The 57,671-nt window shown below is 54.2% G+C and carries 45 protein-coding genes and 1 rRNA gene (1 of these 46 running past the window's edge); 6 read left to right on the top strand and 40 right to left on the bottom strand.

What is annotated here, in order from left to right; genetic code table 11:
* Window positions 1-83, bottom strand: a 16S ribosomal RNA gene (locus tag KI379_RS26830); the annotation flags it as partial.
* Window positions 84-556: 473 nt separating this feature from the next.
* On the opposite strand from KI379_RS26830, the gene KI379_RS26835 reads away from it, so the two are divergent.
* A complete protein-coding gene (locus KI379_RS26835; RefSeq protein ID WP_076174492.1) occupies window positions 557-1,804 on the top strand; it encodes a molybdopterin-dependent oxidoreductase in 1,248 nt (415 codons plus the stop codon).
* Window positions 1,805-1,826: 22 nt separating this feature from the next.
* On the opposite strand, the gene KI379_RS26840 is transcribed toward KI379_RS26835, so the two are convergent.
* The 15 genes from KI379_RS26840 to uvrB all read right to left on the bottom strand — a co-directional run bounded on the left by KI379_RS26840 (window position 1,827) and on the right by uvrB (window position 26,125).
* Window positions 1,827-3,689, bottom strand: a complete 1,863-nt coding sequence (locus KI379_RS26840) for a transglycosylase domain-containing protein (protein ID WP_076174494.1) — start codon at window positions 3,687-3,689, stop codon at window positions 1,827-1,829.
* Window positions 3,686-4,297, bottom strand: a complete 612-nt coding sequence (locus KI379_RS26845) for a hypothetical protein (protein ID WP_076174496.1) — start codon at window positions 4,295-4,297, stop codon at window positions 3,686-3,688. The genes KI379_RS26840 and KI379_RS26845 overlap by 4 nt, the downstream gene beginning before the upstream one ends.
* 258 nt (window positions 4,298-4,555) lie before the next feature.
* Window positions 4,556-6,577 carry an NAD-dependent DNA ligase LigA gene (gene ligA, locus KI379_RS26850; protein WP_076174498.1) on the bottom strand — a complete coding sequence of 674 codons (2,022 nt, stop codon included), beginning with the start codon at window positions 6,575-6,577 and terminating at the stop codon, window positions 4,556-4,558.
* Window positions 6,578-6,611: 34 nt separating this feature from the next.
* A complete protein-coding gene (gene pcrA / locus KI379_RS26855) occupies window positions 6,612-8,939 on the bottom strand; it encodes a DNA helicase PcrA (RefSeq protein ID WP_076174500.1) in 2,328 nt (775 codons plus the stop codon).
* A 162-nt stretch (window positions 8,940-9,101) separates the two neighbouring features.
* A complete protein-coding gene (locus tag KI379_RS26860) occupies window positions 9,102-9,788 on the bottom strand; it encodes a heptaprenylglyceryl phosphate synthase (RefSeq protein ID WP_084204120.1) in 687 nt (228 codons plus the stop codon).
* Between the two features lie 195 nt (window positions 9,789-9,983).
* Window positions 9,984-10,856: a phosphatidylinositol-specific phospholipase C/glycerophosphodiester phosphodiesterase family protein gene (locus KI379_RS26865; protein ID WP_076174504.1), complete on the bottom strand. Its 873-nt coding sequence runs from the start codon at window positions 10,854-10,856 to the stop codon at window positions 9,984-9,986.
* Window positions 10,857-11,068: 212 nt separating this feature from the next.
* The gene (rfbD, locus tag KI379_RS26870; protein ID WP_076174506.1) at window positions 11,069-11,947 is read right to left on the bottom strand and encodes a dTDP-4-dehydrorhamnose reductase; all 879 of its coding nucleotides are present in this window, start codon (window positions 11,945-11,947) and stop codon (window positions 11,069-11,071) included.
* Entirely contained in the window at window positions 11,944-12,972 is a 1,029-nt protein-coding gene (gene rfbB / locus KI379_RS26875; protein WP_076174508.1) for a dTDP-glucose 4,6-dehydratase, read from the bottom strand. Before rfbB ends, rfbD begins: the two co-directional genes overlap by 4 nt.
* 23 nt (window positions 12,973-12,995) lie before the next feature.
* Complete coding sequence (rfbC, locus tag KI379_RS26880) at window positions 12,996-13,541, bottom strand: dTDP-4-dehydrorhamnose 3,5-epimerase (RefSeq protein ID WP_076174510.1); 546 nt, start codon at window positions 13,539-13,541, stop codon at window positions 12,996-12,998.
* Between the two features lie 347 nt (window positions 13,542-13,888).
* A complete protein-coding gene (locus tag KI379_RS26885; RefSeq protein WP_212970239.1) occupies window positions 13,889-16,402 on the bottom strand; it encodes a U32 family peptidase in 2,514 nt (837 codons plus the stop codon).
* 472 nt (window positions 16,403-16,874) lie between these two features.
* Window positions 16,875-18,839, bottom strand: a complete 1,965-nt coding sequence (locus KI379_RS26890; RefSeq protein ID WP_244879461.1) for a copper amine oxidase N-terminal domain-containing protein — start codon at window positions 18,837-18,839, stop codon at window positions 16,875-16,877.
* A complete protein-coding gene (locus KI379_RS26895; protein ID WP_076174514.1) occupies window positions 18,839-19,993 on the bottom strand; it encodes a S1C family serine protease in 1,155 nt (384 codons plus the stop codon). The genes KI379_RS26890 and KI379_RS26895 overlap by 1 nt, the downstream gene beginning before the upstream one ends.
* A gap of 237 nt (window positions 19,994-20,230) precedes the next feature.
* Window positions 20,231-20,440, bottom strand: coding sequence for a hypothetical protein (locus KI379_RS26900; RefSeq protein WP_076174517.1), 210 nt, complete (start codon window positions 20,438-20,440; stop codon window positions 20,231-20,233).
* A 731-nt stretch (window positions 20,441-21,171) separates the two neighbouring features.
* Window positions 21,172-24,033, bottom strand: coding sequence for an excinuclease ABC subunit UvrA (uvrA, locus tag KI379_RS26905; protein WP_076174519.1), 2,862 nt, complete (start codon window positions 24,031-24,033; stop codon window positions 21,172-21,174).
* 100 nt (window positions 24,034-24,133) lie between these two features.
* Entirely contained in the window at window positions 24,134-26,125 is a 1,992-nt protein-coding gene (gene uvrB / locus KI379_RS26910) for an excinuclease ABC subunit UvrB (protein ID WP_212985539.1), read from the bottom strand.
* Window positions 26,126-26,298: 173 nt separating this feature from the next.
* On the opposite strand from uvrB, the gene KI379_RS26915 reads away from it, so the two are divergent.
* Window positions 26,299-27,096 (top strand): flagellar motor protein, encoded by a 798-nt coding sequence (locus KI379_RS26915; RefSeq protein ID WP_076174523.1) that lies wholly within the window; start codon window positions 26,299-26,301, stop codon window positions 27,094-27,096.
* Entirely contained in the window at window positions 27,080-27,877 is a 798-nt protein-coding gene (locus tag KI379_RS26920; RefSeq protein WP_212985540.1) for a flagellar motor protein MotB, read from the top strand. The genes KI379_RS26915 and KI379_RS26920 overlap by 17 nt, the downstream gene beginning before the upstream one ends.
* Window positions 27,878-27,977: 100 nt before the next feature.
* Here the strand turns inward: KI379_RS26920 and KI379_RS26925 are convergent, their stop codons facing one another.
* The 5 genes from KI379_RS26925 to ftsE form a co-directional block, all read right to left on the bottom strand.
* Window positions 27,978-29,276: a PDZ domain-containing protein gene (locus tag KI379_RS26925; protein ID WP_244879462.1), complete on the bottom strand. Its 1,299-nt coding sequence runs from the start codon at window positions 29,274-29,276 to the stop codon at window positions 27,978-27,980.
* A 90-nt stretch (window positions 29,277-29,366) separates the two neighbouring features.
* Window positions 29,367-30,791 (bottom strand): S41 family peptidase, encoded by a 1,425-nt coding sequence (locus KI379_RS26930; RefSeq protein WP_076174778.1) that lies wholly within the window; start codon window positions 30,789-30,791, stop codon window positions 29,367-29,369.
* A gap of 136 nt (window positions 30,792-30,927) precedes the next feature.
* Entirely contained in the window at window positions 30,928-32,223 is a 1,296-nt protein-coding gene (locus KI379_RS26935; RefSeq protein WP_163882769.1) for a murein hydrolase activator EnvC family protein, read from the bottom strand.
* Window positions 32,224-32,300: 77 nt separating this feature from the next.
* Window positions 32,301-33,212, bottom strand: a complete 912-nt coding sequence (gene ftsX, locus KI379_RS26940) for a permease-like cell division protein FtsX (RefSeq protein WP_076174530.1) — start codon at window positions 33,210-33,212, stop codon at window positions 32,301-32,303.
* A complete protein-coding gene (gene ftsE, locus KI379_RS26945; RefSeq protein ID WP_076174783.1) occupies window positions 33,202-33,888 on the bottom strand; it encodes a cell division ATP-binding protein FtsE in 687 nt (228 codons plus the stop codon). The genes ftsX and ftsE overlap by 11 nt, the downstream gene beginning before the upstream one ends.
* Before the next feature lie 213 nt (window positions 33,889-34,101).
* Here ftsE and KI379_RS26950 point away from each other — a divergent pair, with 213 nt between their 5' ends.
* Complete coding sequence (locus tag KI379_RS26950; protein ID WP_212970243.1) at window positions 34,102-35,541, top strand: VanW family protein; 1,440 nt, start codon at window positions 34,102-34,104, stop codon at window positions 35,539-35,541.
* A 116-nt stretch (window positions 35,542-35,657) separates the two neighbouring features.
* On the opposite strand, the gene KI379_RS26955 is transcribed toward KI379_RS26950, so the two are convergent.
* The gene (locus tag KI379_RS26955) at window positions 35,658-35,813 is read right to left on the bottom strand and encodes a hypothetical protein (protein ID WP_163882621.1); all 156 of its coding nucleotides are present in this window, start codon (window positions 35,811-35,813) and stop codon (window positions 35,658-35,660) included.
* Window positions 35,814-35,979: 166 nt separating this feature from the next.
* On the opposite strand from KI379_RS26955, the gene KI379_RS26960 reads away from it, so the two are divergent.
* Both KI379_RS26960 and dnaN read left to right on the top strand, forming a co-directional pair.
* A complete protein-coding gene (locus KI379_RS26960) occupies window positions 35,980-36,225 on the top strand; it encodes a hypothetical protein (protein ID WP_244879463.1) in 246 nt (81 codons plus the stop codon).
* A gap of 18 nt (window positions 36,226-36,243) precedes the next feature.
* Window positions 36,244-37,362 (top strand): DNA polymerase III subunit beta, encoded by a 1,119-nt coding sequence (gene dnaN, locus KI379_RS26965; RefSeq protein WP_212985543.1) that lies wholly within the window; start codon window positions 36,244-36,246, stop codon window positions 37,360-37,362.
* Between the two features lie 106 nt (window positions 37,363-37,468).
* Here dnaN and KI379_RS26970 read toward each other — a convergent pair whose 3' ends face one another.
* The 18 genes from KI379_RS26970 to fliS all read right to left on the bottom strand — a co-directional run.
* Entirely contained in the window at window positions 37,469-39,001 is a 1,533-nt protein-coding gene (locus KI379_RS26970; RefSeq protein ID WP_212985544.1) for an MDR family MFS transporter, read from the bottom strand.
* Window positions 39,002-39,038: 37 nt separating this feature from the next.
* Entirely contained in the window at window positions 39,039-39,776 is a 738-nt protein-coding gene (locus KI379_RS26975) for a cytoplasmic protein (protein ID WP_212985545.1), read from the bottom strand.
* A 159-nt stretch (window positions 39,777-39,935) separates the two neighbouring features.
* Entirely contained in the window at window positions 39,936-40,661 is a 726-nt protein-coding gene (locus KI379_RS26980; RefSeq protein ID WP_116233513.1) for a polymer-forming cytoskeletal protein, read from the bottom strand.
* A 4-nt stretch (window positions 40,662-40,665) separates the two neighbouring features.
* The gene (locus KI379_RS26985) at window positions 40,666-41,301 is read right to left on the bottom strand and encodes a YhbD family protein (protein WP_212985546.1); all 636 of its coding nucleotides are present in this window, start codon (window positions 41,299-41,301) and stop codon (window positions 40,666-40,668) included.
* 225 nt (window positions 41,302-41,526) lie between these two features.
* Window positions 41,527-42,930 carry an argininosuccinate lyase gene (argH, locus tag KI379_RS26990; RefSeq protein WP_089549762.1) on the bottom strand — a complete coding sequence of 468 codons (1,404 nt, stop codon included), beginning with the start codon at window positions 42,928-42,930 and terminating at the stop codon, window positions 41,527-41,529.
* Between the two features lie 109 nt (window positions 42,931-43,039).
* Window positions 43,040-44,272, bottom strand: a complete 1,233-nt coding sequence (locus KI379_RS26995; RefSeq protein WP_212985547.1) for an argininosuccinate synthase — start codon at window positions 44,270-44,272, stop codon at window positions 43,040-43,042.
* Between the two features lie 26 nt (window positions 44,273-44,298).
* Window positions 44,299-45,255 (bottom strand): ornithine carbamoyltransferase, encoded by a 957-nt coding sequence (argF, locus tag KI379_RS27000; protein ID WP_212970480.1) that lies wholly within the window; start codon window positions 45,253-45,255, stop codon window positions 44,299-44,301.
* A gap of 46 nt (window positions 45,256-45,301) precedes the next feature.
* Window positions 45,302-46,498 carry an acetylornithine transaminase gene (locus KI379_RS27005; protein ID WP_212985548.1) on the bottom strand — a complete coding sequence of 399 codons (1,197 nt, stop codon included), beginning with the start codon at window positions 46,496-46,498 and terminating at the stop codon, window positions 45,302-45,304.
* A gap of 93 nt (window positions 46,499-46,591) precedes the next feature.
* The gene (argB, locus tag KI379_RS27010; RefSeq protein ID WP_212985549.1) at window positions 46,592-47,425 is read right to left on the bottom strand and encodes an acetylglutamate kinase; all 834 of its coding nucleotides are present in this window, start codon (window positions 47,423-47,425) and stop codon (window positions 46,592-46,594) included.
* Between the two features lie 33 nt (window positions 47,426-47,458).
* Window positions 47,459-48,688, bottom strand: coding sequence for a bifunctional glutamate N-acetyltransferase/amino-acid acetyltransferase ArgJ (argJ, locus tag KI379_RS27015; RefSeq protein WP_212985550.1), 1,230 nt, complete (start codon window positions 48,686-48,688; stop codon window positions 47,459-47,461).
* Window positions 48,689-48,705: 17 nt separating this feature from the next.
* Complete coding sequence (gene argC / locus KI379_RS27020) at window positions 48,706-49,770, bottom strand: N-acetyl-gamma-glutamyl-phosphate reductase (protein ID WP_212985551.1); 1,065 nt, start codon at window positions 49,768-49,770, stop codon at window positions 48,706-48,708.
* A 479-nt stretch (window positions 49,771-50,249) separates the two neighbouring features.
* A complete protein-coding gene (locus tag KI379_RS27025) occupies window positions 50,250-51,137 on the bottom strand; it encodes a YitT family protein (protein ID WP_212985552.1) in 888 nt (295 codons plus the stop codon).
* 128 nt (window positions 51,138-51,265) lie between these two features.
* Window positions 51,266-52,379, bottom strand: a protein-coding gene (gene prfB / locus KI379_RS27030; RefSeq protein WP_143811917.1) for a peptide chain release factor 2 whose coding sequence is annotated in 2 segments (ribosomal slippage) — window positions 51,266-52,306 and window positions 52,308-52,379 — 1,113 coding nt in all. Because the reading frame shifts where the segments join, the coding sequence is not laid out codon by codon here.
* A 185-nt stretch (window positions 52,380-52,564) separates the two neighbouring features.
* On the bottom strand, window positions 52,565-55,072 hold the full coding sequence (gene secA / locus KI379_RS27035; RefSeq protein WP_212985553.1) for a preprotein translocase subunit SecA: 2,508 nt from the start codon (window positions 55,070-55,072) through the stop codon (window positions 52,565-52,567).
* Between the two features lie 447 nt (window positions 55,073-55,519).
* Window positions 55,520-56,098, bottom strand: a complete 579-nt coding sequence (hpf, locus tag KI379_RS27040; RefSeq protein ID WP_089549754.1) for a ribosome hibernation-promoting factor, HPF/YfiA family — start codon at window positions 56,096-56,098, stop codon at window positions 55,520-55,522.
* Between the two features lie 283 nt (window positions 56,099-56,381).
* Window positions 56,382-56,579: a cold shock domain-containing protein gene (locus tag KI379_RS27045; protein WP_018887618.1), complete on the bottom strand. Its 198-nt coding sequence runs from the start codon at window positions 56,577-56,579 to the stop codon at window positions 56,382-56,384.
* A 582-nt stretch (window positions 56,580-57,161) separates the two neighbouring features.
* Window positions 57,162-57,497, bottom strand: a complete 336-nt coding sequence (locus KI379_RS27050; RefSeq protein WP_212985554.1) for a hypothetical protein — start codon at window positions 57,495-57,497, stop codon at window positions 57,162-57,164.
* Window positions 57,490-57,671 carry the end of a flagellar export chaperone FliS gene (gene fliS / locus KI379_RS27055; RefSeq protein WP_212985555.1) on the bottom strand. Its footprint extends 217 nt past the window's final position, so only the last 182 of its 399 coding nucleotides appear in the window; its start codon lies beyond the right edge, outside the window; it ends in the stop codon at window positions 57,490-57,492. The genes KI379_RS27050 and fliS overlap by 8 nt, the downstream gene beginning before the upstream one ends.

The following is a 57,671-nucleotide window of genomic DNA, read 5'->3' on the forward strand; positions in this document are numbered from 1 at the left end:
GCTCTCCATCAAGTCCGCTCGACTTGCATGTATTAGGCACGCCGCCAGCGTTCGTCCTGAGCCAGGATCAAACTCTCCAAGAAAGTTTGTAGCTCATTTTGAATCTGACGAGATTGATTTAATCTCAGTTTAAAACATCATCCATTTGTTCAGTTTTCAAGGAACTTGATCGCTGCATTCGACATTATTTTCAATTCCGACGCAGTATTATATTGTATCATGTCATTCATATCGTGTCAACACTTATTTAGCAAGCATTGAGAAGATTTGAATCACCGCCTTGTTTAGCGGCAAGAAATAATATATCACGGATACCGCCTATTATGCAACGGTTTTTTTAAATTTATGTTGTGGTAAAATTTACTTACTTATTGTTAGCCAATTCTCTTCTTCACTGACGTATCTATTTTGCATTAACTGTTGATCGCCTGTCTTAGAATTCTGTTCTTGCTGAAATTGGTTCTTACCATGTGCTTATCTACTCAAAAGAATCATAAGTAGAAGCCATACTCGCAGTACCGTTACTTTGTGTTTTCTTAAACAAGGAGGCTGACAAATGAGCGATTGGTTAAACAAGATCCGCAAGGGCATCGGCAAGAAGCTGGCCGCCATTCACCGCTGGAACGCATTGATGGTTGCTTTTCTGGCATTTAGCGGAGTGATTCTTCCCCTTGGGTTCTGGCGCGAGGTGCTTGGCGGAGGCAGGGTCTGGCTGAAATGGCTTCATATCGGTGTCGGCTTGGCCCTGCTCCTTCCCGTCGTCTACTACCTCTTTCTGGCGGGCAAGCATTGGAAGCTGCTGAAGGACCGCCCGAAGCAGAAGTGGAATGTCATCATCGTACTATTCCTGCTGGCCGGCTGGTTCCTTTCCGGGGTGGTATTGTGGCAGTTCAGAGCATTCGGCCCGGCATGGTCCAACCCCGCTCTGACGATTCACGACCTCTTTACTTGGGTGGGTCTGCCTTATATCATCTACCACTCGGTTACCCGTACCCAATGGCTCAAAGAGCCTCACCGGCGGACGGTAAAGTCCGGGGCTGACCGGCCAGCGGCAGCAAATACTGCAAACGAGCCGCTCTACACGCGCAGAGCTTTCATCCGATCAGCGATCGGGGTAGGTATGGCGGTAGCGTTCGGGCCCTCTTTTATCAAATGGCTGGGCAGCAGTATCGGTTCGTCACAGCAAAACATGGAGGAGCTGCTCGAAAGGGATGCCAACCATCTGGTCCCGGCACCCACACCTGCGGCAGAATCCCTCACTCCAGTCGGTGGAGGCGCTAAAGGAAATTTTCGCATCTACACCGTAACCCCCATTCCCTCATTCGATAATACCAACTGGTCTTTTACTGTAGATGGGCTCGTCAATAAACGGCTGCAGTGGAACTGGGAACAATTCGTTAAGCTTTCGCGTGTGGTCCAGGTCAGCGATTTTCACTGCGTCACCGGCTGGTCGGTGTACCATAACACTTGGGAAGGCATCCCCCTTAAAAAATTGTTGGATGAAGCCGGGGTTCAGCCAGCGGCACAAACTGTGAAGTTTTATTCGGGCGATGGGGTCTACACGGACTCTATAACGATGGAACAGGCTCGCATGGATGACATTATGGTAGCCGTTCTGCACGACGGCAAGCCCATTCCAAGCGATCTCGGCGGTCCGGTACGGCTGATCGTTCCCCAAATGTATACTTATAAGTCCGTCAAATGGTTAAACCGGATTGAATTGATTCAAGGCGACCATGTCGGCTATTGGGAAGAGCGGGGTTACGATAAAAATGCCTGGCTTCCGAACGCCAAAAGGACATAACTCGCTCCTTGCAGCCCTTCAATCAACGCTCAAGCCCCCTCCTCATGACCGCTGAAAACAAGGCGGCGGCCTTCCCGCTGCCTGCGGTCATGTAATGATCCGCATCCGTTCTGTCAAACCCCATCCATACAGCCCCGGTCCATTCCGGCGTATAGCCGACGAACCAAAGATCGCGGTTTCCCTTGCTGCTTACGCCGGGCAGGCCAAGCTGCGTCGTGCCGGTTTTGCCCGCTACCGGCCGGTTCATCCTCGCTTTCATCCCTGTGCCCTCGTTCACGACACCGCGCAGCATGCTCGTCATATTTTCCGCCGTCGAGTGCGAGATGACTTGGCGCTCATTCGGACGGTAGGCATACAGCACCCGACCTTTTGAATCCGTAACCTGCCGTACGAGATGCGCATCACGATAAATCCCTCCGCTGGCAAACACGCTGTACGCCTGCGCCATTTTCAAGGGAGAGACGCCGGAATGAACGCCGCCAAGCGCAATGGACAGATTAGCATCCTCAGAGGTAAGCGAAATGCCCAGCTTCGCCGCGAATTGTATCGCCTTTGTAATCCCTACCTGCTGCAGCAGCCATACGGCCGGAGCATTTACAGACTGCTGCAGCGCTTGCCTCATGGTCATTTGCCCCTGATAGGCTCCGCCCAAATTCTGAGGCCTGTAGCTCCCGTAAGCTATCTTGCGATCCTGAAGCATGCTGTCCGGCGAAAATTTACCGCTCTCAAGGGCCGGGCCGTAAGCGATAATCGGCTTAAAGGCAGAACCCGGCTGCCTGGCATCAACCACAGCCCGGTTCAAGCTGCCTGCAGCCGGATGCCTGCCTCCGGTCAGCGCCACAACCTCTCCCGTCCGATGATCCATAATCACCATCGCTGCTTCAACCTGCTGATCCTTGCCGTCCGGCGGAAAGAAATCCGGGTTGGCAAACGTATCTTCCAGCGCAGCCTGTGCAGCCATATTCATTCCCGTTACGATGATATACCCACCCGTCTTCAACTCTTCCAACGTTTTGCCTGTTCGGAGCGCGGCTTCCTTGAGAGCAGCATCCATATAAGAGGCCCCCAGCACAGGAGGATTCACCTTCGCCGGCGGCTGATATTTCGTATTCATAGCAGACATCATGTCATCACGGGTAATCAGACCTTGACGCTTCATAATGCCAAGCACTACGTTGCGCCGTTGTATGGGCAGGTCGCCCTTATATAACGGATTGTAAATGGACGGTCCCTTCGGTATGGCGGCCAAGGAGGCGATTTGCGCCACACTGAGCTTTTTCAGATCCGTCACTCCGAAATAATGCTCCGCCGCAGATTTGATGCCGAATTGCCCATCCCCCATGTAAATCTCATTCAAATACATTTCCAAAATGTCATGCTTGGACAAGCGTTTCTCCAGCGACAAAGCGATGGAAGCCTCGTTCAGCTTGCGCAGCAGCGTTTGATCCCGGTTCAGATACAGATTTCGGGCCAGCTGCTGCGTAATGGTGCTACCGCCTTCCGAAATCCGCATATGGATGGAGTTGGTGTATACCGCACGTGCAATCCCTTTGTAATCCAGCCCATGATGTCCATAAAAACTCCGGTCCTCCACCGCCAAAAAAGTGTTCAGCAGCAAATCAGGCATTTCTTCCAGTTGTGCCTTGGCCCTGTATCCCGACTCCGGCAGTGGTATTTTTCGAAGCTTGGTCCCATCCGAAGCCACCAGGATGCTCGACTCCGGCAATATCAGTTTCTCGGGATGACGCCCCACGACGATACCTCCGTACGTATGTACATAAAACAAACCAGCCAGTACGATCACCGCACCGATGACCGCTATATCGAATGAGAGGTAGAACCCCCTCATCACCTTACGCCAAACCTTTGCCTGCAGGCTGTTCATGACGCCGTCATCAGGCTTTCCAGAAGCCTCTCCAATCCTTGCGCTTCCCGTTTCACGGATTCCATATCGAAATCTGGCAGCCGCTGACTGTCCAAATCCGCAGCCTCCAATGTGCGGAGCAGAGATTTGATTCGCAAAATGACTGCCATGACCTCTTCGTTGTCCAGAAGTGGAGTCGTTTCGTTTTGGATGGGCGGTGTGGATATTCGATCGGCTAAAGATGTTGTCATCCATCTACGAATGCCTTGTAAGTGGCTTGCCAATGCTTTTAACTCACCACCGGAGGCAACTTTCAGTTCACGAAAGGATCCTCGATCTGCCAGCTCCTCCGCCGCTCTCACGATCTGTTTCATATCATCCGCAAGTTTTTGCGAGCGAAACATGAACAAACCGGCAAACACGATCAAAAAAACAACGGCGGCTATCGGCGTTCTACCAATATAGTTCACCAAACCACGGGCCAGCCTGGCAAAAAATGAGTCGGGCGAAACATGTGCATAGGACCACACAAAGACACGGTATGTCAAAAAAAGTACGATACCGCTTAACAAAGCGCTGCCCGTCACTGTATACAGATAAGCAGTCCGAACCGTTAACCATTTCCTCAAAACTCAGGCCTCCTCTCAGCAAAGCGGAAAACTCACCCACTTATGTGCAAAAGGATACCAGACAATTCTTAACAAACACCCGCGAAATCCTTAACATTCCCTTAAAATTCCACCGCAAGCAGAAATCCGGCTCCATGCAGAGTGCCCCTTCATGCGAGTTCCATCGACGATCAAAACAGCAACATCCGCATGAGAAAAAAGAAAAAGCCCTAGGCCCATTTTTCAATGAGCCCGGACTTTGTTGGTCACGTTCAATAACTAGTTCGCTTCTTCGTTCAAAAGACGAATGAACTCGTCCTCGTCCTCGATCACCTGGATGCCGAGCTGCTTCGCTTTGGCCAGCTTGCTGCCGGCCTTCTCTCCGGCAATGAGCAGGTCCGTCTTGGCCGAGACGCTGCCCGTCACTTTCGCTCCCAGCGCCTCCAGCTGCGCAGACGCCTCGTCGCGGGTCATTTGGTGCAGCGTGCCGGTCAATACGACCGTTTTCCCGCTGAAGAAGGAGTCGGTTTTAACCGCCTGAGGTGCCTCAGGCGCCTTCGCTTGTACGCCGAGAGAGAGCATTTTCTCGATGCCCGCCACCACAAACGGATCGGCAAAGAAGTTCACGATGCTCTCGGCGACAATGCCGCCGACATCCGGAAGAGCGATTAACTCCTCTATGTCGGCTTTCATCACAGCATGGAGATCCCGGTAATGGTCCGCCAGCATTTTGGCCGTGGATTTGCCGGTGTTGGGAATACCCAATGCGTACAGGAAGGAAGCGAGATCCCTGCCCTTGCTTTTTTCAATCGCCTCCAGCAGATTCATCGCCTTTTTCTCGCCAAAACGATCCAGCTTCACCAGCTGCTCAAACGTCAGCTCATACAGTTCCGCCGCTTCGTGCACGTTCAGTTCGTCGTACAGCTGTCCGGCTGTCTTATCGCTGAACGTCTCGATATCCATCGCGTCACGGGAGGCGAAATGCGTAATCCGCCCGATGATTTGCGGCCTGCAGTTCAGCTTGTTGTTGCAGAACAGATGGGCGCCGCGCATTTCCAGCGGGAAGCCGCACGCCGGGCAATGCTCCGGATAAATGATTTCACCGCCGTCGTTCTCTTCGGTCACCTTACCCAAAATCTCCGGAATGACGTCGTTGGAACGGCGGATAAACACGCGCGTACCCAGCGCATATTTCAGGTTTTTGCGCTCGATGTCCCCCACGTTGTTCAGCGTACAGTTCTGAACGGTAACGCCTGCCAGCTCCACCGCTTCTACCCGGGCGAGCGGAGTTACTTTACCGGTACGGCCTACGTTCCAGCTGACGGACTCCAGCACGGTTGTCGTCTCTTCCGCCTCGAATTTGTAGGCTACCGCCCAGCGAGGGAATTTGTCCGTATACCCGAGCGCCTCGCGCGTGCGCATGTCGACGATTTTGATAACGGCTCCGTCAATGAGATAGTCCAGGCTGGAACGGCGCTCCTGAATTTCGGCCAGCTGCTCCATCACATCGTCGAAGTTATCGAAATACGTGATGTACGGATTGACTTTAAAATGATTTTCCCGCAGAAAATCCATCATTTCCTTATGGCTGTCGAACCGGATGTTATCCGAATAGCCCACGTTGTAGAAATAGGCATTCAACCGGCGCTCGGCCGTCACCTTCGGATTCAGGTTGCGCAGCGCTCCCGCCGCCCCGTTCCGGGCGTTCTTGAGCGGCTCTGCCGCCGTCTTGTTGTACTCCTCAAGCACAGAGAGGTTCATTATCCCTTCGCCTTGGACCTCGATCGTTCCGTCCTTATATGGAATGCTCAAAGGCACAGACTTAATCGTCTTGATCTGCGGAAGGATGCCTTCGCCGACCACGCCGTTTCCACGCGTAGCCGCCTGAACCAATCTTCCGTTGGTATAGGTCAAATTGAGCGTGAGCCCGTCAAACTTCAGCTCCACCGCATAGCTCAGCTCGGGCAGAGGGTTATCCGGGTTTTTCTTGTTATAGTCTTGAACCAGCCTTACAGCCCTTGCGTTCCAGCTGCCAAGCTGTTCGATATTTTGGGCCTTATCCAGGCTCCACAGCGGAGCCAGATGACGATGCTGGACAAATCCTTTGAGCAGCTCTCCCCCTACACGCTGTGTCGGAGAATCCGGCAGCGTCATGCCGGTCTCCTTCTCCAATGCAACGAGCTGGTCGTACAAAGCGTCGTACTCTTTATCGCTAATGACAGGCGCATCCAGCGTGTAGTATTGATAATTGTGCTTATTCAGCTCGGCTACGAGCTGCTCCATGGTCAACTTCGGATCCATGCAGGGTCATCCCTCCGTCTATAGATTCATAATTTTAATTTTCCACTTTAGTGATCGGCGCAAACCCGGCCAAAAGGCGTTTCACGCCAACCGGCGCTGGAAAAGCGATCTGCAGCTCCGTATCGTTGCCGCTGCCTTTCACTGAAACGACCGTCCCGATGCCCCATTTGCCGTGGGAGACCTTGTCTCCCGCCTTCAGGGCGGTGAGGTCCGAGGTGCTGCTCGCCGCTGCCATTTTGGCCGGAGTGGAGGTAGTCACCGTCACCCGGCTCTCCCGGCCAACCGAAGTGGCCGTGGAACCGCTCTGCGAGGATGGGGCAGCACTTCTGCCGAAGTTGCTGCCTCCGCTGCCAAAACCTCTGCCGCCATAAGAACCGCCAATATTGCCTCCGCGGCGGTAGCGGTCACGGGCAACGACCGTATCTTCCTTCAGCTCTTCCGGGATCTCATCCAGGAAGCGGGAAGGCGGGTTCGCCGTCGTCCGGCCGAACAAGGTGCGCATCTGCGCGCAGGATAGGAACAGCTGCTGCTCCGCGCGGGTAATCCCGACGTAAGCCAGCCGGCGCTCCTCCTCCAGCTCCTCATTATCCTGGAAGGCCCGGCTGTGCGGGAATACGCCTTCTTCCATGCCGATGATAAACACCACCGGGAATTCCAGCCCCTTGGCGCTGTGCATCGTCATCAGGACAACTGCATCCGTGCGGTCCTCCTCGCTGTCGTTCATACTGTCGATGTCGGCGATGAGCGCCAAATCGGTCAGAAACGCCACCAGCGACTTATCTTCATTATTCTTCTCAAATTCCATCGTAACAGACAGGAACTCGTCGATATTTTCCAGGCGGGACCGGGATTCGATCGTATTCTCACGCTGCAGGTCGATCCGGTACTGGGTCATCTCCAGCATTTTCTCGGTCAGCTCAGTGACCGACAGATACTCCACCATCTGGTAAAGGGCCGAAATCATATCGTAGAACTCCACCAGTGCGTTGCGGGTCCGTCCGGCAAAGCCGAGATCGTCAACGAACTCCAGCACACGGAAGATGGACACTCCCCGCTCCGTCGCTGCGGCTGAAAGCTTCGCCACTGTCGTATCGCCGATACTCCGTTTAGGAACGTTAATGATCCGCGTCAAGCTGATATCGTCATCCGGATTGGAGAGCAGGCGCAGATAGGCCAGCATATCCTTGATCTCTTTGCGGTCGTAGAACTTGATGCCGCCGACGATTTGGTACGGAATGTCCGACTTGATCAAAATTTCCTCGATGACCCGGGACTGGGCGTTGGTCCGGTACAGGATGGCATGATCCTGGTACGACTTGCCCTGATTTACGTTCTTGCTGATTTCCGAGGTGACGAAATACCCTTCGTCATGCTCCGAGTCCGCCCGATACACTTTAATCTTCGCGCCTTCGCCTTTATCGGTCCACAGCTTCTTCGGTTTGCGGCCGGTGTTCTGTCCAATGACCTCGTTCGCTGCGTTCAAAATCGTCGCGGTGGAGCGGTAGTTCTGTTCGAGCAGAATGGTGCGCGCTTCCGGATAATCCTCTTCAAAATTCAAAATGTTGCTGATGTCCGCGCCGCGCCAGCGGTAAATGGACTGGTCGCTGTCACCCACAACGCAAATCCGGTGATGGCTGTCGGCCAGCATCCGGCACAGCATGTACTGCGCCCGGTTCGTATCCTGGTACTCGTCGACATGAATGTACTGGAACTTTTTCTGATAAAAATCCAGCACTTCCGGCACTTCCTTAAACAGCTGAATCGTAGCCATGATCAAATCGTCAAAGTCCAGCGAGTTGTTGGCCTTGAGCCGCTTCTGGTACATCGTGTACACCTTGGCGACCAGGCCTTCGAAATAGTCCCCCGCCTTCTGTTCATACTGCGCCGGCGTCACCAGTTCGTTCTTCGCCGTACTGATCACGGACTGGATCGCTTTCGGCTCGAATTTCTTCGTGTCGAGGTTCAGATCCTTCATGCAGTTGCGGATAACGGACAGCTGGTCTGTGGAGTCCAGAATGGAAAAGTTCGAGGTGAATCCGATGCGTTCAATATCTCTCCGCAAAATGCGGACGCACATCGAGTGGAACGTGGACACCCAAATGTCCCGGCCCTCATTGCCGACCAGCTTCGCTACCCGGTCCTGCATCTCGCGCGCGGCTTTGTTGGTAAACGTAATGGCCAGAATGCCCCAAGGCGGAGCTTTGCGGGTTGCGATCAGGTAAGCGATCCGGTGTGTGAGCACCCGGGTCTTGCCACTGCCCGCGCCGGCCATGATGAGCAGCGGGCCGTCCGTGGCTTCCACGGCTTGGCGCTGCTGCGGGTTCAGTCGTTGTATTGCCTGTTGTATATCAATAGGTTGCATGCGTGCATGCTCCTTCCTGCTATAGAAATTCACAAATAAGATAGGACATCATAAAAGCGGTATGCAGTGTGGCCCAACGGCCAGCATCTATTATACCGGTTAGCGGTGATATGCATTTGGGGATTAGAGGTAGTACCGAGAACGGTCTAAATCCACTTACTTTTATTCCTTAATAGCCTTAACCGTCAGCAGCGCCTGCTTCAAATCTTCGTAAACGGCGTTGCCGACGACGATGGTGTCGCAGACGTCAGCAGCCTGACGGGCCGAATCAGCATCCTTGATGCCTCCGCCATAGAACAGCTTGGCCCCGTTAAGCGAGCGGTGAATGTGACGCACGGTCTCCATGTCCCCGAACGTCCCGCTGTACTCCACATAGACAACCGGCAGAGACATCAGCTTGTCCGCGACCTGGGCATACGCCGCTGCTCCGGCCGCATCCAGCTGGGTCTGCGCACCGGTCAAGCGGGCAACCGTGGAATCAGCGTTCAGGACGATATATCCTTCGGGAACGAGCAGCTCCCACGGGATCATGTATCCATACTCCTCTACCGCCCGCTGATGATGGCCAACGAGCCATGCCGAATCCGAAGCATTGAGCACCATGGGGATCATATACAGATCAAAACCCGGTACGATCGCCTCCAGGTCGGACACCTCCAGCACGCAGGGGACCTCATATCGCCTAATACGTGACAGCAGCTCTACGGTGTTATCAAACGTTACCCCGCTGGACCCGCCCACCATGACGGCGTCCGTACCGGACATGCACACCGCATCCAGCGCCTCATCGGCGATCCCCTTATCCGGGTCAAGCTTAAACACATGCCTCCATGGCATAATCATTTGCATCAAAGGGCATTCCTCCACGACAAATCTTCATAAATCTAGTCTATGTCAGCACCGGGTGAGTGTCAATTTGTGTTCGCATAAAATGCGAACATTTTTTCGCCAATCCGCCGTACACAAAAAAGAAGATATGCTCCGGGTAGAGAAGCATATCTTTCAAGTCATAAACGATTCATCAGGTGAACAATATGGATGTAATTACCACCCGAGCGCAACCAGCCAGCGGTTGTCCCCAAGCTCTTGCTCCGTTACAAAGTCGGAATACACGCCCGTAACCCCCATTCGCTGCAGCCTGCCAATTTCGGAAGGATCGTTAATCGTATTCACATAAGCCGTAATTCCCGCCTTCTTCAGCTTGGCCAGAAAATCCGGCTTCGCCCGGGATTCCGGGATCGTAACCGCCTCAATCGAATGGCTGGCAGCAAAATCGATGACTTCCTGATCCGTATCCTTGGTCGCATACAGCGTGTATATAATGGACGGAAACTCATAAATACCGTTCACCATGTCCAGCATCGGCTGATCGTAAATTTGCGGCACGACCCTTTTCAGCAGCGCGGGATCGCGTTTTTTCGCCGTATCTACGAGGATCTCCAGCTCTTTTTGCATATCCGCCGGCTCCTGCTCCTTCGTATCTGTCACGATATAAATATCGGGATAATGCTCCATCAGGTCCAAAATATCCGACCAATCCAGCGGCTCGTAGGTGCCGAGGATTTTGCTGTTCTTGAAGTCGCTGTAGGTCAGTCTTCCCGACTGCTTGTCCTTCGGAAGCTCACCCTTTTGCCCCAGCAGCTCGGTCATGTACTGCGTCCATTCGTGCCTGGCCACCAAATGGCCGTCCGCCGTCAGTAGCAGATCCACCTCGAATACACGGTTTCCTTTTTCGTAGTTGGCAATAAACGCCTCATAGGAATTCGTGTACGCATGCTCGCGGATCCCGCCCATCGCGTGGGAAATGACCCGGTAGTCGGTAAAATTGTTGTTGATGTCCTTGGAGCTTCCCTGGGGAACCCACATCATCAGGCCGGCCGCTACGACCAGCGCCAGCAATGCCACCCATTTCCTCATCGATATCACATCCTTTTCACCAGCGTAAGCGTGAGGGGAGCGTGTCTGATTCGTTGGGAGACGAAGAAAGAGATTCGTTAGTAGAGATTACCCGGACGGGAGGGGTGTCAAACGATGAGGGGGGTGGGGAAAGATGGGAATGCCCTATGGGAAAAGAAAAAAGCACCGCAGCAGCCGGTGCCAGATCGAACTTTTCATTATAGAGTTCTAATCTACTCTATTCCTTGATTTCTGGTAGATAGATCTTGAATAAAATCATGCAGTCCCTCCCGCCAATCCCTCAAATCAGTCAGCCCATTGGCCCGAATCGCCATGTGATCCATGACCGAATATGCAGGACGGGGAGCAGGACGGGGAAATTGAGCCGTTGTGCAGGGTTCAAGCCGGGCGGTCAGCTGGATTCCAGCTTTGCCCGCTTCGTCAAAAATAGCCCGGGTGAAGTCAAACCAGGTACACTGCCCCGCATTGGAGGCGTGATAAATCCCGTATTTCTCCGTTTGGACGAGTTCATGCAGAAAGCGGGACAAATCTACTGTGAACGTAGGAGAACCCAGCTGGTCGTTGACGACCTGCAGCACGGGTTTTTCTTGACCGAGGCGCAGCATCGTTTTGACGAAATTGGCTCCATGCGCACCATATACCCAAGAGGTGCGGACAATGAAGTACCTGGTAGACAGGCTCTGCACGAATTGCTCACCAGCCCGTTTGGTTTTGCCGTAGACGCTTTGGGGATCAGTCTCGTCATATTCCCGGTAAGGAACAGAAGACCTTCCGTTAAAAACATAATCCGTGCTGATGTATACCAGCTTGGCTCCGCAGTTCTCCGCTGCCGTCGTCATATTCCTGGTGCCGATCGCATTAACCCGGTAAGCCCCGTCAATGTCCGTTTCTGCCGCATCCACGGCCGTGTAGGCCGCGCAGTGGACAATCGTGTCCGGCCCAAAATCATTAACGGCCTGCTGGCACGCATCCCAACGAGTAATATCGAGCATGGAGCGCCCGCAGCCCAGAACCTGATGCCCCGCTTGCTGAAACAAGGCGGTCACATCCCGGCCAAGCTGTCCTTCGGCTCCTGTCACAAGGACTTTCATAAGCTGTCCCCCAAACGCGAACCGTACTGCTTCTTGTAATAATCCTGATACTCACCGGACTGAATTCGCGCCCACCAATCTTTATGATCCAGATACCACTGAATCGTCTCCTTGATGCCGGATTCAAAATCGTACTTCGGCTCCCAACCGAGTTCCCTCGTTATTTTGGCAGGATCGATTCCGTAACGGCGGTCATGCCCCGGCCGGTCCTGAACATGCGTAATTAATGACTCCGGTTTACCCAGTTCCTCCAATATCGTTCTGACGATATGAAGGTTCGTCCGCTCATTGTTGCCGCCAATGTTATACACCTCGCCCGGCTTGCCCTGATGGATGACAAGGTCGATGGCAGAGCAGTGGTCTTCGACGTACAGCCAGTCCCGGATATTCAACCCGTCGCCGTAAACAGGCAGCGGCTGCTCGTTGAGGGCGCGGGAAATCATGAGCGGGATCAGCTTTTCCGGAAACTGATACGGACCGTAATTGTTGGAACAGCGGGTGATATTTACGGGCAGTCCAAATGTTTCATAATAGGCCCGGACCATGAGATCTCCTCCGGCTTTGCTCGCGGAGTAAGGACTGTTTGGAGCCAGCGGTGTTTCTTCCGTAAAAAGTCCCGTATCTCCCAGCGTACCGTATACCTCATCGGTGGATACCTGAACGAATTTGGTCACCCCATGCTTCCGGGCTGCATCAAGCAGCACCTGCGTCCCCAGCACATTCGTCTTCACGAAAATATCCGGTTCCAGAATGCTCCGGTCTACATGGGATTCAGCCGCAAAGTTGACGACGATATCGATCCCTTGCTGAAACCATGATTCCACAGCCTCCGCATCGGTAATGTTGGTCGCCGTAAATGTGTAATGGGGATGATTCTGGATGGAGCTGAGGTTTTCGAGGTTGCCGGCATACGTCAGTGCATCCATATTGACGATTTCCAATTCAGGATACTTTTGCAGCATGTATATAATAAAATTACTTCCGATAAACCCCGCTCCGCCGGTAACGAGCATTTTCCTTCCCATCGTTTGATCCCTCCTGGTCGTAATCAAAAGTTAAGCTCCGCATCCTTCAGCAGAGGATGGCGCTGATCTTTATCCGACAGGATCGGACTGGAGACCGGCCAGTCGATGCCAAGCGCAGGGTCGTTCCACAAGATGCCCCGGTCATGTTCAGGAGAATAATATTCATCTACCTTATACAGAACCTGCGTACCCGGAACCAGCGTGCAGAATCCGTGGGCGAACCCTTTGGGGACAAGCAGCTGCCGCTTGTTATACTCACTAAGAATCACGCCGGTCCACTCTCCAAACGTCGCTGAATCCCGCCGGACATCCACAATCACATCATAAATCGCACCGCTCAGAACGCGGACCAGCTTGGTCTGGGCTTTGGGGTTCAATTGATAATGAAGGCCGCGGATGACGCCCGCCTCTGCGGAGAGCGATTGATTATCCTGAACGAATGTGTGCGTAATCCCCTGCTGGCGCAGTACAGCCTCGTTATACCCCTCCATAAAAAAACCCCGGTTGTCACCATGAACAACAGGTTCAATCCATACGGCATCTGCCAATCGTAATTGATTCACTTTCACACGGTAGGCCCCCTAATGGTAGTCTTGTAATTAACCAAAATCGAATTCATTCTTATTAATATATGATGCTACCAAACCGTAGGGTGATCTATTGGTCCGCCCTTTTTAAGTCATAAATCATCTTAGGGGAAACTGTTTCAATTGAGTGGGGCCAGAGAGGTTTAGGGGAGAATCGAATAAGCTGTAGTAACACTTCTAAATTCCATATATATACAATACACCATACATCCAGCACGAGGAAATGAATATTTTAGAGATAAAAAAACAAGCCATTATCATAAGTATTAGCACATAAAAAAGGCAGAATCCGCACGACATGGCGGGATTCTGCCTTCATTTATTTTTTCTTACTTCACCAGCTGTCCACGAGTCACACCCAGCTGATTCGTCGCCTTCAGCGTCTTCCATACCTGCGTGCCGCTGATTTCGCCGCGCAGGGCACGGTTGTACAGGTCGATGACCTCGTGCACCTGTTCAGGTGTTTCCTCCAGGAACTCAACGCGGTAGGTCGAGACGCCGAGGTCCATGAAGTTCGTCAGGTACTCGGCACCGGACTGCTCGATCGCGTTGTAGACCGTGTTGCGGCAGCCCTCGTCCACGCGGACCGGGTGGGACATGCCGATGCGGTCCTGCAGGGACGCCCGGTGCGATTCGCACGGACGGCCGCAGTTCGTGAAGTCGGTGCCTTCGCTCAGGAAGGTACAGTATACGCAGTGCTCCGTATGGAACATCGGCAGATGCTGGTGGATGACGATTTCCATCTGCGATGTCTTGGAGCGCTCCAGCAGATCGACCATCTGCTGGATGTTCAGGTCGTAAGACGGCGTGACCAGGTCACAGCCGGCTTCGAGGAACAGATCCACCGCTTTGTGGTTGGCGATGTTCAGCGAGAAATCGCCAATCAGCTGCGGATGATCGGCATCCGGGTTTTCCATCCGGTGGCGCAGGTAGAAGTACAGCGCCCCGGTGTTGCGCACAAGCACGGCGTCCGGCTTGAGGCGCAGGATGTTTTTGTGATAGCCGTTCTCGTTCGGCATATGGATGCGCGGCGTCGCCAGCGCGATTCGCTTGCCGGCGGCATGAACGGCTTCCACCGCTGCCGGGAACTGCTTGATGAACTCGAAGTCGGCGTATATCATCTCTACGCCGGCTTCGAGCGCAGCCTCCACCTGCGGGAGGCTGCGGCACAGCGCGGTGAGCTTCGCCTCACCGCGGGCCACCGGCGATGCGCTGCGCGCGGCATCGCCATACACGGTCGCCGCCCGTTTCACGTATACGGGCGGCTTCGGGCGCTCGCCTGCGAGCAGCTCCACCGCACGGCGGCGGATATTGTTCAGCTCGCGCATCGGCACGATGACGTCGCCCTGCAGGTCGACGTCCAGCTTCTCGAGCTGGTAGACGGTGCCGCCCAGGCGGCCGAACTGCTCCTCGAGCAGAGCGTAATCCATCGGCCGCTTCTTGGCGATTTCCAGCTCCATCTCCGAGTCCACCTGCACCGTTGTGCCCTTCTGCACGTCGGTCCAGACGGTCGTCAGGAGGCCGCCTGCATGGCCTACAGCCTTAACGTGGACCGGGAACACCCGGTACGGCTTCTCCGTCTCGAACGTTTGGCGCAGGCGCTTGTCGAGCGCCGGATCGTTTGTTTTCCAGATACGGTCGCCGACATGCAGCTTACGCAGGTCTACGTCGCTCCGGCCCGGGACGATGTCCACGATCCAGCCTTCGCCGGCTTCCCCGTCAATCTTGACGCCTTTGCGGCGCAGGTCGTAAATCCGTCCGCCCTCTTCCTGCTTCGTCGGGTCGCCCGCGTCGAACACGATGCCGTCCCCGCGCTTCAGCGGAGCTTCGATCTTGCAGACGACGCCGTCGCGCAGGATCTTTTCGACCCGGCCGACGTACACGCCGCGGCTTTTCGGGAACGTGCCGTCCACCAGCTTTTTATTGTTCGTGCCTTCGAGGAACCCATGCGTAAAGCCGCGCGAAAAGCTCTGCTGCAGCTCGCGCATTTCCTCTTCGCTCGGCGGCGTATTGTCACCGTCAAAGTAACGGTCGATCGCCTTGCGGTACTTGCTGACCACGTTGGCCACGTACTCGGGGCTCTTCAGCCGCCCTTCGATTTTAAAGGACGTGACGCCCGCTTCGATCAGCTCAGGCATCAAATCGATGGCCGCCAAATCTTTTGGCGACAGCAGATAAGCCACATCGCCCATCGGCTTCTGCTCGCCGTCCACGATCAGGTCATACGGCAGGCGGCAGGCCTGCGCGCATTCGCCGCGGTTGGCCGAGCGGCCGCCCCACATTTCCGACGTCAGGCACTGACCGGAATAGGAGACGCACAGGGCGCCATGAACGAACACTTCCATCGGAAGTTTCGCCTGTTCTCCGATTTTTTGAATCTGCTTCAGGTTGTTCTCGCGCCCAAGCACGACACGCTCCATGCCCCACGGCTTGGTGAATTCCACCGCTTCCGGCGAAGTGATCGTCATTTGGGTCGAGCCGTGAATCGGGAAGTCCGGGGAAATTTCCCGGATCAGCTTCACCAGCCCCAAATCCTGCACAATCACAGCATCCACGCCCGCATCGATACAGGCGTCGATCAGTTCCTTGGCATCCTCCAGCTCGTTTTCAAACACCAAAATGTTAAACGTCAAAAAGCCCTTCACGCCATAGCTGTGAAGAAACGACATGATCTCCGGCAGCTCCGCCATCCGGAAGTTGTTCGCCCGGGCACGGGCGTTAAACTTTTCCACGCCGAAAAAGATCGCATCCGCTCCATTGGCTACCGCCGCACGCATGCAGTCCCAGTCGCCGGCCGGCGCCAGAAGCTCCACATCTTCCCTTCTTAATGCCTGTTTGTTCATCTATATCCTCCCAAACCGGTCCTGCCGGTTCAAATTCTAGAATTCTCGTACGCATTGCTGACCTAACGAAAAGAATCACCAGCACAACTTCTGCTTTAACTTATCTAGTGTACCAGACATCTTCCGATCCTTCTACTATCCCCACGAATTATCTCGATTCCCATAGGAAGGCAGCATTTTTCGCATTTGCATACTATCAGGTTATCCGTGTTTGGTAGGGTGCAAACCAGGTGAATGGACCAGCGAGCATTATATAGTGTGCAAAACTCCATATGCAGCAAAACCGAAGCACCGCTAAGACGTTTCCGCAGACGCCCGGCGCAGCACAAGCCATTAGACCATCTACATCCCCTAACGCCTCCCTGATCAAGCCGGCACAACAAAAACCGGAGCAGCCTTCGGCTATCCCGGTTCCTGGTCAAACTTATATTCTACTACTCTTATTTGGCAGCAGCTATCTAACGTCCGCCGGTCAGCTCTGTCCGGCTGCCGCAGTGGTCTTGACGTCATCTTTTTTCGTAAACGTAAAAGAATTCAGCGTCTCATCCAGCGTCTTCTTCTGAATATCCGTGGCGTTGGCGTCATTCAGGGACGCGGACAGCGTATATACCGTGCCGTTATGCTGCACAACGATTTGGCGCGCGCTGTACGGAATGCCGTCCTTCACCTGATGAATGGAGAAGACGACAGCCGGCTCGCCGGCAAAGGTCGTGTTCTCTACCTTTTCCAGCTTCAGATCTTTCTGATACTTCACGGCTTCATTGTAGAACGCCTTCAGTTGGCTTACAGCCTCTTCAAAGGAGCTATCCTTCTCGGCCGTGATCATCATGCGTCCGCCCACGAACTGATACTCCACCGGCGACAGCTCAAACTGGTCGCGATTCGCGCTCCAGTACTGCGGAATACGAATTTGGTACTGATAGGTTTTGGACGTCTTGGTCGTTCTCTCGGATTTATCGATCAGGAACGTATTCTCTTCCATACTACCAAAGGATTCTGGCACGACGGTAAAATCAATGTTGATTCCGTTCATCAAATCCTTGAACTTGGCCACATCCGCCGGCTGGTCTTCCGGAGCTGCATATTCCACATAATAGCGGTAACCGTCCTTCAAAATCATCACTTCATATTCACGGATCCAGCCGTCACCGTAGTTATACCTGGCTTCGTTCACCAGCGCCTGTTCCCCGGATACCTCCAACGGGTAAGTATTGACGACCTCATAGGAAGTTTTGACGAAGGACTCTTCCAGCCATTTCTTCATCTGTCCGCCCCACTGGTCAAGCGAGTCGCCTTTGGGTCCAGTGGACACGTTCAGCTTCAAGTAGCTGCCGTCCTTGCTTTCATAATACATGTCCCCATTGTCCATGCTCCAGTCAGCCGGGATGTCTAAAGCAATACCGTAATCCTCGTTATACACGCCGCGCATGCCATTTTTGACGGTCGACAGATCCTTCACGGTTTTGTCCGCCGGATTAAAGCTTGTATCAAAAGAGTTCAGCAGCCCGGCATATTTATTCAGGTCCTTGTAGTTGGCCGCCTGCAGATCAGCAAAATACAGCTCGTACAGACGATTATGGCTCAAATACATCCGGCACTCCCAGAAGGTTCCGTCCCCGTCCTTGGTCACAATACGGGCGTACGGCACCTTTGCTTTCGGGAAGGTCCCCCGGTCCACTACCATCTCGCCGCCTTTTTTGGCGTCCTCCACCAGCCGATCCAGTAAATCATCGGTGCTTAGATCCGCATCCTCATCGGAAGCGTGAACTTCAATGTAGTACTTCTCCTCTGCATCGTTAAAAGACGCAATACTCTCGGTCTCATCGCCGCTGCCGACGATCAGGCCGCTCGGATAATTCATCGTCCAGCCGTAGTAGCTGTTGCCGATCTTCGTCTTGCCTACGTCCGAATCGATCCCTGGATCCTGCGGACTGGCATCATCCTCCGAAGGTTTCAGGCTGATCACCCATTCCCCCGCCGACCCTGTATTCATTTGCGCTCCGATGCCTTGCGCCACCACACGAAGCGGAACCATCAGGGTGCCGTTCATCATGGACGGGGCAGCCTCCAGCTTCACTTTACGTCCGTCCACCCAGGCCAGATGGCTGTCGATGGTTAAGCTGATCTGATGAGGGCCGTATCCGATTTTGACCACATTGTTTTTTTCCAGTTTCACTTCGCTGCCGAACGCTTTGCTGAACACGCCCAGCGGAACCATCACGGTTCCATTTTTCTTGAACGGCTTCAAAATTTGCACCGTCTGCCCGTTAATCACCGCCGCGGTACTCCCCGTCTTGAGCTGCAATGTCAGCTTGTCCGAGCTGTTGTCCGCCCACGCGGGCAGTGCGGCTGCCAGCATGATGATGCCGGCCAGTGCCGCCGATCCGATGTTACGCAATGCGCTTCCCTTCATCCGTGACTGTCCCTTCTTCCCCATTAAAATTCCTCTCCCGGTCCGCTCTCGTCATTGTAGGCATCACCATCGGCGCCCGCCTGCGACAGAACCAGCTTCCGCTCCACGATATCCCCGCCGCTCTGCATAAGCAGCTTAACCGTTTGCCCCGGTAAAAAGGACTTAAACATTTCGTTGATGTCCACGACCGAGGTCACCCGCTTGCCGTTAATGCTGTAGAGTACGTCGTCCTCCTGAATGCCGGCTTTTTTGGCCTGATCCGAAAAGACCTTCGTTACGGTTAACGGATCGTCCGTTGGCAGTCCGACAATGGCAGACCAGCTCTCTTCCATGTTGAAACCGAGGCTTGGGCGCTTCACTTCCCCGTACTTGAACAGTTGTCCCATCACGTACTGCACCGTATCCGAAGGGATGGAAAAGCCCATATTTTCCACGCCGACGGCTGCGAATTTCAGGCTGTTGATCCCGATCACCTCACCCCGCATATTAACGAGCGGCCCCCCGCTGTTGCCCGGGTTAATTGCCGTATCGCTTTGGATCAGCCGGTAAAAAGCGTTCACGCCCCGGTTCAGACCGCTGACAACGCCCACCGTCGCTGAATTGCGAAGGGAAAAAGAGATCGGCGTACCGATCGCAATGACCTTCTCCCCTACCTGCGCTGTTTGTGCGGACTTGGCAAAGACCGCAGGCACTAAAGATTTGGCATTGATTTTGATTAAGGCAATATCACTTGTTTCGTCTATGTATGAATCCACAATGCTATACGATTTGCCGTCGGATGTGACGACCAGCGTACCCTCCAGTCCGTTCACTACATGCGCGTTGGTAACGATCCAACCGTTGGACTTCACGATGACTCCTGTACCGTGCGCCAAATTGTAGCGGTTGGTCGCGCCTCCCGTCAGCGTCGTATCCGTCGAGCGGCCGATAATCCCTACAACCGAAGGCGATATGTCTTTGACGATTTGCGGGACCGGATCCGCTGCCACCTGGACGTTGACCTTCTTTGCTGTAGATGCGCTTGATGCTGCTGTTTTTGCCTTCTGCGCAGCTTGTCCCGCCTTGGATGCCGCTGTGGCCGTTTTGCCTGTGCTCTGTGCCTCGGCCGCCGCGCTTCCGCTGACGAGTACGATCGTGCTTAGCAGCGTAATGACCCACTTTTTCCCCGTCGGTTTCATTCCCTCACCTGACCTTATCTTTATCTTGATCTGCAGATCTCCGGAGTCTATCCTTTCCCCTGAATCATAGCCTCAATGTATCACACAAACCGGGCGTGTACAATTGCTGGAAGCCCTATATTTAATAGGAAATTTCCACAGCCAGAATCCCAACGGCTTAAACAAAAAAAGACCCCTTGTCCGCCGGTTAGCGAAAGGTGTCTTCATTCGTCGCAATTTCGTTGGAGTTGTATCCGATTAGCTCATCCAGTTCTGGATCATCGCAAAGTCGGACGCTAAAAAGACCAGCAAGCAAATCACGCTGAATCCGATTGCAAATTTGTTCTTAACCGGTTGCTTCACCAGGCGGATAATCCCGATCAGGATCAAAATCGTAAACAGGATCATGAATACGTCAAACGTATTGAATTTGGATGCAGCCGATGCAGCAGCTTCTGCAAGCAACATGGTTGGACCTCCTCTTGTGGCTTCGCTCAATTTACATATCTCTCTACATGTTATCGTTCTGGGCGATGAGATGCAAGACTTCGGATGTAAAAAATTGAAATTGTCATAAAATCGCCTTTTTCCGGTAATTGAAGCTGGTTGCCTCCGATCAATTACCATGTGCATGTGTAGAAACCTAATCCTTAATATTATTACCCCGGTTGGCTGCAATTTATGAAAAATAGCGCTTATTTCCGGAAGTGCCGTTCATCCAACTCTGTGACTTTGGATATCGGGAAGGCGGAAATTTCTTACGGTATAAATTGAATTGGATGATGGGGCAAGTCCGTAAAATGTTCCTGCGATCCCTCTTGTTTTCGGATTTCTTGATTTTATGGAGCCCATGTAAGGTAGAAATCCGAAAGCCAAATGTGACCGCTTCGCTTCTTCGGAATCATTTTACTCCCTTGCTTGCATCCTTTTCCTTACACAGAATCTCCGAAGCTTATGTTTTTTTCATAAGAAAAACGTCTATCGACGTACCTTCAAAGAAGACAGACCGCGTCTAGCGGAAGTTTTTATTGCGAGATCAGGAAGCGGAGCTCCGAAACGTATACTTTCTGATCTCTTCAAAAAAATCATGCCTCCCCGCCTCGCGGCGGAATGGAGACATGATCTGATCCTATATCCTTATTTCGCGTAATCGTTCCATACCAGGCTCTGATTACGGCATTGGTACAAGCTGGTCGCTATTAGCTCGTCACCTTCAACGCTTCGCTGCGCGCCGTGTCGCGCTCCAGGACCGGCTTCAAGTACTTGCCTGTGTACGACTGCTCGACCTTCACGATTTGCTCCGGCGTACCGGAGGCAATAATCGTTCCGCCGCCGCTGCCGCCTTCAGGACCAAGGTCGATAATGTGGTCGGCCGTCTTGATGACATCCAGGTTGTGCTCAATGACGAGCACGGATTCCCCGGAATCGACCAGACGGTGAAGCACAGTCAGCAGACGGTCGATATCGTCGACATGCAAGCCGGTTGTCGGCTCATCCAGAATGTAGAGCGTCTTGCCGGTGCTGCGCCGGTACAGTTCGGAGGCCAGCTTCACACGCTGCGCCTCGCCGCCAGAAAGCGTCGTGGCCGGTTGTCCCAAGGTAACATAGCCGAGGCCAACGTCGAGCAGCGTCTGCAGCTTGCGGTGGATTTTCGGAATGTTTTTGAAAAATTCCGTCGCATCCTCCACCGTCATTTCAAGCACGTCAGCGATACTCTTTTCCTTATACTTAACCTCTAGGGTTTCTCGGTTATAGCGTTTGCCTTTGCAAACTTCACACGGCACATAGACGTCCGGCAGGAAGTGCATCTCGATCTTGATGATGCCATCCCCGCGGCAGGCTTCGCATCGTCCGCCCTTCACGTTAAAGCTGAAGCGTCCCTTTTTATAACCGCGGATTTTGGCCTCGTTCGTCTGTGCGTAGATGTCACGGATATCATCAAACACACCGGTGTAGGTTGCCGGATTGGAACGCGGCGTGCGGCCGATCGGCGACTGGTCGATGTCGATGACTTTCTCCAGATGCTCGAGTCCGCGGATTTCCTTGTGCTGTCCGGGTCTGACCTTGACCGCCTTGTTGAGCTCCCTGGCAAGCGTTTTGTACAGAATCTCATTCACAAGCGTCGATTTGCCCGAACCGGAAACCCCTGTTACTGCCGTGAAGACACCCACAGGAATTTTGGCATTGATGTTCTTCAGGTTGTTTTCTTTCGCTCCGCGGATCTCCAGCCAGCGGTTATCCGGCTTACGGCGTTCCGTATTGACCGGGATAAACTTGCGTCCGCTCAGGTATTGGCCGGTCAAGGAGTTCGGATCCTTCATGATTTCCTCCGGCGTGCCTTGCGCAATGACACGACCGCCGTGAATGCCGGCACCCGGACCGATATCGATGATATAGTCGGCGGCCATCATCGTGTCCTCGTCATGCTCTACGACGATGAGCGTATTGCCGATGTCTCGCATATGCTCCAGCGTGGAAATCAACCGATCGTTGTCCCGCTGGTGCAGACCGATGCTCGGCTCATCAAGAATGTAGAGCACGCCCATCAGGCTGGAGCCAATCTGCGTAGCCAGGCGGATCCGCTGGGCCTCTCCCCCGGAGAGTGTGCCCGCGGCCCGGCTCAGCGTCAGGTAATCGAGCCCGACATTCACGAGGAATCCGAGGCGCGCGTTAATTTCCTTCAAGATCAAATTCGCAATCGAGCGTTCCTTCTCGGACAGCTCGAGCTGGTCAAACAGCTTCATCGCTTCGCCGATAGACAGGCTCGTCACATGCGCCATGTTATAGTCATTGACGGTTACGGCAAGCACTTCTTTCTTCAAACGGTGACCCTTGCAGACTTCGCACGGCTTAGCGCTCATGAAGTTTTCGATAAATTCGCGGATGCCTTCAGAAGCTGTTTCACGGTAGCGGCGCTCCAGGTTGGGAATGACGCCCTCAAACACCACAAACGCTTCTTTCCGCTGCCCGAAGTCATTTTCGTAACGGAAGCGGACCTTCTGGTTACCCGTTCCGTACAGCAGCTTGTTCATATCTTCTTCCTTCAGCTGGCTGACAGGAACATTCTGAGGAATGTTGTAATGCTCACATACCGATTTCAAAAATTGCGGATAATAGTTGGACGTACTGCCTGTCCACGCCAGAAAAGCGCCGTCATCGATCGATTTCTCCCGGTCCGGAATCAGCAGCTCAGGGTCGACGATCATTTTCACGCCAAGTCCATCGCATTCCGGACAAGCCCCGAACGGACTGTTAAACGAGAACATCCGCGGGGACAGCTCCTCAATGCTGAATCCGCAGATCGGGCAGGCGAAATTGGAGCTGAAGCGCAGCTCTTCCTGGCCCATAATATCGACCAGCAGCTGGCCTCCGGACAGCTTCAGCGCCGTCTCGATGGAGTCCGCCAGACGGGCTTCCACGCCCTCCTTAACGACGATCCGGTCGACAACGACCTCAATCGAGTGCTTCTTGTTTTTCTCTAGTTCGATATTTTCGGAAAGATCGCGAAGCTCGCCGTCTACCCGTACGCGTACGAAACCCTGCTTGGCCACGTCGGTAAACAAAGACTTGTGCTCACCCTTCCGGCCGGAAATCATCGGTGCCAGCAGCTGCAGACGCGTCTTCTCCGGATACTGCATAATCCGGTCGACCATCTGCTCCACGGTCTGGGACGTGATTTCAATGCCGTGCTCCGGACAGTGGGGATGGCCCACACGGGCAAAAAGAAGCCGCAGGTAATCGTAAATCTCGGTTACCGTTCCGACGGTAGAGCGCGGGTTGCGGCTCGTCGTCTTCTGGTCTATCGATATGGCTGGAGACAGCCCGTCGATCGAGTCGACGTCCGGCTTCTCCATCTGTCCCAAAAACTGCCGCGCATACGCAGACAGTGACTCTACATAACGGCGCTGCCCTTCGGCATAAATCGTGTCAAACGCCAGGGAAGACTTGCCCGAACCGCTCAGTCCGGTTAAAACGACGAATTTATCACGGGGAATCGTGATATCTATATTCTTCAGATTGTGGGCCCTGGCACCCTTAATGACGATATTCTCGCTGGCCAATGGTCGCTCAACTCCTTTGAAAGGATCTATTTATGGGATTTATCCACAAAGAGAACGACCAGTACAAGCGGCCGTTCCCTTATCATATCCATGTTCTTGTTTATTCCGCCTTCAGTTCCAGCAGGGCGTCACGCAGCTCGGCGGCGCGCTCGAACTGCAGGTTCTTCGCGGCATCTTTCATTTCGGCCTCCAGACGCTGGATCACCGACTGGCGCTCCTTCTTCGACATCTTGCCGCCGGTTCCGGTCAGATACTCTGCCTTCGACTCGGCCACTTTTGTCGCCTCGATGACGTCGCGGACCTTCTTGCGAATCGTCTGCGGCGTGATTCCGTGCTGCTCGTTATAGGCGATCTGCATGGTGCGGCGGCGCTGGGTTTCCTTAATCGCTTTGTCCATCGACTCCGTAATGTTGTCGCCATACATCAGAACAAAGCCCTCAGAGTTCCGGGCCGCGCGGCCGATCGTCTGAATGAGCGACCGTTCCGAACGGAGGAAACCTTCCTTGTCGGCATCCAGGATTGCAACCAGCGATACTTCCGGAAGGTCAAGGCCCTCCCTCAGCAGGTTGATCCCGATCAGCACATGGAACGTGCCCAAACGCAGGTCGCGCAGTATCGCCATCCGCTCCAAGGTCTTAATATCGGAATGCAGGTACCTGACCTTGATTCCGATCTCCTTCAGATAGTCGGTCAAATCCTCGGCCATCTTCTTGGTCAGCGTCGTCACGAGGACCCGCTCGTCGCGGTCGATCCGCTCCCGGATCTCCCCGATCAGATCGTCGATCTGCCCTTCGGTCGGCCGGACTTCGATCACCGGATCCAGCAGTCCCGTCGGCCGAATGATCTGCTCGACCATCGTATCGCAGTGTTCGATCTCATACGGCCCCGGCGTCGCCGATACGTAAATGATCTGGTTTACTTTATTCTCGAACTCTTCGAACGTCAGCGGCCGGTTGTCCAGCGCCGACGGCAAACGGAATCCGTGTTCCACCAGCACCGTCTTGCGCGCCCGGTCCCCGTTGTACATCGCCCGAATCTGCGGCAGTGTCACGTGGGATTCGTCGACCACAATCAGCATATCGTCCGGAAAATAGTCCAGCAGCGTATATGGAGTTGCCCCACGCTCCCGGAACGTCAGCGGTCCGGAATAGTTCTCGATCCCCGAACAGAAACCGACTTCCTTCATCATTTCAATGTCATAGCGCGTGCGCTGTTCCAGGCGCTGAGCCTCGAGCAGCTTGCCTTGGGAGCGCAGCTCCTCGAGCCGCTCCTCCAGCTCCCGCTCAATATTGACCAGAGCGACTCGCATCGTTTCTTCCTTCGTTACGAAGTGAGACGCCGGGAAAATCGCAATATGATCGCGTTCACCGATCAGTTCGCCGGTCAGGACGTCGATCTCCGTAATCCGTTCGATCTCGTCCCCGAACAGCTCCACGCGGACCGCCTGCTCCCCTTTGGAAGCCGGGAAGATCTCAATGACGTCGCCGCGCACGCGGAACGTCCCCCGCACGAAGTTAATATCGTTGCGCTGATATTGGATGTCCACCAGGCGCGACAAAATCTGATTGCGCGGCTTCTCCATGCCTACGCGCAGCGACAGCAGCATGCTGGAGTATTCCATCGGCGAACCCAAGCCGTAAATACACGAGACGCTCGCCACGATAATAACGTCCCGCCGCTCGAACAGCGAGCTGGTCGCGGAGTGGCGCAGCTTATCGATCTCCTCGTTGATGCTCGAATCTTTCTCAATATACGTATCCGAAGAAGGGATGTATGCTTCCGGTTGATAGTAATCATAGTAACTCACAAAGTAATCGACGGAGTTGTTCGGAAAAAACTCCTTGAATTCGCTCGCCAGCTGGGCGGCAAGCGTCTTGTTATGCGCGATGACCAGCGTCGGCCGCTGCACCTTGGCGATCGTCTGCGCAATGGTAAAGGTCTTGCCGGTACCGGTCGCACCGAGCAGCGTCTGATGCTTCTTCCCCTGCTTCAGGCCTTCCACCAGCTCGGTAATGGCCTTCGGCTGGTCGCCCTGCGGTGTGTATTCCGACTCAAGCTCAAACGTCTTGGTACTGACGACAATATCGCTCATTGCCCAACATCACCCTTATCATCTAAAATAGATATTCTAAACTATATGTCGAGATTTCCCGATATAAGCTATAGGAAATCATTGTTGAAATAAGAATATTTGTTCCCGTCTATTATACTCTGATCAAGTGCCGTATGCAAACCCTAACTCATGAACAGGAGTGATTGCACAACATGGAAATCACAACAATACTGGGCATCCTGGCGGGACTTGCCGCGCTGGTAGGTGGCTTTTTATGGGAAGGAGGTCAGATTAATGGATTAATGCAGGCAGCGGCCGCCCTGATCGTATTCGGGGGTACCATTGCCGCTGTCGTTGTCAGTTACCCGCTTCACCGGCTCAAGACGATTCCCAAAGCGCTGCGCTTTGCCTTCAGCAAACCGGCCGAGGATACGAACCAGCTGATCGAAGACTTGGTCGGCATGGCCACGGCGGCCCGACGCAACGGAGTGCTCTCCCTTGAAAGAATGGCGATGGACCATCACAACTCGTTCCTTCGCGAAGGCATTCAGCTGGTTGTCGACGGAACGGAAGAATCCCAGATCAAACAAATCATGGAGCTCGAAATGGACGCCGTAGAGCAAAAGCACGAAAACTACGCAAAAATATTCGAGTCCGCGGGTGGCTACGCCCCGACCATGGGTATCATCGGCACCGTTATGGGGCTGATCCATGTCCTCGGCAGCTTGTCCGAGCCGACTGATCTGGGGCCGTCGATCGCGGTTGCTTTTACCGCCACGTTATACGGCGTGGCGAGCGCCAATATTATCTTTTTACCCATTGCGTCGAAAATTAAGTCCCGCAGCGCCGATGAAATTCAGCAATTGGAACTTTTGATGCAGGGCATTCTGGCGATTCAGAACGGCGAGCACCCCAACATGGTGCGTAAAAAGCTCGTTTCCTTCACACCGGTGGACAGCTATCATGCCCCTGCCGTGAAGGAGGAATTCATCGATGAGACAGCGGAATAGACGCCAGGGCCGGAGGACAAGCGAAGGAGACGGCGGCCGGGACCGGTGGCTGATCACTTATGCGGACCTGATCACGCTGCTCCTGATCTTTTTCGTCATGATGTTCGCGATGAGCCGGCTGGACGTTGAGAAGTACGAAGCGATTACACAATCCCTGCAGCATACGTTCAAAAGCGGCGATTCGATCCTCGAGAAGGGATCCGGCATCACCGGCCAGGCGGACAAAAATACGCATCGAAATCCCGACACGGCCAAAAAGCCGCAGAACAGCGGCTCTCAGGAACTGACCGAACGGGAGCTTGCCTTCCGCAAGCAGGAGCAGGAGCTCCAGAACCTGATGCAGGTCATTTCGCAGTATGTGAAGGATAACCGGCTGGAGGACCAGATTTTTGTGGCGGACGAGCCTCAAGGCATCTCCATTACGCTGAGCGACCAATTTTTGTTCGATGTCGGCAAAGCGGACCTAAAGCCCGGCTCGGCACCGGTGCTGGACAAGCTCGCCAGTCTGTTCAAGAACCTGAGCACGGTGATCAGCATCGAGGGTCACACGGACAATCTGCCGATCGTGCATGCTTCAAATTACAAGGACAATTGGGAGCTGTCCGGAGCGCGGGCGCTGTCGGTCCTGCGGTTTTTCCTTGACCAAAAGCATCTGAACCCTGACGAATTCCAGTACGCCGGATACGGAGACACGCGTCCTGTCGGGGATAATGGCACCGAAGCCGGAAGGCAGAAAAACCGCCGGGTAGAGATCATCGTCCTCCGCCAGCTTCAGGAATAATCCGTAACCTCCTGCTTCGCCGGTAAACCACCCGTTGGTCCTTTCATAAGACAAAAAAGCGTGGAAGCTCTGAAGCTCCCACGCTTTTTGCGTTCTTGCCTTACATGTCGGCTTCCCGCGCATCATGCGATGCAGGGGGGGACGACTTGCTGCGGGCATGAATTTTCATGCCGATCAGCTGAAACAGATTGACCGGCTTCAGTACCAGCGCCACGCCGGCATCCGGGTCCGGAGCCAGGATAACGCCCAGCTGGTGATGATCCCCGTCGTAGATTGCCCGCTGCAGGAACTTGACCTCGCCCTGCAGGTTTTGTACTTCCAGCTTGCAAAAGGCCGGGTTTTTGCGGATCGCCAGATGCAGCTGCTCTTTGGACCGGATCGCCACGCCGTTGACCTTCATAATCGATTCGCCGGCCGTAATGCCCAGCTCTTCGGCAGGGCTTCCCGGAATGACCGCCAGCACCTTCAGCCCCTGCGCAGGATGGACAAACACCGGGCTCCGGTGCTGCTCCTCATACCGGCTGTACCAGGCCAGCCCTTCATGAAGCACAAAGGCGATCAAGGCCGCCACAAGGGCGAGCGGGCTCCACCAAACCGACAGGATGCTGAAAGCCAGCAGTACGACGCCATAGATCAGGAGGCGTTTGAATGTCCGATCGGCCTTCACCTGCGGAAGCAGGCTCTGCGTCATTTCGCTGAAGCCGATCACCACCGGCAGCGCCATCATGCTGAAGCCGCTGCTCCATCCGTCTCCGCCAAATAAAGGCGTCCAGGGCAGAGTCACATCCGAGGTCCCCGGAATCAGCAGAAACAGAGGAATCGGCCAGAACACCTGCATCTGATAGCCTCCAACGAGCTTGCCTCGCTTCCCTTCAATAAAGAGCGGATTAGCAAAGGACGCTCCCTGCAGGCGGATAAGCAGAGCCTCGGCCAAGTGCAGCACTGCGACCAGGGCAAGCAGGGCAGGAATATCCAGACCCGCCACCGTATCCTTCACCGTTTTCAGGAACCCGTCCGGACTCCAGGAAAACAGCCCCACAACAAACTGAATCACGCCCAAGATCCCGATGGCGTAGGCAAAGCATAAATACCTTACCCGGAACAGCAGCAGCACGATGGCTACCACCCAGATGCAGATCACCGCTTCCGTGGTCAGCGAAATTCCCAAAAACGCTGCTGCCACCGAGACGCCAATCCCGGCCAGCAGTCCACCCCAAAAGGTTCGCCATGTCTGCAGCCCCCAGCTGTGCAGCCGGACGGAGAACAGCTTTCTCTCCAGCAGCACCTGCCTGCGGTACACCAGCGCCATCAAAATGATCGAAATATAATAAAACGGCTGCGTCAGCAGCTGTAACAAACCATCCCCTAACTTCCACAGCAGTTCCAATGCGACATCCAATCCGTCACCACGCTCCTTTACCATGACTTTTACGCATATCCAGGACAGACATCAGACGCAAGAAAAAAAGAAGGCTAAAGATCAGCCTTCTTAACGATTCGACGCGGCAGCGGCAATTTCCTTCCGCACCTCGTCGATCCCGCGGTTCAATTGATTATCGTATTTCGGATCGCGGATGTGCTCGATCAGCGCGTTCTCGAGTGCTTCCGCCGTCTTCGCGTCAATGACGCCGTTCGCGCTCAGCTTCGCGCTGCTTTGGAACGACTTGACGGCCGCCACGGTTTTCTCATCAAAGAATCCGTCTTTGCGTCCAGGCTTGAAGCCAAGGCCGTCCAGCATGATCTGCGCACTCTTCACGTCAGTGTTATTCATGTTGTATTCCAGCGATTTGTCCTTGTTGATCGGAGCCACCGAGAAGTAATCCGGCTGATCCACCGCAATGTCAGGCTTGATGCCCTTCTTGTGGATCCAGCTGCCGTTTGGCGTCAGCCATTTCGCGATCGTAATCTTGAGCAGGCTGCCGTCGCCCATTTGCTTGTCGAAGCTCGTCTGTACGGTTCCTTTACCAAAGGAGTTTTCACCGATCAGCTTCGCTCCGGCCGATTGCTGCAAGGCACCTGCCAGAATTTCGGATGCGCTGGCGCTTCCCTTGTTCATCAGGAGGGCGACCGGATAGTCTTTGCCCGTTCCCTTGGACTCGCTCTTCTCGCGCTTCTTGTTCTTGTCTTCAACCTGAACGATCAGCTTGCCTTTCGGCACGAATTGCTCGGCGATATCGATCACGACGGACAGCACGCCGCCGGGATTGTTCCGGACATCGATGACGAGGCCCTTCATGCCTTCGCTCTCGAGCTTCGCCAGCTCTTCCTTGAAGCGATCGCCCGTGTTCAGGGAGAACTGGGTAATTTCAATCACGCCTACCTTACCCGGTTCCATGTGGGCATTGACGGTCTCCAGATCGACATCGTCGCGCACGATAGTGTACTGAAGCGGAGTCGATACGCCGCTGCGGCGGACCGTCAGCTTCGCCTCGCTGCCTTTCGGACCGCGGATTTTCGAAACCGCATCGTTCAGCTCAAGCCCGCTCAGCGATTCTCCGTTCACCGTCAGGATGATATCCTTTGCGCGGAGTCCTGCCTTTTCCGCAGGCGATCCCTTGATCGGAGACACGATGACGACATTGCCGTCTTCCGAGGACACCTCGGCACCGATGCCGCTGAACGAGCCCTCGATGCTCTCCTCAAATTCCTGTGCCGTTTGCTTACCCATATAAGTCGAGTACGGATCTTCCAGCGATTCCATCATGCCGTTGATGGCACCGTCCACCAGCTTGCTCCGGTCCACATCCTCATAATAGTTGCCTTGGATGAGATCCAGAGCCGTACCGATTTTCTTCGCTTCATCCTGCTTCAAGCCGCCGCTGACCACACTCGCTAACACGCCCTGGCCCGTCGAGGCCTGATTCGCAAAGCTTGCGCTTGTTAACACGAGGGTCAGTACGCTTCCCAACAGCATACCTACGACGACCAACAATGCGACCGTACGTTTCTTCAAAGTAAGTTTCACCGCCTTTTATTTTCCGGCCGAACCTCTTATGACCAGACTTAACCATCCTAGTATATGTTCGGCTTGTACGGAATATTTATACGGTCTACAGATACGGCATCGGGTCCACAGGCGTTCCATTCTGACGGACTTCAAAATGAAGGTGAGGCCCCGTGACTTGTCCCGTTGCGCCGGATTCTGCAATCACCTGACCGCGGCTGACATGCTCGCCTACCTTTACTTTAATACCGCCTTCACGTATATGTCCATAGAGGGTCCACATTCCGTCCCCATGATCGATGATGACACAGTACCCGTAACCGCTCCACCATTCGGCCAGCGTGACGGTTCCCGTTTCAGCGGCGTGGATCGGCGTTCCCTGCGGAACGGCAAGGTCCACCCCTTTATGCATCTTGCCGACTTCCCCCGTAACCGGGTGGACTCTTCGGCCGAAAGACGAAGAAATGCGTGCTCCGCTAACCGGCATATACAGCGGTCCGCCGCTGCCCGAGAAGCCGCCCGAGCTTTCAACCGTCGTTGTCGCGCTTCTTTTCTTGGCCGCTGCCGCTGCTGCTGCAGCCGCTCTCTTCGCAGCAGCAGCTTTGGCTGCCGCCGCCTTTCTTGCGGCTTCTTCGGCCTTCAGCTTGTTCTTCTCCTGCTCCAGGGAAGCACGCTTGCTGACGAGCGTGACGAGCAGCTGATCCTGCTCTTCACTGGTGTCGTCGGATTCTTCAATCTTCTGGTCGTACTGCGCGATCAGAATCTGCTTCTGCCGCTCGTTTTCAGCCAGAATGGCCTTCTGGTCTTCCATCTGGGCATACAAATCCTTGGCTTTGGCGTAATCCGACTCCAGTTCCTTTTTCTTAGCCAGCACCAGCGCCTTATCCTTCTTGTGCTGCTCCAGCAAGTCCTTGTCCTGGTCTACGAATTCCTTCAGCGCATCGGCCCGTTCTAGAAAATCGGAGAAGCTGGTCGATGAGAGCAGCACCTCCAAATAGGATACGTTGCCGTCGGTATACATAAGACGTACCCGGGACTCCAGCATTTTCTCCCGCGACTGGATCCGCTCTTCGGCGGCATCCAGCTCGGCTGCGGTCTGATGGAGCTTGTCCTGCGTGTCGTCAATTTGAACCGTCAATTTGGTCATCGTGTTGCTCACCGTACTAATCTGGTTCATAACGTACTGCAGGTTTTGGGTCGTTTTATTTTTGTAATGCTGCGCTTCCTGCTTCTGGGCTTCCGCCTTGCTCTTTTGCTGCTTGGCGGTCTTCGCCTGCTGCTGCAGCACTCTCAGTTCATGGTCGATCTCATCGACCGTCTTTTTCTTTGCCAGACCTTCCGAAGGCTGAAATACAGCCGCTGCGATCATAACTACAGCCAAACATGTGGCGATCTTTTTCAACTTGCGTTCCCCGTCCTTTTCCAAAAGTTTCTCCTGTATAACCAAGACTCTCCGTCAGCTGCTTATCGTTCTTGTTCTTATACCTTCAAAAATTTGCGAATAGATAGGGTCGTTCCCCACATGCCGATCAGCACGCCGAGGACAATCAGTAATCCTCCCCACTGCCACAGCTGGCTCAGCGGGAGAAGGGACATCTGAAGCGTAAAATCCGAGCCGATGGAGGCGGCCAGCCGGTCATAACCGACGAACAGCAGCGCCACCGTGATGACGGACCCGATCAGCCCGATCAAGGTGCCCTCCACGAAGAACGGCCAGCGGATAAAATAATTCGTCGCCCCGACCAGCTTCATAATGCTGATTTCCCGGCGGCGGGCAAGAATTGTAACACGAATGGTGTTGGAGATCAGGAACATCGACATGACGGCGAGGCCGGCCACGAAAATAAACCCGATGTTGCGCACCAGGCGCGTCACTTTAAACAGCGTTTCGATGGTGCCTTTGCCGTACTTCACTTTCATGATCGGCTGCTCCGTATGGCTCGTGTTCAGCGCCTCGATCTTCTGGGCGACGAACGGAACCGTCGTCGGCTCGATCACCTCAACCATAATCGTGTCCGGCAGCGGGTTGTTATCCTTGCTGAAGCCTTCCAGCAGCTCCTTCCCCTCGTCTCCCATACTGTTGCGGAAATCGGTGAGGCCCTGCTCCTTGGAAATAAACTGCACCTTGCTGACCTCCGGCATCGCGGAGATTTCGTTCTGCACCTTCTCGCGCAGCTTCTGGTCGACGTTCAGGTTGAGATAAGCGCGGATCTGCACTTGTTTATCGGCCTTGTCGGCCAAAGCGTTGACATTGAGCACCAGGATGATAAATACCCCGAGCACGAACAGGGATACCACGATGGAGGTAACGGAGGCTACGGTCATCCACCCGTTGCGGAAGATGCTGTTAAACCCGACCCGCAAATGCCGCAGAAAGGTGTTAAAAGTCATACCCGTACTCCCCTCTCTGCTGGTCGCGTACAATGTTGCCGTGCTCGATCGCGATAACGCGCTTGCGCATCGTGTTCACGATTTCCTTGTTGTGGGTGGCCATGACGATGGTCGTTCCGCGGAAATTGATCTCATCAAGCAGCTGCATGATGCCCCACGACGTTTCGGGGTCCAGGTTGCCGGTAGGCTCGTCCGCGATAATGACCGCCGGGTTGTTCACAATAGCTCTGGCGATCGCGATCCGCTGCTGCTCTCCCCCGGACAGCTGCGCCGGAAGGCGGGCGGCTTTGGACTTCAGCCCGACCAGCTCCAGCACTTCCATCACGCGCTTTTTCATCTGCCGCTTCGGCGCTTCGATGACTTCCATGGCAAAAGCCACGTTTTCGTAAGCCGACAGCGTCGGAAGAAGGCGGAAATCCTGAAAAATGACGCCGATATTCCGGCGCACATACGGAATTTTCCGCTGCTTCAGCTTGCCGATATTAAAACCGTTCACAGAGATTTGCCCCTTGGTCGGCACTTCTTCTCTATAAATAAGCTTCATGAATGTCGATTTGCCTGCGCCGGACGGTCCGACGACGTATACGAATTCGTTGCGGTCAATCTTGACCGATACGCCTTGCAATGCATGGGTTCCATTCTGGTAGGTCTTCCACACGTCCTGCATTTCAATCACTTCGTTCATCACTTCCTAATTACATAATCAGCCATTATAAATTCGACACATTCCAGCTAATTCCTTTAAAAAAGCGTAGGAATCATCACGATGTGTTTCATTGTAACAAAATTGTTACCTTTTGAGTACCCGAAATTTTTCCACTTTGCCTACATATATATGGAAAGACAGCATCAATCACGATGAAGAGGAAGCGAAAGAGGTGGGAACCCTATGAAAAAAATTCATTTGAGCCTGATCATTATCGCCAGCATCCTGCTGATCGGTTCCGTCACCGCCGGGTGGGTACATCTTTATATCGGACAAAACACCCTTCCGGATAAGATCCAGGTTGCCGGCTACCCGCTCGGAGGAAAAGATTCGGATGAGGCGCTTAAGCTGCTGGACGCCCGTCTCAGACAGATGGAGAGCATTCCCTTGACGTTGTCTGTGGCCGCCAAAGGTATCCCCAATGCCCAGCTGACGCTGAAGGAAGCCGGCGTTTCGTTTGAAGCGGACGCCTTTAAAGAGGCGGTTGCGAAGCTGCATGAAGGGAGCTGGCTGGACCAGCTGAAATACCGCTGGCATTTTCAGACGGACTGGAACATCGTGCCGCACTGGGACATTTCCGCGCTGAAGGAGAAATTTACGCCGGAGTGGGAGCAGGAGCACTTCGGGCTTCCGGTGGAAGCCACGCGGCGGATCTCAGGTAAAGACGAGGTCGTGTACACGCCGGAGGTTTCGGTCTCGCGGATTGACTGGAACACGCTCAAGGAGCAGATGACGGCGCTGATTCCGAAGGACTTTGCCCTGATTGCCGGCGGTGAAAAGCCCAAGCTCAGCCTGGACCTTCCCCTGTACCGGATGGTGCCGAACGTCACGATCAGCAGCCTCAAGGAAGAAGGAATCGAGCGAAAAATCATCGAGTTCTCCACCGGGCTCGGTTCGAGCGGGCCGGGAAGGGTATACAATGTCGATTCCGCCGCCAAGGCGGTGAACGGCATGGTGCTGAAGCCGGGTGACGTGTTTGATTACAGCAAGGTCATTGCCAAGGCGGAGGAAAAATACGGGTTCCAGGAGGCGCCGGTCATCCTGAACGGGAAGCTGGTGCCTGGCGTAGGCGGAGGCATCTGCCAGGTGTCCAGCACGGTGTACAATGCGGCGGTCCGGACCGGGCTTGAAATCGTCGAGCGGCGCAACCATTCCCTGCCGGTCAGCTACTTGCCGAAAGGGCAGGACGCCACGTTTGCCGAAGGCTCGATCAACTTCCGCTTCCGGAACAATACCGGGAAGTCACTGCTGATTCAGGCCGAAGTCAAGGATCGGAATCTGATCGTCAAATTTTTTGGCACCTTCCCGAAAAATGTCACCTATGACCTCATGTCCCGCACGGTCGAAACTCTCCCGGTCACCGAGAAGTTCGTGCAGAATCCGACCCTTCCGGTCGGCGGCCAGGAGATCCTGCAGAGCGGCAAACCCGGCTACGTCGTCGAGACCTATCAAATCAAGAAAGTAGACGGCAAGGAGGTATCGCGCAAACGTATTTCCCGTGATACGTACCGTCCGCAAAACCGGCTGATCGCGGTCCATACAGAAGATTCGGGAGAGGGCAGCCCCGCTCCAGGCTCTGAAGAGCAAATCGTGGAGGACGGCGTAAGCGGGCCGAACTTCTGAGGGCAGTTGAAGGGCAGTAATTGATTTTTAGCTATAATCCAAACGAAGCAAAAGGGTGCCTCCGCCGGTTTAACGAAACCGCTGGAGACACCCTTTTTTATTATCATATGTGAGCTCTACTGAATAATCCCGATCCGGCGCGCCTGCTCCTCCGTCAAAATGTACTCCTCGCTCGGCCACACTTCCTCTTCGGCCTCGACGCCGAACATCTTCATCACTTCGCCCCAGATGCCCTTCTCTACCGCTTCCGCCTGCGTAATAATGATTTTCATGACGCTCACTCCTTTTCGCTTCTTTTACCCTTTTATACCCCGTTTGGGGCGGGTTGATTCGCTTGGCGCTAAAAGAGTGCTTCTTGCCCAACACTTTCGAACTGTGATAGATTAGAATTAGAAAATATTTGAAAAAGGTTACCTCATTCAAACAGGAGGCATGATCATGGAGCCGCGCAACAAAGTAAAAATCGGCATCCCCGATAAGGAAGGTCAGCTGAGCTTCATGTTTACCCGTGGCGGAGCGCGCCGAGGAGCAGGCAGAAAAGGGATCGGGACGACCCGCAAAGTATCGTTAACTTTATCCGAAGCAACATGGAGCCGTCTGGATGCCTATTGTGACGACCATCAGTTTACTCGTTCCGAAGTTCTGCGTAGAATGATCGAGCATTATTTTTCCGATCAAAATTAAAAGAAAAAGGTGACGCCCGTGTTTGTCCGTATCCCAGGTGATCTTCTGGCTCAAACCGTTCAACAGGTTGCCGTCGCAGCTTCGGTATCCTCGGCACAACCGCAGAACTCTATGATTCAATTACACACGAGTCTGAATGGACTGACTCTTGCATCAGGAACAAGCTCGGGAATGGTCATTCAAGCAAAGCTTCCACTCGATGAGGGACACTGTCAAACGGAGTCCATTGCCGTGCCTTCACGTCTATTTGCGGACATGATTCGCAAGCTGCCTGCCGGAGTGGTGACCCTGGAAACACAGCCGCCTTTCCTATTAAAGATTAGCTCAGGCAGTACTGTATTCCGACTCTACGGAATGGATCCAGAGGATAGCTGTTCCATTCCAGACCTCGGAAACCACCTATTGGATGTGGAACTGTCGAGCTCTCAATTTAAAAAAATGGTTCAGCAGGTCGTTTTTGCATCCGCCAGATCCAATGAAGCCAGGCCAGTATTAACCGGAGCCCTGTTTCACATTACAAATGGCTCAATGAAGCTGATGGCTACAGACGGTGTGCGCCTTGCTTCATGCACAATCCATCTTGACCGCAATCTGAGCAATGAAGTTGAGGCCATTATACCTTCCGCATATTTAAAGCATGTCTCCAAGCTGCTGTCCGGAGAGAAGCTGCGGATCTCCTTCAGCAATCACCGGATGGTTATACAGAATCAAGATCTCGCGGCTTACATTCCTCTAATAACCGGATCCTTCCCGCCAATGGAAACGATGACCAACGCCACATATGTAACGGAAGTTCAGGTTTCCTCAGCAGCCTTTCTCAGCGCGATCGAGCGGGTTAATTTGGTTGGGGGCGGACAAACGGTTCTGCTGAATGGAACACCCCATTCCTTGGAATTAAGCTCCAATACGCCAGAAGTTGGCGATGTTCATGAGACTACTCCTGTGCAGGGCTTTCAAGGGGAGCCATTTCGTATTGCATTCAACGGGAAGTTTATGCAAGACATCATACGTGCAGTTGACAGCGAATGGATCAGCATTCAATATGCAAGTCCTTTAAAACCCCTCATTGTTACTTCTGCTTCTACAAATGAGTCCCTGGTTTATCTGATCACTCCGTTAAGGACTAGAGCTACATAGATACATACACCGTGAATTGCAAGCATCTGCCAAAATAAAAGAAAGAAGCCAGGGCTCGCCCCAGCTTCTTCTTTTCCAAGAGAGAAAGTTCCAAATCACGCTTCCATTAATGATGCGCCCCATCCTTACGCGCTCCCGGTCCCATCTGGGACATTTGCAGCCTTGAACCGCCCATCAGGGAGACCGATACCAGCGCCAGCGCCGCCGGTATCACGGCCCACAGGAACGCATGGTCCACGGAGACGGACAGCGCGCTGCTGATCTTCTCCATGACCGGTGCCGGAATAAGCGCTCTGCGCTCCGGCGAGAGCATCTGCTGCGGATCCATCGTGGCCGGCATATTCTGACCGGAAGCTCCGCCCAGCGTGCTGCTCAGCCGGTCATGGAAGTCATTTCGCTGGATGATGCCGAAGATCGTAATCCCCACCGTCATTCCCAGCGAGCGCAGGAAGGAAATCGTCGAGTTGGCCGAGCCCCGCTGTCTGGCATCCACGCCCTGAATAGCTGACATCCCGAGCACGGAGAACGAAAATCCCATCCCGAAGCCGGCGACCAGCATATAGATGGACAGCATCGTCCGCGTCGTCTCCGGCGTAATCGTGCCGAGCAGCAGCATGCCGCCGCCGAAAATGATTGCCGACAGGATCATGACGCTGCGGAACGACATTTTGGTGGACAGCATGCCCCCTATTTGCGAGGCAACTACGGAACTCAGTGTCATCGGAAGTAGTATCAATCCGGAGTTAGTTGCATTCCCACCCATGACCCCTTGCACGAAAATCGGAATGTACACGGCTGCGGTAATGAAAGCCGCCCCATAGAACAAGGCCGCTGCACTGCTGAAGGCGAACAACCTTTTGCGGAACATGTCGTAGGACACGATCGGTTCGGCCACCTTGGCCTCCACGGCCAGGAAGACGATCATCAGCACGGCAAACGCGGCGAACAATCCGATAATGACCGGCGAATCCCAGGCATATTTGCTGCCGCCCAGCTCCAGCGCGAACATCAGGCTGACCACGGAGCCCACCAGCGTAGCCGCTCCCCAAATGTCGATCTTTTGCTTGGAATGCTCATGGGATTCATGATAGAACAGCACCACCAGCAGAAAGGCTGCAATGCCTAAAGGCAGGTTAATATAGAAAATCCAGCGCCACTCCAAATAATCGGTGATATACGCCCCGAGAAGCGGTCCGAACAAGCTCGACACCCCGAATACGGCGCCGAACATACCCGCCATCTTGCCTCTGGACTCCACCGGGAAAATATCAAACACGATCGTAAATGCAATCGGCACCAGCGCCCCGCCGCCAATTCCCTGAATCGCGCGGTAAATGCTCAGCTCGGTAATGCTGTGCGCCGTCCCGCACATGGCCGAACCCAGCAGGAACAGGATGATCCCGAATACGAAAAACCTTTTCCTTCCATACATATCGGACAATTTGCCGAAGATCGGCATGCCGGCCATCTCTGCCACCATATAGGCGGAGGTGACCCAGACGAATTGGTCCAGACCGCCCAGCTCGCCGACGATCGTCCCCATTGCGGTCGAGACGATCGTGTTGTCCATCGCGGCGATCAGCACGCCGAGCAGCAGACCGGCGACGATCAGACCCAGCCTGTTCTTTTTCACTGCCATATCACGCACTACCCCTTTATATTGTTTGTAAAATATCCTATCCCAGCCGGACAAACCGGCCTACACTTGCCGCCGTGTCCTGCTTGAATTCGTCCGTATACTCCACCAGTCCGATCTCGCATCCGCTGCCGATGGTCACCCTTCTGCCCCGGACGACGGCAGCCTTGGTGTTCTCGAGATAAACGACGTCGCCTTCGATGCTCTCCGCGCTGAGCTCCCCGCCATCGTAATGGGAAGTCATCTTCCCGAACAGCGGAATCTCCAGCCCTTTCTTGACGGTGATCTTGGCACCTACAAGCTCTCCGATCCGGCTCGGTCCATACATTTTAATCTCGACGAGCTCGCCGTTCAGCATGCCCGGGACTTCCACCACGCCCCGCACGAGCAGCTCCTCCGTCTGGCCGGACGCCGCCCGAAGGCCGCCGTTGATCTTGACGAAATCCGAAGACACATTGCCGCCGACGGCCAGCTCGCCGTTAATGCTGATGCTTTTCAACTGAAGATCGCCGGACACGCTTACCTCGCCCTGAGACTTCAGCAGTCCGCCCTGAAGGTTCTCCCGGACGTTCAGCGTTCCGTTGACGGATGCGGTTTCTGTGATCAGGGAGCCGTTCACCTGAGCCGTACCCAGGCATTTAAACAGCCCGCAGTCCGTCGTACTGCTGATTTCCGCGTCACCCATAATTTTGACCTGGTTAAAAGTCCCGCCCCCCGAGCTCCCGCTGCCCGTGATTTTGATATCGCCAAGCCCTTGGCGGTTTCCATTTGCCGTCATGACCTTTTCCTCCCTTATAAATACCCGGTCGTCCGGGCATACCCTGAATGTTGTCTAATGCACCCCTGTTGGGACTTTGCTCTATCGCTGCCTAGCAGCTGGTTTCAGCGCAGGTTCACATCTGCTTCAACGCTGCTTCAGATCTGCTTCAGATCTGCTTCAGATCTGCTTCGCCGATCCGACCTGAGCGTCTCCGTCCCGCTTGAAGTCGACCTTGTATTCGACTCTGCCGATTTTGCAGCCGGGGCCGATCCGTACTTCGCTGCCGCGGACGACATCCGCTTCGGTATATTCCAGGTCCACGAAGTCCCCTTCAATGAGATCGGCCTTCAGGCGGTTGTTGAAGACCGGGGCCAACTGCAGCAAAATAGGCGCTTTCTTCAACCGACGCACGGTGATATGATCCCCGCCAATTTCCTTGGCTTTGCTGGCCAGGCTCATCTTCAAGTCGATCTCGCCGGCGTTCACCAGCCCATCCACGTTAAAGCCGCCGTGAACCGAAAGCACCTCGCACTGCACGTCCCCTCTCGACTTCAGGCTGCCCGACACTTCCACTTTCTCGCTGTTGAGCCCCTTTTCCAGGGTGACCTGGCCGTTGATCGCAGCCGATTCGCTGCAGCGTGTCATCTCTTTGACCGATCCCATCCCGTCCAGAATCAGACGTTCGGCCGATAAATTGCCGCCGATCGACATCGTCCCGTTGATCTTGACCGTTTCCCCCAGCACCGAACCCGAAATGTTCAGGGTGCCGTTGGAATCCAGCGTAATGCAGTCGATATCTCCCTTCACCTTGCTGATCCCGTCAATCCTAACCGTTTTATACACACCGGACGCCACCGTCCCGATGCCCGACATCGACATGTCATGTCTTTGTTCCCGCTCCATCGCCTCAAACCTCCGATTGGTTGATTTTTAATTTCAATTCCTCGATACAGCCCCTTAAAGGCAGGCGGAACACCCACTTGGCATCCCGGTCCACATATACATGCTCGGTAGTCTCGATTAGCAGCAGCAGCGGCACGCCCATTTTGCGGATGACCGCCAGCTCGCACGGTCTGCTTGCCACCTTGGCGTAATGATCCCGCATGAGGGATAACAGCATCTTGCCTTCATCCCGGGTTATTTCTCCGCTCTTGAGCAGCTTCTCCAGTACATAGACCGAGAGAATATCGGCGAACGTCAGCACGTCCTGCTTCCCCAGCTCCTGTTCGAACAGATCCAGCGTCATATTTGTAACAATGTTACGTTGTAAAAGCTCGTCGGGGGTGATCGATACTTCCCCGGAGCTCGGCGAAAACACATCGGCCAGCTCGTCGAGGGACAAACCGTCCTTCATATTGATAATGCGGTCTATGCGCTGCAGTATTTTTTGCTTCGGAAAAAAGGTCTCCTGTCCCGTGAAGGAAGACTTGCGGATAAACCATTCCTCGGGAATGAGGTTTTTCCGCTTCCAGCGGTACAGCTGTCCATAGGAAATTCCGGTCAGTTCCAGCAGATCCTTTTTGGAAATCTCTTCTTCGTTCATTGCACATCCTCCTCGCAGAAATAATGTAACATAACATTGTTACGTTGTAAATACGGCAAATGAAAAATATGGGGGACGCAACGAAAAAAGACGCCTCCACAAGGGAAGCGCCTTTTCTTACTGCAATTTCTGATCTGCAATTTATTATTCCGCTGCTAAAAATTAGTCCGTCTGCCTGAAGTCAAATCAGGCTCAATCACATAACCACGCCGTTACGGCTATCGTCTATACGTGCTCGGCAAGCCACTGCTCTGTCATGCTGAGCAGCACCTCACCGCGCTTAATCGCTTCCGCCACCTGATCCGTCGCCGTGCCTCCGTACACATTGCGGGCATTCACAACGGTTTCCGGCCGCAGCACCTCATAAATCGTGTCGTCGAACAGCGGCGAGAACTGCTGGAACTCCTCCATCGTCAGGTCAAGCAGGTACTTGCCCTGCTGGATGCAGTACAGCACCGTTTTGCCGATGACTTCATGCGCCTGGCGGAACGGCAGCCCTTTACCCACGAGGAAGTCGGCGATGTCCGTCGCGTTCGAGAAATCCTGGTTGACCGCTTCGCGCATGCGGCTCTTGTTCACCTTCATCGTGGCGATCATCGGCGCAAACAGCTGCAGGGCTCCCTCCAGCGTGGCCACCGTGTCGAACATGCCTTCCTTGTCTTCCTGCATATCCTTGTTGTACGCCAAAGGCAGCGACTTGAGCACCGTCAGAAGGCCCATCAGGTTGCCGTACACGCGGCCGGTTTTACCGCGAACCAGCTCCGGCACGTCCGGATTTTTCTTCTGCGGCATGATGCTGCTGCCGGTACAGAAGGCGTCGTCCAGCTCGATAAAGTTAAACTCCGTGCTGCTCCACAGCACCAGCTCTTCGGACAGGCGGGAGAGATGCATCATGATGATGGACGCGTGGGACAGGAACTCCACGATAAAGTCGCGGTCGCTGACCGCATCCAGACTGTTCTCGTAGACCCGGTCAAACTGCAGCTGCTCCGCCACAAAATGGCGGTCGATCGGGAACGTCGTCCCGGCCAGGGCGCCTGCGCCGAGCGGCAGGACGTTAATGCGCTTGTAGCTGTCCATAAGGCGCTCAATATCGCGCTGGAACATGGAGACGTACGCCATCAGATGATGGGCGAACAGAATCGGCTGCGCCCGCTGCAGATGCGTATACCCCGGGATGATCGTATCCAGGTTGTCCCTTGCTTGTCCGATCAGCGATTTTTGCAGCTCATGCAGCATGCCGGCCAGCTCAACGACCCGCTTGCGCAAATACAGGTGCATATCGGTCGCCACCTGATCGTTCCGGCTGCGTCCCGTATGCAGCTTGCCGCCGACCGGGCCGATCTCGGCGATCAGATTTTTCTCCACGTTCATATGGATGTCCTCGTCCGCCACCGAAAACTCGATTTCGCCGCGGCGGATTTTGTCCAGCACGGTTTGCAGCCCCGCCTTGATCGTCTCCACGTCTTCCTGCGGAACGATTCCGCATTTGCCCAGCATCGTCACATGAGCCAGGCTGCCTTGAATATCCTCCTCGGCAAGCGCCTGGTCAAAACCGATCGAAGCCGTATATTCGTCTACCAGATGGTTGGTCTGCTTCGTAAAGCGCCCTCCCCACAGTTTGCCCACTATCGTTCTCTCCCCTCTTGCTTGACAGCAGAGGGCCGCTCCTTCCCGTGACCGACAAGGAACGGCCTCCCTACGACATGCTTGTGCTGTTGATTATATCATGGAAAAATTATTTGTTCTGTGCCACGCCTGTGCCGACTTTAAGACGCAGAGCGTTCAAATGGATAAAACCGGTAGCGTCTCCTTGATCGTACGCTTGGGTCGGATCAGCTTCCATCGTGGCGATGTCCGGGTTGTACAGGCTGACCGGGCTCTTCACGCCGGCGGCGATGATATTGCCCTTGTACAGCTTCACGCGCACCGTACCGGTCACGTTCTTCTGGCTTTCAGTTACGAGCGCCTGCAGTGCCAGACGTTCCGGTGCGAACCAGAAGCCGTTGTACACAAGCGTGCTGTAACGGGTGATCAGGCTGTCGCGCAGGTTCATCACTTCGCGGTCCATCGTGATCGATTCCATTTTGCGGTGCGCGGTGAACAGGATCGTGCCCCCTGGCGTTTCATACACGCCGCGGCTCTTCATGCCGACAAAGCGGTTCTCCACCATGTCCACGCGGCCGATGCCGTGCTTGCCGCCGAGCTCGTTGAGACGCTCCATCACGGCCAGCGGGTTCAGCTTCTCGCCGTTAATGGCGACGCAGTTCCCTTGCACAAAATCGAGCTCCACATATTCCGCCTCATCCGGCGCATCTTCAGGAGAGGCACTGAGCAGGTACATGTCTTTATTTTCCGGAGCGCTCGCATCGAACCAAGGATCCTCGAGCACGCCGCTCTCATAGCTGATATGCAGCAGGTTGCGGTCCATCGAATAAGGCTTCGCCGCCGAGGCTGTTACCGGAATGCCATGCTTCTCGGCAAAAGCGATCATTTCCGCGCGTCCCGGGAACTCGTTACGGAACTCCTCAAGACGCCATGGAGCGATAACTTTGATGTCCGGAGCGAGGGCCGCAGCCGCCAGCTCGAAACGCACCTGGTCGTTCCCTTTGCCCGTTGCGCCGTGCGCGATTGCCGTTGCGCCTTCCGCGCGGGCGATGTCCACCATGCGCTTGGCGATCAGCGGGCGCGCAATGCTCGTGCCGAGCAGGTACTGCCCCTCATACAGCGCTCCCGATTGGAACATCGGGAAGATGAAATCCTGTGCGAACTCGTCACGCAGGTCGTCAATGTATACTTTCGAGGCGCCGGTAGCCAGTGCCTTTTCTTCCAAACCGTCCAGCTCTTCCTTCTGTCCGATATCGGCCGTAAATGCGATGATTTCAGCGTCATACGTTTCCTTGAGCCACTTCAGAATGACCGACGTATCCAGACCTCCGGAATACGCCAGTACGATTTTTTCTTTTGCCATGTCTTAACTCCCTCTCCTGACTAATCTTAACCCATCAATGCGGCCATCAGCGCTTTTTGCGCGTGCAGACGGTTTTCGGCCTGGTCGAAAATAACCGAGTTTTTGCCGTCGATGACCCCTTCGCTTACTTCTTCCCCACGGTGTGCCGGCAGGCAGTGCATGAACAGGTAGTCTGCCTTCGCCAGCTGCGCCAGCTTTTCGTCGACTTGATAGTTTTTGAACGCCGCCTCGCGGACCTTCTGCTCTTCCTCAAAGCCCATGCTGGCCCATACATCGGTATAAATGACGTCCGCGTCCTTCACCGCTTCTTCCGGACTGTGCGTAACGACGATCTGCGCGCCGCTCTCCTTGGCGATCTCTTGGCTTGCCTTCACCACAGCCGGATCCGGGGTGTACCCTTCCGGACTTGCGATCGATACGTTCACGCCCAGCTTGGCGCCGCCGATCATCAAGGAATGGGCCATGTTGTTGCCGTCGCCGATGTAGGCGAGCTTCAGGCCTTTCAGCTGGCCTTTCTGCTCATAGATCGTCTGGTAATCCGCCAGCACCTGGCACGGATGCGCCAGATCGCTCAGGCCGTTGATCACGGGAACAGAGGCGTATTTCGCCAGATCCGTCACATTGTGATGCCCGAAGGTGCGGATCATGATGCCGTCCAGGTAACGCGACAGCACCTGCGCCGTATCGCTGATAATTTCCCCGCGTCCGAGCTGAATGTCGTTTTTGCTTAAAAAGAGCGCGTGGGCTCCGAGCTGGAACGCCCCCACTTCGAACGATACCCGGGTACGGGTGGATGATTTTTCGAAAATAAGTCCGATCGTTTTGCCCTTCAGCGGCTGGTATTCCTCGCCGTTCTTCTGCTTGCGCTTGAGTTCGATCGCCAGATCGATCAAGTACTGAATTTCTTCCGGTGTATAATCGTCGAGCTCCAGCAGGTCTCTTCCCTTCAGGTCGATATCCTGCAGCAGCCCGGTTTGGCTCAACATCTTTACGTCCTCCTTTATCAGTGCATGCTCTAATGGTGCCCGGCTACGCCTTGTTTACTGCGGTATGATCATGGATCAGCTCGGCAATCATGCCGACGGCCTGATCGATTTCTTCTTTGGAAATATACAGGTTTGGAAGCAGGCGGATCACGTTCGGACCGGCGGTCACGAACAGCAGCCCGCGTTTCTGCCCTTCCAGCACGATGTCGTTCACCGGCTCCTTGCATTCGATGCCGATGAGCAGCCCCAACCCGCGCACTTCATTGACAAAAGGATGCACAGCCACCTTTTCGTTCAGCTGCTGGATTAAATACTCGCCCATGTCCGCGGCGCGCTGCGGCAGCTGGTCCTCGAGAATCGTCTCGATCGTAGCGATCATCGCTGCCGTCGCGATCGGCGTGCCGCCGAAGGTAGAGCCGTGGCTGCCCGGCGTAAACGCGTCTTTCAGATAACCTTTGCCGAGCATCGCTCCTGCCGGGAACCCGCTGGCAATGCCTTTGGCGAGTGTGAAAATATCCGGCTCAATGCCGTAATGCTCATACGCAAACAGCTTGCCTGTACGCCCCATGCCGGTCTGCACCTCGTCGAGGATGAGCAAAAGCCCATGCTGTTCGCACAGCGCCTTCACTGCCTTCAGGAAGTCCGGCTGCACGACAAGCACGCCGCCTTCCGCCAGCACCATCTCGATCATAATCGCAGCCGTATTCGGTCCGATAGCCGCTTTCAGCGCATCCAGATCATGCAGCGGTACGCTCTTGAAGCCGGCAGGCAGCGGCAGGAAGCCGTCTTTTACCTTGTCCTGGCCGGTCGCCGTCAGGGTAGCCAGCGTGCGTCCGTGGAAGGATTGATGGAAGGTGATGATTTCAAAGCGTCCCGAGCCTTTCACTTTCTGGTGGTAGCGGCGGGCCAGTTTGATGGCCGCTTCGTTCGCTTCGGCGCCGCTGTTGCAGAAGAACACCGCATCCGCGCAGCTGTTCGCCGTCAGCAGAGAAGCTGCTCTTTCCTGGTTCGGAATGTGAAACAGGTTCGATACATGCCACAGCTCATCCAGCTGAGCTTTCAGCTTCTCGGTCACTTTCTTCGGCGCATGGCCCAGATTGGTCACCGCTATACCGCACATAAAGTCGAGGTATTTGTTCCCTTTATCGTCCCACAGCCAGCTCCCCTGCCCCTTCACCAGGCTGATCGGATATCTGGCATAGTTCTGAAACAATGAGCTTGCCTGTTCGCTTGCACTCATCCCTAATCACTCCTTCTCCCGGAGCCGCAGGTCCCTCCCTGTGCCCCTGTATAATAAAAACGTTTATCGATGTAATTTCAAAGTACCTTTATCTTAATCCCGCACGATGCGGGTACCCAGCACTTCACCCTGCAGCACCCGGCTCAGTACCCGGGGCTCATTGCCGTCCACGATGACGACTTCCTGCACGTCTCCTTGAATGCAGCTCACCGCGGCCCGAACTTTCGGAATCATGCCGCCGTAAATGTCGCCGCTGGCGATCATGTCTTCGATTTGCTGCACCGTCACCGACGGCAGCACCTGCTTCTCGCCGTCCACGGCTTTCAGGATGCCGGGCACGTCCGTGACCACGATCATCCGGTCGACTCCCAAATGGGAAGCGACGGCACCTGCCGCGGTATCGGCGTTAATGTTATAGCGTTGCCCGGCCGCGTCCACCCCGACCGGTGCGATGACCGGCATGTAGCCCATGGCCGTAATACCTTTAACGATCGCCGATTCCACATAGGTCACGTCGCCGACATGGCCAACCTCGGCCGCGTTCGCAACCGGCTCGGCCTGGATCAATCCCCCGTCGACGCCCGACAGGCCAAGAGCCCGGCCGCCCGTGCTCTGAATCCGCCGCACGATCTGCTTGTTGATCGTTCCGGCAAGCACCATCTCCACGACATCGAGGACGTCCTCGGTCGTCTTGCGCAGGCCGTTCACGAATTCCGTTTCAATGCCCAGCTTGGCGAGATTGTCCGAAATGGCCGGACCGCCCCCATGGACGATGACCGGCTGCACGCCCTGCTGCTGCAGCTGCTTCAGATCCTCAAAGAAGGAATCCGGCAGTGCCGCGAGCGTGCTTCCCCCGCACTTCATGACAAACGTCTGCTGGTCATCCGCTCCAATATGGGAGCCCTGCTCATTCTCCAGCGTCTTCATATGCATTCACTCTCCCCTGCAGCTGCCTTCGCCTTATGTCCGGTAAGCCGCATTGATCCGTACGTAGTCATAAGTCAAATCGCAGCCCCAGGCGGTGGCTTGCCCGGCTCCGCTGTGCAGATCCACGACGATGCGGACGGTGTCCCCTTTCAGGTAAGCCAACGCTTCATCTTCATCAAAAGCGACCGGACGCGATTGTTCCAATACGCTGATATCGCCAAGCCGGATGTCGACCGTCTCCGGATTTACCGGCTCGCCCGCACGCCCGACGGCGGCGATGATCCGTCCCCAGTTGGCATCGGCGCCAAACACGGCCGATTTGACCAGGCTCGAGCCGATGACCGTCTTGGCAATCGCCCGTGCCGACAGGTCGCTGACTGCGCCGGTGACGCTGACTTCGACCAGCTTCGTCGCACCTTCGCCGTCCCGCGCAATCGCTTGGGCCAAGCTCCGGCACACATACGTAAACCCTTCGGCAAACGGCTCCCAGTCCGGATGCGCCGGCGTCAGCACTTCGTTCCCCGCCAGCCCGCTGGCCATGGCGATCAGCATGTCATTTGTGCTCGTGTCGCCGTCCACCGTAATCATGTTGAACGTCACGTCCGTCGCCTGCCGCATCAGCTGCTGCAGTGCTTCCTGGTCAATGGCCGCGTCCGTCGTCATAAAAGCGAGCATCGTCGCCATGTTCGGATGAATCATCCCCGAACCCTTGGCCGCGCCGCCAATCGTTACCTCTTTGCCGTTCACCAACACCGATACGCAGGCTTCTTTTTTCACCAGGTCTGTGGTGAGGATCGCCTGCGAGAAGTCCTCCGCGCCCGAATTGGCGCTGCTGAGCCGCGGCGGCAGCGATTCGATGCCCGCGTTCACGCGGTCCATCTTGAGCAGCTCGCCGATCACGCCCGTGGACGCGACAGCCACGTCCTGCTCCGCCACGCCGAGGTGGCGGGCTGCGGCCGCCCGCATGTCATAGGCATCGGCTTCGCCCTGCTGCCCGGTGCACGCGTTGGCGTTGCCGCTGTTCACGATTACAGCCTGCAGCGTGCCGTTCTGCAAGCTCTCGCGCGTCACCTTCAGCGGTGCCGCTTGAAACACATTCGTGGTGTACACGGCCGCAGCCACGGCCGGCACCTCGCACAGGATCGCGCCAAGGTCATGGCGATCCGTCTTCTTGAGTCCGCAGTGCACGCCTCCCGCCGAAAAACCTTTCGGCGTGACGATCGATCCGTCCTTCACCTGCGTAAACGTCGTTAATTGTCCCATGTCTATGTTCATCCCGCTTACGGATACACCGGAGTATAGCCGAGTCCGAGATTCTCCTCCCATCCCATCATCAGATTCAGGTTCTGTATCGCCTGGCCAGCCGCACCTTTGACGATATTGTCAATGACCGAAATAATGGTGACCCGGCCCGTCCGCGGATCCGCCGCAAAACCGATATCGCAATAATTGGAGCCCAGCACTTCCTTCGTCGCCGGCCAAATGCCCGTGTCGCGCACGCGCACGAACGGCCGTCCTTGGTAATACTGCCGGTACAGCTCCACAAAATCTTCATCGTTATACACGCCGTTCAAGTTTGCATACATCGTGCTCATAATGCCCCGGGTCATCGGCACGAGCTGGGTCGTAAACGTCACGGTCACCTGCTCACCAGCCACTTGGCTGAGCACCTGCTCAATTTCCGGGATATGCTGATGCTTATTCACTTTGTAAGCTTTGAAATTTTCATTAATTTCCGCAAAATGGGTCGTCAAGCTCGTTCCGCGTCCCGAACCCGATACGCCGGACTTGGCATCGATGATAATGCTGTTCGGGTTAATCCAGCCGGCGCTGATGGCCGGAACCAGACCGAGCAGGGTAGCCGTCGGGTAACAGCCGGGATTGGAAATAAAGTCCTTGCCGGCGACTTCTTCTCCAAACAGCTCGCACAAACCGAAAACGGCTTGGTCCAAATAAGCCGCATTCGGGGCGGTGTGCTTATACCATTTTTCGTACGTGGCGCCGTCCTTTATCCGGAAATCCCCGGACAAATCAATGACCTTAAGTCCTTCTTCCAGCAAGCCCGGCACCAGTTTGGAGCTCACGCCCGAAGGGGTAGCCGTAAAGACGACATCCGCCTTGGCGGCGATTTCCTTCGGATCGGTACCGTCCAAATTTTGCACGATAATATCCGTTAAATGCGGAAAACCTTCCGAAATCGGCGTTCCCGCGCTCGATGATGAAATCACTGACGTAATGACTGCTTTGGGATGCCCCTGCAGCAGCCGGATCAGCTCAACCCCGCCGTAGCCGGTTGAACCGACGATCGCAATCCTAACCTTCTCCCCAGTACCGTGTTCTCCCATTCCCCGCGTTCCCCTCTCTACTGCCGCTTCTGTATAAATCATGAATAATTATGTATTATTATACGACCGCTTTTTTATAAATACAACACTTTGGAATGAATTTCCCTTATCCTGTAAGGGCTTTTCCGCTCCCGTCTCCTATGGTCCGAGCCTATGTACTTTTCAATCTCCAATAAAAAAAGACCCTGTTCAAGGTCCGCTTCGCTTCATGCCTATTGAAAACTTACGCGTCGCTCATTCATTGACCGTATGGATATTTGCTCGGAGTGCCGGCATCTGCACCATTCATATGCAGAAAACTCCCCTTGTTATGTATGCTGTTATTTATTTTTGATGCCGTATCGGTCCGGACAGGTGTGAACATCTGAACATCCCCCGACTTCTTCATAATGAAAAAGAGGCTGCCCAGCCCGCATGGATAACTGTTCGCCTCTTTTTGTTGTTCATTATTAAACTATGAGGGATGGTGAAAAAAATGCTCAGCTGCCCTGCAGCTTAAAGCCTTCGCCCAGCACCTCATGCGCATTGCTGATGATAACAAAAGCCTCCGGGTCCACCGACTGCACCAGCGTCTTCAGCCGCGTCGTTTCGCTCTGGCCGATGACGACCATCAGCACGGTCCGGTCCGTTCCGGTATAGCCGCCGGTGGCGTTCAGCTTGGTACAGCCCCGGTCCAGGTCCTTCAGCACTGCCGCCGTTATCGGTTCGATATGGTCCGAGATGATATAAGCCACCTTCGAGTAGTTGAAACCGAGCTCAATGGCGTCGATCACCTTGCCTGTGACATACAGTCCCACCAGCGCATACAGCGCCTTCTCCAGCGACAACGTACAGGCGGCCAAAAGGATGACCGATCCGTCCAAGATCACGACGCACAGGGAGAAGCTCAGTCCGCTGTACTTTTGGATAATCTGGGCTAACGTCGTCAGTCCGCCGGTAGAGCCCCGCCCCCGGTACACGATCCCGATGCCGAGGCCTACCGCAATCCCGCCGTAAATCGAAGCGAGCAGCGGGTTGCTCGTCGGCAGCGGCCAGTCCTTCGTCAGATAGACGAACAATGGCAGCACCACGCTGCCCAGCAGCGAGCGGATACCGTAATTTTTTCCGAGCAGCAGGATGCCCAGGATAAACAACGGAATGTTGAGCGCCCACTGGGTAAAGGCTGGCTCCATGCCAAACCAGGCTTCGGTCAGCACGGAAATCCCGGATACCCCGCCGGAAGCAATGCCGTTCGGCAGGAAAAACAAATTAAACCCTAAAGCGATAATAAAGGAACCGACAATGATGAGCAGCGTATCCACCACGTGGCGCTGGGGTCCGCTCATGGGCAGAGATGCCCTTCTGCGGTTCGATGATTTCTGCGACATGAACAATTTTCTCTCCTTACCTAAAATATAAAATCGGCCATCCAACAGCCAAGCCTTCCGGAATGCTAAAATCAGTCCTTTACACCAAAAAATTCCTACACAAATAGCGTGTAGGAATTCACTTGGTTTTATTCGGTTTCCACCTTGATTTGGCTGCGCAAATAACCGTCGATGAACAGATCCAGGTCCCCGTCCATGACAGCGCCGACATTGCCGGTCTCCACTGAAGTGCGGTGGTCCTTTACCATACTATAGGGATGAAACACGTAGGAGCGAATCTGGCTGCCCCAGGCAATATCCGACTGTTCCCCTCGGATTTCATCCAGCTGTTTTTGCTGCTCTTCGAGTTTGCGCTCGTACAGCTTCGAGCGAAGCATTGTCATCGCGCGCTCCCGGTTTTTGATCTGCGAGCGTTCGTTCTGACAGGTTACGACCACGCCCGTCGGGATGTGGGTAATCCGTACCGCGGAGTCCGTCGTGTTAATGTGCTGACCGCCGGCGCCGCTGGCCCGGTACGTATCGATCTTGAGATCCTCTGTCCGGATCTCCACGTCGACGTCCTCAGTAATCTCCGGCACGACATCGCAGGAGACGAACGACGTATGGCGGCGTCCCGATGAGTCAAACGGCGAGATCCGCACCAGACGATGCACGCCCTTCTCGGCTTTCAGATAGCCGTATGCGTTAAAGCCTTTGATCAGCAGCGTAACGCTCTTGATCCCGGCCTCGTCACCCGGCAGATAGTCCAGGGTTTCTACTTTGAAGCCATGCTTCTCTGCCCAGCGGGTGTACATCCGCAGCAGCATCTGTCCCCAATCCTGGGACTCGGTGCCGCCGGCACCCGGGTGAAGCTCGAGAATAGCGTTCATTTTATCGTAAGGCTGGCTCAGCAGCAGCTTGAGTTCGAAATCATCCAGCTTCTTCATTAACGACTCAACCGCTTCGGCGATTTCGGCGGCCAGTGATTCGTCGCCTTCCTCGTCGGCCAGCTCCGCCATCATGGAGGCGTCGTCGTATTCCTGCTGCAGTTTCTCATACTCGTCAACCGATGACTTCACGGCGTTCATTTCCGCGATGACCGATTGAGCCTTTTCGTTGTCATCCCAAAAGTCGGGAGCCGACATTTTCTCTTCGAAGTTCGCGATCATTTCCTGCTTCAGATCTAAGTCAAAGAGACCCCCTAAGATTGGTGAGTTTCGTTGCAATTTCCCTCAGGTCGTGCTTAACGCTTGGATCTAACATGATTTACTCTTCACCTCTTTATCGACATAAACTCCCTTAAGCGGAAAGACCCTGCAGCCGCCCTCCTCTTCAGAGCAGCGCCTGCATTGGGTCTCCCGGTTTAAGGGAGTTTTGGCTCCGCTTCTTAGGGTTGCCTAAGAAACGGCTGTTGTATGAATGACTTTAACATTTGCTTCTATATTATCTTATGCTTCTTGACCGTGGCAGTGTTTGTACTTCTTGCCGCTGCCGCAAGGGCACAAATCGTTGCGTCCGATCTGTTCGCCGACTTGCACCGGCTTCTTCTCGGTCGGCTCGCCATTCGTGGAAACCTTGCTCTCTTCCACGACAGCCTGGCGCTCCTGGTTCGCTTCGATATGGGCCTTCATCACGTACATGGCCACTTCTTCCTGGATGCTGGCCGTCATCGTGTTGAACATCTCGAAGCCCTCGAATTGGTATTCGCGAAGCGGATCCGTACCGCCGTATGCACGGAGGTGGATACCTTGACGGAGCTGATCCATCGCGTCGATGTGGTCCATCCACTTGCTGTCGACGGAGCGAAGCACGATAACTTTCTCGAACTCACGCACCAGCTCGGAACCGATCCGCTCTTCGCGCTCGTCGTACTTCTTCTTCACCTTATCGAAGATAAACTCTTCAATCTCCTCAACCTCTTTGCCCCACAGATCGTCGCGGGTAATCGAGCCTTCGTCGAGGAGCTTGCTGTTTACATAATCAGCCACTTCCTGGAGCTCCCAGTTTTCCGGAATATCGTCGGAGCAGTGCACTTCAACCGCACGGTCAATGACCGGCTTGATCATCTCCATGACGATATCCTTGATGTTATCGGATTCCAGAATTTCACGGCGCTGCTTGTAGATGATTTCCCGCTGCTGGTTCATGACGTCGTCGTATTGGAGGACGACCTTCCGCAGGTCGAAGTTGTTGCCTTCGACGCGTTTTTGCGCGGATTCGACCGCACGGGTAATCATCTTGCTCTCAATCGGCTGGTCTTCCTCGAAACCGAGGCGTTCCATCATGTTCAGCACGTTGTCGGCGCCGAACCGCTTCATGAGTTCATCGCCCAGCGACAGGTAGAACTGCGTCGAGCCCGGGTCACCCTGGCGTCCGGCACGGCCCCGAAGCTGGTTATCGATCCGGCGGGATTCGTGGCGCTCTGTACCAATGATATGCAGACCGCCCACATCAGCTACACCTTCACCGAGCAAAATGTCGGTACCCCGTCCGGCCATGTTGGTGGCGATCGTTACCGTACCCGGCTGACCGGCGCGGGAGATAATGTCCGCTTCTTCGGCATGATACTTGGCATTCAGCACCTGGTGCTTGATGCCCTTGCGCTTCAGCATTTCCGAAATCAGTTCGGAGTTCTCGATGGATACCGTACCAACCAGCACCGGCTGATTCTTTTTGTGGCGCTCCACGATTTCGTCGACAACGGCCTTGAACTTGCCGTTTACACTCTTGTAAACGATGTCCGGCATGTCGTTCCGTTGGTTCGGTTTGTTCGTCGGTACCTGGATAACTTCCAGACCGTAAATTTTCTTAAACTCTTCTTCCTCTGTCTTCGCCGTACCGGTCATGCCGGCCAGCTTGCGGTACATCCGGAAGTAGTTCTGGAAGGTAATCGTCGCGAGCGTCATGCTCTCGTTCTGCACCTCGATGCCTTCCTTCGCTTCGATTGCCTGGTGCAGACCGTCGCTGTATCGGCGTCCGGCCATCAGACGGCCCGTAAACTCGTCGACGATCACCACTTCATCCTCTGTCACGACGTAATCGACGTCGCGGCGCATGATGACGTTCGCCTTCAGCGCCTGCACGATGTGGTGGTTCAGCGTAATATGGCTGTGGTCATACAGGTTCTCGATGCCAAAAGCGCGTTCCGCTTTAGCAACACCCTTTTCCGTCAACGCAACGGATTTGACCTTGATATCAACCGTATAGTCCTCTTCCTTCTGCAGCTGCTTCACAAAGCGGTCCGCTACGTAATACAGCTCCGTCGACTTTTGGGCTTGTCCTGAGATGATCAGCGGCGTACGCGCCTCATCGATCAGAATCGAGTCCACTTCGTCAATCGTACAGAAGTACAGCGGGCGCTGCACCATTTGTTCCTTATACAGCACCATGTTGTCACGCAGGTAGTCAAAACCAAACTCGTTATTCGTACCGTACGTAATATCGCAGGCGTAAGCCACTTGTTTATCCGCATGGTCCATGCCGCTCAGGTTCACCCCGACGGTCATGCCCAGGAATTCGTAAATTTGTCCCATTTCCGCGCTGTCCCGCTGAGCGAGATAGTCGTTGACGGTGACCACGTGCACACCTTTGCCGAGCAGGGCGTTCAGGTATACCGGCAGGGTACCTACCAGCGTCTTCCCTTCACCGGTCTTCATTTCGGCGATCTTGCCTTCGTGCAGCGTCATGCCGCCAACCAGCTGAACGTCGTAATGACGCTTACCGAGCACGCGCTTGGATGCTTCGCGTACGGTGGCAAACGCTTCAGGCAGGAGATCATCGAGGGTTTCACCCTTCTCCAGACGCGCACGGAACTCCTCCGTCTTCCCTTTCAGCTGCTCATCGGAAAGGTTGACGAATTCCGGCTCTAATTTGTTGATCTGATCAACCGTCTTCATCAGACGCTTGACCTCACGATCGTTGACGTCACCGAAGATTTTTTTGACAATACCTAGCATGGTTAACCCCTTTCGCGCAAAACAATTGTTAGAATCAACTTCAGTTATTTCAGGGTTATGTTCAAATGAAATAGATTCTTCATGAACCAATTCACACAGACACCGGCTGAATGAGATGGATTCAGAAAGAATCGATTCATACAGGAGTATTGAAGATCTGCTGCTTGTTGAAATTGATCCGGACAGAATCGGCTTCATACAGACAAAATGCAACTGCTTGAAGTTCATTCCAATCGTGTTCAAACCGGTAATTAGAATAAAAACGGGTTTGCATAAATTGTAACAGTTTGTAAGAGATGCCGCAACAACTTACAGCCCTTACAAACGGCCTCTATTTATATACGCACGAAGAGCCCCATCCGTTGCAGGACAAGGGCTCTTTTTTTACTCAAAACTCAATAAATATTTACATAATCATGAAAATTGTTACAACGGACCGTCATTTTGTTAATACGCGCTGCCTTCATTTTGCTCGATCAAACCGTATTTTCCATCATTCCGTTTGTAAACGACATTCACTTCCTGAGTATCAATGTTCGAAAAAACAAAGAAATTATGTCCGACCATGTTCATCTGCAAAATGGCTTCTTCCACGTCCATCGGCTTCAGGGTGAAGCGCTTCGTGCGGACCACTTCCAGTTCGTCGTGCTCTTCCTCCGTCATCGTCGGCAGCAGGCCGGTACCGGTCGCGGCTTCTTCCGTGAACAGCATCTTCAGGCTTCCTTCCTGGCGGAACTTGCGGTTGAGCTTGGTCTTGTGTTTGCGGATTTGGCGTTCCAGCTTGTCCACGACGGCATCAATGGATGCATACATGTCATCACTGCGGTCTTCGGCCCGGAGCATCACTCCAGGGAGCGGAATCGTTACCTCCACACTGTGCAAACCTCTAGTAACTCCAAGTGTCACATTTCCATCTGAGGCGGGGGGTGCATCGAAATACTTCTCAAGCCTGCTGAGCTTCTTGTCGACATAGTCCTTCAAAGCGTCAGTAACCTCGATTTGTTGACCTCGAATAGCTAAATTCATAGGGCACTCCTCCTTTGCAGTTCCATTATATCACAATTGTTAACGCTAAGTAAAAAGGCGTTTTCGGGCGGCTGTCCGCCAAATGAAAGCCCTTTACTCACCCCACTGTCCGCCTAAAGCAGGGTAAAATTCCTTAACCGTACAGGAGGAAATGAAACAAGTTCGATCGTGGTAAAATCCGCCGGAACACAAAGAAAGACCCTGGAGATCCAGGGTCTTATCGCTACCGTTCTTCAATTACTTAACCATCGAACCGTATATGTAGGTCGGCCTTGCCGGATGATTATAATTTGATTACGTTAGCTGCTTGCGGTCCACGAGCGCCTTCGACGATGTCGAATTCAACGTCTTGACCTTCTTCCAAAGTCTTGAAGCCTTCAGATTGGATTGCGGAGAAGTGTACGAATACGTCGCCACCTTCAGCAGTCTCGATGAAGCCATAACCTTTTTCTGCGTTGAACCATTTAACTTTACCTTGCATGCACTAACATTCCCTTCGTCGTCAAATAAAGTGTGACTTACGCCCACATTCCTGAATATACCACCCAAACTTGTCCATTGTCAATTGGAATGGAAAGGGGTTTAATTGTATAAAATTCCAATCAACTGGCTATTCAGAATGCCGATACGTAATCATTTATATGCTGTATTAACCGGATTTAATACGAGTGAAACGGGAAAATAATTAATTATTTGTTCCCATTTCTTGTGTGTCTTGCGGCCCTTGTTGCTCTTCGGTCGGTTGAGTGTCTTGTGGTTGTTGTGGTTCTTCGGACTCTTGTTGCTTTCCCAGGGCGGGAGCTTATTCCCAATAACATGAAATTCCAGAGGTTCAGTCAATATAATTTTATCCCTCTATCGCTTTAATCTTGATCTATAAGACTTTTAATCAAAAATTCTCTTTGGTATAAATGACTTCTATACTTTATCTACCTCCTTCACTTCATATGGCTAGATTTATAAAAATGAAAAAAAGACTAGAATTCCTTTTCTAGTCTTTTCAGTGTCTTGCTATTTTAGCATTGTTGTCTTGCTATTTCCGGCTTTTCTGTCAGGCTATGTGTTACTTCCTTTGGTCCATCAAAAAGCTATCCGGTGTGTATGCTGCTTCGTAAGCGCTCCGCTGCATTTTGGCTTGTCCTCTGTGTTGAAGCCAGTCAGAGGCTTCCATTTTAAGCTGGTTCATCCGGTTAAGGATGAGCGGATCCGCCTGTAAAATGCTTTGTAACTGCTCAACTTGGCTCGGTGAAAATGGTGTGTGGCGCTTGAGCTGGTTTAGTTCATCGATCAACTGCTGACGCTCCTGGACAAAGTCCTGCAGTTCCTCATAGGCCGTATATTGCAGGCGCGCTACAACGGTTTCAGTCAACGCCTGGAGAGAAGAGATCAAGTTATCCATTGGCCGTCTCTTGGCTCAAGCTGCCGGTTGTCATTTTGGCGGCTTCGGCAAAGGTTTCCCGCAGATCCATGAGATAACCCAACGCCTCTTCAGCAGGTGCCGCCGTCTTTTTCACGTTGGACTCAATCAGTAGATGATTGATATATTCATATAAAGAAGCGAGCCCTTCCGAAA

This window comes from Paenibacillus cineris (assembly GCF_018333335.1).
GTDB lineage: Bacteria > Bacillota > Bacilli > Paenibacillales > Paenibacillaceae > Paenibacillus_AQ > Paenibacillus_AQ favisporus.

Coding starts and splice junctions, on each gene's coding strand:
- pcrA (WP_076174500.1), bottom strand. CDS start 8,939: ATGCAACCTATTGATATACAACAGGCAATACAACGACTGAACCCGCAG.
- KI379_RS26960 (WP_244879463.1), top strand. CDS start 35,980: ATGGAGCCGCGCAACAAAGTAAAAATCGGCATCCCCGATAAGGAAGGT.
- KI379_RS26995 (WP_212985547.1), bottom strand. CDS start 44,272: ATGGCAAAAGAAAAAATCGTACTGGCGTATTCCGGAGGTCTGGATACG.
- KI379_RS26915 (WP_076174523.1), top strand. CDS start 26,299: ATGGAAATCACAACAATACTGGGCATCCTGGCGGGACTTGCCGCGCTG.
- KI379_RS26895 (WP_076174514.1), bottom strand. CDS start 19,993: ATGAAACCGACGGGGAAAAAGTGGGTCATTACGCTGCTAAGCACGATC.
- argC (WP_212985551.1), bottom strand. CDS start 49,770: ATGGGAGAACACGGTACTGGGGAGAAGGTTAGGATTGCGATCGTCGGT.
- KI379_RS26930 (WP_076174778.1), bottom strand. CDS start 30,791: ATGCTGTTGGGAAGCGTACTGACCCTCGTGTTAACAAGCGCAAGCTTT.
- KI379_RS26900 (WP_076174517.1), bottom strand. CDS start 20,440: ATGTTGCTTGCAGAAGCTGCTGCATCGGCTGCATCCAAATTCAATACG.
- KI379_RS26890 (WP_244879461.1), bottom strand. CDS start 18,839: ATGGGGAAGAAGGGACAGTCACGGATGAAGGGAAGCGCATTGCGTAAC.
- KI379_RS26985 (WP_212985546.1), bottom strand. CDS start 41,301: ATGAACGAAGAAGAGATTTCCAAAAAGGATCTGCTGGAACTGACCGGA.
- KI379_RS26980 (WP_116233513.1), bottom strand. CDS start 40,661: ATGGAGCGGGAACAAAGACATGACATGTCGATGTCGGGCATCGGGACG.
- KI379_RS26885 (WP_212970239.1), bottom strand. CDS start 16,402: ATGAACAAACAGGCATTAAGAAGGGAAGATGTGGAGCTTCTGGCGCCG.
- KI379_RS26975 (WP_212985545.1), bottom strand. CDS start 39,776: ATGACGGCAAATGGAAACCGCCAAGGGCTTGGCGATATCAAAATCACG.
- KI379_RS26920 (WP_212985540.1), top strand. CDS start 27,080: ATGAGACAGCGGAATAGACGCCAGGGCCGGAGGACAAGCGAAGGAGAC.
- KI379_RS27045 (WP_018887618.1), bottom strand. CDS start 56,579: ATGCAAGGTAAAGTTAAATGGTTCAACGCAGAAAAAGGTTATGGCTTC.
- KI379_RS26840 (WP_076174494.1), bottom strand. CDS start 3,689: ATGAACAGCCTGCAGGCAAAGGTTTGGCGTAAGGTGATGAGGGGGTTC.
- KI379_RS26955 (WP_163882621.1), bottom strand. CDS start 35,813: ATGAAAATCATTATTACGCAGGCGGAAGCGGTAGAGAAGGGCATCTGG.
- KI379_RS26865 (WP_076174504.1), bottom strand. CDS start 10,856: ATGAGGAAATGGGTGGCATTGCTGGCGCTGGTCGTAGCGGCCGGCCTG.
- argB (WP_212985549.1), bottom strand. CDS start 47,425: ATGAAGACGCTGGAGAATGAGCAGGGCTCCCATATTGGAGCGGATGAC.
- ligA (WP_076174498.1), bottom strand. CDS start 6,577: ATGGATCCGAAGTTGACCATGGAGCAGCTCGTAGCCGAGCTGAATAAG.
- KI379_RS26835 (WP_076174492.1), top strand. CDS start 557: ATGAGCGATTGGTTAAACAAGATCCGCAAGGGCATCGGCAAGAAGCTG.
- KI379_RS27005 (WP_212985548.1), bottom strand. CDS start 46,498: ATGAGTGCAAGCGAACAGGCAAGCTCATTGTTTCAGAACTATGCCAGA.
- KI379_RS27025 (WP_212985552.1), bottom strand. CDS start 51,137: ATGTCGCAGAAATCATCGAACCGCAGAAGGGCATCTCTGCCCATGAGC.
- uvrB (WP_212985539.1), bottom strand. CDS start 26,125: ATGAGCGATATTGTCGTCAGTACCAAGACGTTTGAGCTTGAGTCGGAA.
- rfbB (WP_076174508.1), bottom strand. CDS start 12,972: ATGGGAAGGAAAATGCTCGTTACCGGCGGAGCGGGGTTTATCGGAAGT.
- secA (WP_212985553.1), bottom strand. CDS start 55,072: ATGCTAGGTATTGTCAAAAAAATCTTCGGTGACGTCAACGATCGTGAG.
- argJ (WP_212985550.1), bottom strand. CDS start 48,688: ATGGGACAATTAACGACGTTTACGCAGGTGAAGGACGGATCGATCGTC.
- KI379_RS26970 (WP_212985544.1), bottom strand. CDS start 39,001: ATGGCAGTGAAAAAGAACAGGCTGGGTCTGATCGTCGCCGGTCTGCTG.
- rfbD (WP_076174506.1), bottom strand. CDS start 11,947: ATGAAAGTCCTTGTGACAGGAGCCGAAGGACAGCTTGGCCGGGATGTG.
- ftsX (WP_076174530.1), bottom strand. CDS start 33,212: ATGACTTTTAACACCTTTCTGCGGCATTTGCGGGTCGGGTTTAACAGC.
- KI379_RS26860 (WP_084204120.1), bottom strand. CDS start 9,788: ATGCAAATGATTATGCCATGGAGGCATGTGTTTAAGCTTGACCCGGAT.
- KI379_RS26950 (WP_212970243.1), top strand. CDS start 34,102: ATGAAAAAAATTCATTTGAGCCTGATCATTATCGCCAGCATCCTGCTG.
- hpf (WP_089549754.1), bottom strand. CDS start 56,098: ATGAATTTAGCTATTCGAGGTCAACAAATCGAGGTTACTGACGCTTTG.
- KI379_RS27050 (WP_212985554.1), bottom strand. CDS start 57,497: ATGGATAACTTGATCTCTTCTCTCCAGGCGTTGACTGAAACCGTTGTA.